Origin of the sequence: Facklamia sp. P12945 (assembly GCF_050409485.1) — a bacterium.
GTDB lineage: Bacteria > Bacillota > Bacilli > Lactobacillales > Aerococcaceae > Facklamia.
Map to the genome: position 1 here is coordinate 1 of NZ_JBNUPJ010000009.1, position 57,671 is coordinate 57,671.

At 37.0% G+C, this 57,671-nt stretch carries 54 protein-coding genes, 1 pseudogene and 1 other annotated feature (1 of these 56 running past the window's edge); of the genes and pseudogenes, 8 read left to right on the forward strand and 47 right to left on the reverse strand.

What is annotated here, in order from left to right; translation table 11 throughout:
* Nucleotides 1–421: pseudogene (locus tag ACQV2X_RS04120) on the forward strand (ISNCY family transposase); the annotation flags it as partial.
* Nucleotides 422–579: 158 nt separating this feature from the next.
* Here ACQV2X_RS04120 and ACQV2X_RS04125 read toward each other — a convergent pair.
* The 17 genes from ACQV2X_RS04125 to ACQV2X_RS04205 all read right to left on the reverse strand — a co-directional run bounded on the left by ACQV2X_RS04125 (nucleotide 580) and on the right by ACQV2X_RS04205 (nucleotide 18,994).
* Nucleotides 580–2,484 carry a M13 family metallopeptidase gene (locus ACQV2X_RS04125; protein WP_428894263.1) on the reverse strand — a complete coding sequence of 635 codons (1,905 nt, stop codon included), beginning with the start codon at nucleotides 2,482–2,484 and terminating at the stop codon, nucleotides 580–582.
* A gap of 93 nt (nucleotides 2,485–2,577) precedes the next feature.
* Complete coding sequence (gene mreD / locus ACQV2X_RS04130) at nucleotides 2,578–3,141, reverse strand: rod shape-determining protein MreD (RefSeq protein ID WP_428894264.1); 564 nt, start codon at nucleotides 3,139–3,141, stop codon at nucleotides 2,578–2,580.
* Nucleotides 3,134–3,982 (reverse strand): rod shape-determining protein MreC, encoded by an 849-nt coding sequence (mreC, locus tag ACQV2X_RS04135; protein ID WP_428873892.1) that lies wholly within the window; start codon nucleotides 3,980–3,982, stop codon nucleotides 3,134–3,136. Before mreC ends, mreD begins: the two co-directional genes overlap by 8 nt.
* Before the next feature lie 28 nt (nucleotides 3,983–4,010).
* Entirely contained in the window at nucleotides 4,011–5,033 is a 1,023-nt protein-coding gene (locus ACQV2X_RS04140) for a rod shape-determining protein (RefSeq protein WP_428873891.1), read from the reverse strand.
* A gap of 228 nt (nucleotides 5,034–5,261) precedes the next feature.
* Entirely contained in the window at nucleotides 5,262–5,465 is a 204-nt protein-coding gene (locus tag ACQV2X_RS04145; RefSeq protein ID WP_428873890.1) for a cold-shock protein, read from the reverse strand.
* A 175-nt stretch (nucleotides 5,466–5,640) separates the two neighbouring features.
* Entirely contained in the window at nucleotides 5,641–6,306 is a 666-nt protein-coding gene (gene radC / locus ACQV2X_RS04150) for a RadC family protein (protein ID WP_428893424.1), read from the reverse strand.
* Between the two features lie 105 nt (nucleotides 6,307–6,411).
* Complete coding sequence (locus tag ACQV2X_RS04155; RefSeq protein ID WP_428894265.1) at nucleotides 6,412–7,758, reverse strand: bifunctional folylpolyglutamate synthase/dihydrofolate synthase; 1,347 nt, start codon at nucleotides 7,756–7,758, stop codon at nucleotides 6,412–6,414.
* A gap of 24 nt (nucleotides 7,759–7,782) precedes the next feature.
* On the reverse strand, nucleotides 7,783–10,428 hold the full coding sequence (locus ACQV2X_RS04160; protein ID WP_428891853.1) for a valine--tRNA ligase: 2,646 nt from the start codon (nucleotides 10,426–10,428) through the stop codon (nucleotides 7,783–7,785).
* A 47-nt stretch (nucleotides 10,429–10,475) separates the two neighbouring features.
* Nucleotides 10,476–10,688, reverse strand: a binding site (T-box leader).
* Nucleotides 10,689–10,747: 59 nt separating this feature from the next.
* Nucleotides 10,748–11,503, reverse strand: a complete 756-nt coding sequence (locus ACQV2X_RS04165; RefSeq protein WP_428894266.1) for an NAD-dependent protein deacylase — start codon at nucleotides 11,501–11,503, stop codon at nucleotides 10,748–10,750.
* Between the two features lie 88 nt (nucleotides 11,504–11,591).
* Entirely contained in the window at nucleotides 11,592–11,972 is a 381-nt protein-coding gene (locus tag ACQV2X_RS04170; RefSeq protein WP_428873886.1) for a RidA family protein, read from the reverse strand.
* A 39-nt stretch (nucleotides 11,973–12,011) separates the two neighbouring features.
* Nucleotides 12,012–13,211, reverse strand: a complete 1,200-nt coding sequence (gene thiI / locus ACQV2X_RS04175) for a tRNA uracil 4-sulfurtransferase ThiI (protein WP_428873898.1) — start codon at nucleotides 13,209–13,211, stop codon at nucleotides 12,012–12,014.
* A 13-nt stretch (nucleotides 13,212–13,224) separates the two neighbouring features.
* Nucleotides 13,225–14,382, reverse strand: a complete 1,158-nt coding sequence (locus tag ACQV2X_RS04180) for a cysteine desulfurase family protein (RefSeq protein WP_428885113.1) — start codon at nucleotides 14,380–14,382, stop codon at nucleotides 13,225–13,227.
* Nucleotides 14,383–14,477: 95 nt separating this feature from the next.
* Nucleotides 14,478–16,202: a septation ring formation regulator EzrA gene (locus tag ACQV2X_RS04185; RefSeq protein ID WP_428873884.1), complete on the reverse strand. Its 1,725-nt coding sequence runs from the start codon at nucleotides 16,200–16,202 to the stop codon at nucleotides 14,478–14,480.
* A 189-nt stretch (nucleotides 16,203–16,391) separates the two neighbouring features.
* Complete coding sequence (rpsD, locus tag ACQV2X_RS04190; protein WP_428873883.1) at nucleotides 16,392–17,000, reverse strand: 30S ribosomal protein S4; 609 nt, start codon at nucleotides 16,998–17,000, stop codon at nucleotides 16,392–16,394.
* 200 nt (nucleotides 17,001–17,200) lie between these two features.
* Complete coding sequence (locus ACQV2X_RS04195) at nucleotides 17,201–17,896, reverse strand: 5'-methylthioadenosine/adenosylhomocysteine nucleosidase (RefSeq protein WP_428873882.1); 696 nt, start codon at nucleotides 17,894–17,896, stop codon at nucleotides 17,201–17,203.
* A 13-nt stretch (nucleotides 17,897–17,909) separates the two neighbouring features.
* Nucleotides 17,910–18,410, reverse strand: a complete 501-nt coding sequence (locus tag ACQV2X_RS04200; RefSeq protein ID WP_428873881.1) for a hypothetical protein — start codon at nucleotides 18,408–18,410, stop codon at nucleotides 17,910–17,912.
* 2 nt (nucleotides 18,411–18,412) lie between these two features.
* Nucleotides 18,413–18,994: an NUDIX hydrolase gene (locus tag ACQV2X_RS04205; protein ID WP_428891848.1), complete on the reverse strand. Its 582-nt coding sequence runs from the start codon at nucleotides 18,992–18,994 to the stop codon at nucleotides 18,413–18,415.
* A gap of 172 nt (nucleotides 18,995–19,166) precedes the next feature.
* Between ACQV2X_RS04205 and ACQV2X_RS04210 the strand changes: the two genes are divergently transcribed.
* Both ACQV2X_RS04210 and ACQV2X_RS04215 read left to right on the forward strand, forming a co-directional pair.
* Complete coding sequence (locus ACQV2X_RS04210) at nucleotides 19,167–20,294, forward strand: 5-bromo-4-chloroindolyl phosphate hydrolysis family protein (protein ID WP_428894267.1); 1,128 nt, start codon at nucleotides 19,167–19,169, stop codon at nucleotides 20,292–20,294.
* Nucleotides 20,295–20,298: 4 nt separating this feature from the next.
* Nucleotides 20,299–21,576, forward strand: a complete 1,278-nt coding sequence (locus ACQV2X_RS04215; protein WP_428876021.1) for a toxic anion resistance protein — start codon at nucleotides 20,299–20,301, stop codon at nucleotides 21,574–21,576.
* 210 nt (nucleotides 21,577–21,786) lie between these two features.
* Here ACQV2X_RS04215 and ileS read toward each other — a convergent pair whose 3' ends face one another.
* From ileS to ACQV2X_RS04355, 28 genes are all read right to left on the reverse strand, one after another.
* Nucleotides 21,787–24,576, reverse strand: a complete 2,790-nt coding sequence (gene ileS / locus ACQV2X_RS04220) for an isoleucine--tRNA ligase (RefSeq protein WP_428876020.1) — start codon at nucleotides 24,574–24,576, stop codon at nucleotides 21,787–21,789.
* Between the two features lie 269 nt (nucleotides 24,577–24,845).
* Nucleotides 24,846–25,646 carry a DivIVA domain-containing protein gene (locus ACQV2X_RS04225; protein ID WP_428885108.1) on the reverse strand — a complete coding sequence of 267 codons (801 nt, stop codon included), beginning with the start codon at nucleotides 25,644–25,646 and terminating at the stop codon, nucleotides 24,846–24,848.
* 25 nt (nucleotides 25,647–25,671) lie between these two features.
* Nucleotides 25,672–26,457 carry an RNA-binding protein gene (locus tag ACQV2X_RS04230; RefSeq protein ID WP_428873875.1) on the reverse strand — a complete coding sequence of 262 codons (786 nt, stop codon included), beginning with the start codon at nucleotides 26,455–26,457 and terminating at the stop codon, nucleotides 25,672–25,674.
* Between the two features lie 3 nt (nucleotides 26,458–26,460).
* Nucleotides 26,461–26,733 carry a YggT family protein gene (locus ACQV2X_RS04235; RefSeq protein ID WP_428873874.1) on the reverse strand — a complete coding sequence of 91 codons (273 nt, stop codon included), beginning with the start codon at nucleotides 26,731–26,733 and terminating at the stop codon, nucleotides 26,461–26,463.
* A 66-nt stretch (nucleotides 26,734–26,799) separates the two neighbouring features.
* On the reverse strand, nucleotides 26,800–28,122 hold the full coding sequence (ftsZ, locus tag ACQV2X_RS04240; protein ID WP_428873873.1) for a cell division protein FtsZ: 1,323 nt from the start codon (nucleotides 28,120–28,122) through the stop codon (nucleotides 26,800–26,802).
* A gap of 30 nt (nucleotides 28,123–28,152) precedes the next feature.
* Complete coding sequence (gene ftsA / locus ACQV2X_RS04245; RefSeq protein ID WP_428873872.1) at nucleotides 28,153–29,730, reverse strand: cell division protein FtsA; 1,578 nt, start codon at nucleotides 29,728–29,730, stop codon at nucleotides 28,153–28,155.
* Nucleotides 29,731–29,862: 132 nt separating this feature from the next.
* A complete protein-coding gene (locus ACQV2X_RS04250) occupies nucleotides 29,863–31,017 on the reverse strand; it encodes a cell division protein FtsQ/DivIB (RefSeq protein WP_428894268.1) in 1,155 nt (384 codons plus the stop codon).
* Between the two features lie 27 nt (nucleotides 31,018–31,044).
* Complete coding sequence (gene murG, locus ACQV2X_RS04255) at nucleotides 31,045–32,157, reverse strand: undecaprenyldiphospho-muramoylpentapeptide beta-N-acetylglucosaminyltransferase (protein ID WP_428873870.1); 1,113 nt, start codon at nucleotides 32,155–32,157, stop codon at nucleotides 31,045–31,047.
* An 11-nt stretch (nucleotides 32,158–32,168) separates the two neighbouring features.
* On the reverse strand, nucleotides 32,169–33,527 hold the full coding sequence (gene murD, locus ACQV2X_RS04260; RefSeq protein ID WP_428882102.1) for a UDP-N-acetylmuramoyl-L-alanine--D-glutamate ligase: 1,359 nt from the start codon (nucleotides 33,525–33,527) through the stop codon (nucleotides 32,169–32,171).
* 32 nt (nucleotides 33,528–33,559) lie between these two features.
* Nucleotides 33,560–34,519 (reverse strand): phospho-N-acetylmuramoyl-pentapeptide-transferase, encoded by a 960-nt coding sequence (gene mraY / locus ACQV2X_RS04265; protein WP_428894269.1) that lies wholly within the window; start codon nucleotides 34,517–34,519, stop codon nucleotides 33,560–33,562.
* A complete protein-coding gene (locus tag ACQV2X_RS04270; RefSeq protein WP_428882100.1) occupies nucleotides 34,507–36,015 on the reverse strand; it encodes a UDP-N-acetylmuramoyl-L-alanyl-D-glutamate--2,6-diaminopimelate ligase in 1,509 nt (502 codons plus the stop codon). Before ACQV2X_RS04270 ends, mraY begins: the two co-directional genes overlap by 13 nt.
* Nucleotides 36,016–36,030: 15 nt before the next feature.
* Nucleotides 36,031–37,728 (reverse strand): peptidoglycan D,D-transpeptidase FtsI family protein, encoded by a 1,698-nt coding sequence (locus tag ACQV2X_RS04275; protein ID WP_428873866.1) that lies wholly within the window; start codon nucleotides 37,726–37,728, stop codon nucleotides 36,031–36,033.
* Nucleotides 37,721–38,164, reverse strand: coding sequence for a hypothetical protein (locus ACQV2X_RS04280; protein WP_428894270.1), 444 nt, complete (start codon nucleotides 38,162–38,164; stop codon nucleotides 37,721–37,723). Before ACQV2X_RS04280 ends, ACQV2X_RS04275 begins: the two co-directional genes overlap by 8 nt.
* A gap of 20 nt (nucleotides 38,165–38,184) precedes the next feature.
* Entirely contained in the window at nucleotides 38,185–39,129 is a 945-nt protein-coding gene (gene rsmH / locus ACQV2X_RS04285) for a 16S rRNA (cytosine(1402)-N(4))-methyltransferase RsmH (protein WP_428873864.1), read from the reverse strand.
* A gap of 17 nt (nucleotides 39,130–39,146) precedes the next feature.
* Entirely contained in the window at nucleotides 39,147–39,572 is a 426-nt protein-coding gene (gene mraZ, locus ACQV2X_RS04290) for a division/cell wall cluster transcriptional repressor MraZ (protein WP_428873897.1), read from the reverse strand.
* A 173-nt stretch (nucleotides 39,573–39,745) separates the two neighbouring features.
* On the reverse strand, nucleotides 39,746–40,126 hold the full coding sequence (locus tag ACQV2X_RS04295) for a hypothetical protein (protein ID WP_428874972.1): 381 nt from the start codon (nucleotides 40,124–40,126) through the stop codon (nucleotides 39,746–39,748).
* Nucleotides 40,127–40,166: 40 nt separating this feature from the next.
* Nucleotides 40,167–40,370, reverse strand: a complete 204-nt coding sequence (locus tag ACQV2X_RS04300) for a DNA-directed RNA polymerase subunit beta (RefSeq protein ID WP_428874971.1) — start codon at nucleotides 40,368–40,370, stop codon at nucleotides 40,167–40,169.
* 15 nt (nucleotides 40,371–40,385) lie between these two features.
* Nucleotides 40,386–41,450, reverse strand: coding sequence for a rod shape-determining protein (locus ACQV2X_RS04305; RefSeq protein WP_428873861.1), 1,065 nt, complete (start codon nucleotides 41,448–41,450; stop codon nucleotides 40,386–40,388).
* A gap of 25 nt (nucleotides 41,451–41,475) precedes the next feature.
* The gene (murA, locus tag ACQV2X_RS04310; RefSeq protein WP_428873860.1) at nucleotides 41,476–42,789 is read right to left on the reverse strand and encodes a UDP-N-acetylglucosamine 1-carboxyvinyltransferase; all 1,314 of its coding nucleotides are present in this window, start codon (nucleotides 42,787–42,789) and stop codon (nucleotides 41,476–41,478) included.
* 62 nt (nucleotides 42,790–42,851) lie between these two features.
* Nucleotides 42,852–43,085 (reverse strand): DUF1146 family protein, encoded by a 234-nt coding sequence (locus tag ACQV2X_RS04315; RefSeq protein WP_428892780.1) that lies wholly within the window; start codon nucleotides 43,083–43,085, stop codon nucleotides 42,852–42,854.
* 154 nt (nucleotides 43,086–43,239) lie between these two features.
* The gene (locus ACQV2X_RS04320) at nucleotides 43,240–44,475 is read right to left on the reverse strand and encodes a hydroxymethylglutaryl-CoA synthase (protein ID WP_428873859.1); all 1,236 of its coding nucleotides are present in this window, start codon (nucleotides 44,473–44,475) and stop codon (nucleotides 43,240–43,242) included.
* 41 nt (nucleotides 44,476–44,516) lie between these two features.
* The gene (locus tag ACQV2X_RS04325; RefSeq protein ID WP_428873858.1) at nucleotides 44,517–45,758 is read right to left on the reverse strand and encodes a hydroxymethylglutaryl-CoA reductase, degradative; all 1,242 of its coding nucleotides are present in this window, start codon (nucleotides 45,756–45,758) and stop codon (nucleotides 44,517–44,519) included.
* A gap of 60 nt (nucleotides 45,759–45,818) precedes the next feature.
* A complete protein-coding gene (gene upp / locus ACQV2X_RS04330) occupies nucleotides 45,819–46,457 on the reverse strand; it encodes a uracil phosphoribosyltransferase (RefSeq protein ID WP_428873857.1) in 639 nt (212 codons plus the stop codon).
* 26 nt (nucleotides 46,458–46,483) lie between these two features.
* A complete protein-coding gene (glyA, locus tag ACQV2X_RS04335) occupies nucleotides 46,484–47,710 on the reverse strand; it encodes a serine hydroxymethyltransferase (protein ID WP_428873856.1) in 1,227 nt (408 codons plus the stop codon).
* A gap of 47 nt (nucleotides 47,711–47,757) precedes the next feature.
* Complete coding sequence (locus ACQV2X_RS04340; protein WP_428873855.1) at nucleotides 47,758–48,783, reverse strand: L-threonylcarbamoyladenylate synthase; 1,026 nt, start codon at nucleotides 48,781–48,783, stop codon at nucleotides 47,758–47,760.
* Complete coding sequence (gene prmC, locus ACQV2X_RS04345) at nucleotides 48,764–49,651, reverse strand: peptide chain release factor N(5)-glutamine methyltransferase (protein ID WP_428891844.1); 888 nt, start codon at nucleotides 49,649–49,651, stop codon at nucleotides 48,764–48,766. Before prmC ends, ACQV2X_RS04340 begins: the two co-directional genes overlap by 20 nt.
* Nucleotides 49,635–50,714 (reverse strand): peptide chain release factor 1, encoded by a 1,080-nt coding sequence (gene prfA / locus ACQV2X_RS04350; RefSeq protein ID WP_428882093.1) that lies wholly within the window; start codon nucleotides 50,712–50,714, stop codon nucleotides 49,635–49,637. Before prfA ends, prmC begins: the two co-directional genes overlap by 17 nt.
* A gap of 35 nt (nucleotides 50,715–50,749) precedes the next feature.
* Nucleotides 50,750–51,328 carry a thymidine kinase gene (locus tag ACQV2X_RS04355; RefSeq protein WP_428873852.1) on the reverse strand — a complete coding sequence of 193 codons (579 nt, stop codon included), beginning with the start codon at nucleotides 51,326–51,328 and terminating at the stop codon, nucleotides 50,750–50,752.
* A gap of 195 nt (nucleotides 51,329–51,523) precedes the next feature.
* Between ACQV2X_RS04355 and ACQV2X_RS04360 the strand changes: the two genes are divergently transcribed.
* From ACQV2X_RS04360 to ACQV2X_RS04375, 4 genes are all read left to right on the forward strand, one after another.
* Nucleotides 51,524–52,864, forward strand: a complete 1,341-nt coding sequence (locus ACQV2X_RS04360; RefSeq protein ID WP_428892782.1) for a MurT ligase domain-containing protein — start codon at nucleotides 51,524–51,526, stop codon at nucleotides 52,862–52,864.
* A gap of 13 nt (nucleotides 52,865–52,877) precedes the next feature.
* Nucleotides 52,878–53,546 carry a type 1 glutamine amidotransferase gene (locus ACQV2X_RS04365; RefSeq protein WP_428892783.1) on the forward strand — a complete coding sequence of 223 codons (669 nt, stop codon included), beginning with the start codon at nucleotides 52,878–52,880 and terminating at the stop codon, nucleotides 53,544–53,546.
* A 100-nt stretch (nucleotides 53,547–53,646) separates the two neighbouring features.
* Nucleotides 53,647–54,309, forward strand: coding sequence for an ABC transporter ATP-binding protein (locus ACQV2X_RS04370; RefSeq protein ID WP_428873849.1), 663 nt, complete (start codon nucleotides 53,647–53,649; stop codon nucleotides 54,307–54,309).
* Nucleotides 54,309–55,094, forward strand: coding sequence for an ABC transporter permease (locus ACQV2X_RS04375; protein ID WP_428873848.1), 786 nt, complete (start codon nucleotides 54,309–54,311; stop codon nucleotides 55,092–55,094). The genes ACQV2X_RS04370 and ACQV2X_RS04375 overlap by 1 nt, the downstream gene beginning before the upstream one ends.
* 41 nt (nucleotides 55,095–55,135) lie before the next feature.
* Here the strand turns inward: ACQV2X_RS04375 and nagA are convergent, their stop codons facing one another.
* A complete protein-coding gene (gene nagA, locus ACQV2X_RS04380) occupies nucleotides 55,136–56,290 on the reverse strand; it encodes an N-acetylglucosamine-6-phosphate deacetylase (protein ID WP_428894271.1) in 1,155 nt (384 codons plus the stop codon).
* A 108-nt stretch (nucleotides 56,291–56,398) separates the two neighbouring features.
* Between nagA and ACQV2X_RS04385 the strand changes: the two genes are divergently transcribed.
* A complete protein-coding gene (locus ACQV2X_RS04385; protein ID WP_428894272.1) occupies nucleotides 56,399–56,956 on the forward strand; it encodes an HAD family hydrolase in 558 nt (185 codons plus the stop codon).
* A 195-nt stretch (nucleotides 56,957–57,151) separates the two neighbouring features.
* Here ACQV2X_RS04385 and ACQV2X_RS04390 read toward each other — a convergent pair whose 3' ends face one another.
* Nucleotides 57,152–57,671: the 3' portion of a hypothetical protein gene (locus ACQV2X_RS04390; RefSeq protein WP_428894273.1), read on the reverse strand. It continues 623 nt past the right edge of the window; the window shows 520 of its 1,143 coding nt (coding positions 624–1,143); its start codon lies beyond the right edge, outside the window; it ends in the stop codon at nucleotides 57,152–57,154.

Genomic DNA, 57,671 nt, shown 5'->3' on the forward strand with positions numbered 1-57,671 from the left:
TCAGCGATTTGCTTTCCAACTTAAAGATAACCGAAATGTCTTTCAAAAGATAGACCCTTGCGTTAATTTGAACTATTTACTTTGTCGACATGATTTCAGAGTTGTAAATGCGGGACATTCCATTCGCTATCATCGCCAAACTTACCAATGTGTCGATGACTCAGGTAACGTTCAATACCTTCCTCCACATACGCGTGTGATGGTCATTGAGACGCGTAATCTTGAGTTATATGCCAATTATCAAGAGACCTTGTATCCACTCAAGATCGTTCCTGAACATGAACGTTATTCGAAAGAATTCGATACACCGCCTCCTAAAACTAAGCCAAAAGTCATTCCTATCCCGCCTTTATCTCATCCATGGAAAGCAGCCTCTTATCAGCGGTATCTTAAGCAATTGAAGCAGACACATCCAGTATAAAAGAAGAACACTCGAGGAAAAAGTGAGAATTTCTATTCTCATCTTTTTCCTCGAGTTCACCAAGCGAAGCGCGGTAGTTTTATCCCGCAAATTTTTAAAATTTCAGGACATTTTCATTTACGGTTGACATAATTCTAAGGAAAGATATTTTTGGTAAATTACCAAATGCGAACGCGCTCCTCTGGAGCTAGCCACATGCCGTCCCCTTCTGACGTTTCAAATGTTTCATGAAATTCATCAAGATTCTTCACTTGGACATTGGCGCGTAATTCTGCCGGTGCATGAACATCTACTTGAAGCAACATTAATTCATACTCTGGACGCGCTTTTTGACACCAAATACGGGCCCAATTGATAAAGAACTCCTTATAATCTGTTTCTCCTTCATTTTTTAAGGCATTTAATGCAGCTGTCAAACCACCTCCATCTGCAATGTTTTCAGAAACGGTTAACTTGCCATTTACTTTCCCTTGGCCAAACGGCATACCATCCCATTGATCAACCATCGCTTGAGCTTTTTGGTTAAAAGCTTCAAAGTCTTGCTCAGCCCACCAGTTATTCAAGTTACCATTTTCATCAATTTTAGCGCCATTATTATCGAAAGCATGCGAAATCTCATGAGCTATGACAGCTCCAATTCCTCCATAATTCGCCGCTCTTGATTGATCCAGACTATAGAAAGGAGCTTGTAAAATAGCGGCTGGGAAACAAATATTGTTTAAAGTGGGATTGTAATAGGCGTTCACTCTATCTGCTGGCATCAACCATTTATCTCGGTCCACCGCTTGCTTGTATTGTGAAAAATGGTCCTTTTGATGAATCCTCTTTAACGATAAACAATTTTTAAAAAGAGAGCTCTCTGCATTCACTTTTAAGTCTTTATAATATTCTGGATAGTCGTTTGGAAAGCCAATTAGATAGTTAAATTTTTCTAACTTTCTAATTGCTAATTGAATGGTTTCATCACTTAACCATTGGTTCTTTTCCAATCTTTTTTTGTAAACTTCAATCATCGCTTTGAGCATGCTCTCTATATCCCTACGAGCTTCGAATCCTAGATATTTTTTGCCATAATAGGTGCCTATCACTTGATCAAACAGATCCCTTACTAGGTAAAAATAAAATTTTTTCGCTTTCATCGGTTCAGGCGTTCCCGATAGAGCCAATGAAAACTCACTGCCTTTTAAACGAAAATCTTCACCTAACACTCCGGATAGGTCATTAATTGTGCTTACTATTATCCAAGATTTAAGAAGTTCAATATTATCCGACTGAACAATTTCATCTAGATGTTCAAAAAAAGAAGGTTGAGTAACAATAATTTTTTCTGGCACTTCTTTGATAATCTGCTTAATAAAAGAATCAATTGCAATTTCTTGACAATAATCTTTCACTTCAGCAATGGATCGTGCATTATAATTTTGGGTATAGTCCGCTAATTCTTCTTGCGTTTTCTGATAGCTAGCTAATTTACGATCAAATTCTATACAGTTTTTTACCCATTGTTGACTTTGGTCCTTATTATAACCAAGACTTATTAATAATTCTTCGCTTTGTTTTTGGTATATGTTCAAAAGAAATTGTCCTTTTTCATTTTCTTCATCGTAATATGGAGTATCTGGCAAAATTAACCTTGGGACATCCATATAAAGGCAATTTTGTTCCGCTTTTTTCATGTCTGGTTCAACGGATAAGTTAATTAACGAAGGTAATTTATAGTTTAATAGTTCTACCATTTTAGCTGTAATAGCTTGATAATCTGCTTGTGAAAGGATACTATTTAAAAAATCTTTAGCTTCTGCCAAATTGTCTTTCTCTTGATATTCAAAATCAAGTGCTTTTTTATAAAGCTTGATAAACTCTAACATTAAAGGATCCGTAGTAGTTAGTTTGCCTTCAACTAACGCGTTGATATCCTTCAAACAAACTTCTTCAACTTTCTCGGCTAATGACATAAATCCACCTGTAGCTGGTTTGTCTGAAGGAATCACCGCTTCTTCTAGCCATTCCCCATTTACCGCTTGATATAAATCATCTTTTAATAAAGAGTGATTGATCGCCATAATAATTCCTCCTCTTTTGTTGTTTTATTCTCTTAATTATAACATTTTATTTCAAATGCATAAAAAAACCGGGAAATAGTTCCCGATCTTCTTTTAAAAGATAATATGATCATCATAACCTAACCAACGCACAAGCAACCGATTAGGAAGATACATGAAAAAGGTTAAGGCCATATTAAAGATTAGAGTTGGTCCTAAACGCATCACAACATAGTCTTCAAAAAGAAGCCTACTTAGTCCTACTTGTTGATAGAAAAGATAAACAACGAAATCAATAATAGTTATTGAAACGATAAATAACATCATATGGATAATAGCGTTGCGTGGAAAGTGACGCCTGATTGAAAGAATAAAATATGCGATGAGAAAATAAAGAATGGCGTATAGGCCTAAAATGGTTGAATTATAAGCATCTGCTATTAACCCTACAAAGAAAGCATAGATCATAATTGAAGTATTACGTAAATAAAAGGAAAAGGTTACAATAAAATAGAGCAGTAGATGTGAAACAATGATTTGTTCATTTCCTAAAAAGGCTGTGGGAAAGATAGAGGGCAGGGCTGAATCGATTACTAAGGCAAAGAGTAAGACAAGTGGAACAATACCCACAATGTTTCTTTCTCTTTGATAGCCAAATTTAGTCGAAAAATTATTCATCTTGCTGAGCTCCTTCACGTAAGATCACTGTTACAAATCGAATATCAGTCATCTCTCCAGCCGGTTTTACTCTTACCGTTTGGAATAATCCTTGGGCATCCATTTCTGTTTGGGTAACTTCTCCAACAAAGAGCGAGGCTGGTATTACCCCCCCTAAACCAGAAGTAATGACCATATCTCCCGCTTTTACTTTAGCATCTGGCAAAACTTGAGTCATGATGAATTCTTTATCCTTCGGGTCATAGTCACTGATCACACCAATTGCAGAAGATCCATCTTTATCCGTTTGAACACGAGCCGATACCATACCGTCTTTTGATTGGTTGCTAGTTAATAAAAGAACCTTAGAAGATGAAGGATATACCTCTATAATACGTCCAATCAGACCGTTTCCAGCCATAACAGCCATATTTTCTTCCATACCCTGTTTGGAGCCTAAATTGATAATAAGGGTTTCTGTCCATTGATCAGGATTTCTTGAAATAACAGTACCATGAATACTGGTGAATTTAGAAAGAGTTTCTGACAAGTCAAGTTCTTGTCGTAATTTTTCATTTTCAGTCTCCAAATCGGCAATACGCACTTGCATTTCATAAGATTTATCAATTTTTGATTTGAGTGCTTCATTTTCTTCAAAAGTATTGACTAAATCGTCCACAGAATTCACAAACTGAACCACCATGCTTACTGGTTCAGAAAAAACTCTACCGGTCCAGGAGATTGTTTCATTAACAGCTGTTTTGACTACATTATTCGTTCCATTGAAAAGAGAATAAGCGATTAAACTGCTAATGACAATCCCACCCAGAAGAATTCCAATTAACTTCTTATTATTAAGCATATTTTGCCTTCTTTCTACTAGTAAACAATTATCTTAAACTCCGCTCAATCGCTGATGATTGACGATCCAACTCATTAAACATACGTCCTGCACCCATAGCGACACAGTCGATGGGTAAATCGGCTCTTCGTACAGAAAGACCTAATTCTTTTTCAATTCGTTCTGGTAGATGTTTAAGTAAAGACCCGCCACCAGTCAAAATAATACCTGTTTCCATGATGTCTGCAGATAATTCAGGGGGGGTTAATTCTAACACCTGTTTTATTCCTAAAATAATTTGATGAATTACTACATCAATTGCTTTTGCAACTGTCTGAGTGGATACTTTGGCTTCATTGGGCACGCCGGTTATAACATCTCTACCTTTTACAATTAAATGATCATTTTCTTCTTTAGGATCATACAAGGCTTCCCCTATCACTATTTTTAAAGTCTCTGCCGTATAATTTCCTATAATTAAATTGTGTTCTTGGCGAACTTGAGATTGAATTTCTTCATTCATATTATTACTGGCTGCACTAAGCGTTAAGGAATCTACAATCTCGCCATATGATAAAGTGGCGATGTCGGTAGTACCTCCACCGATATCCACAATCATTTTTCCTCTTGCTTCTTCAATTGCTAAATTCGCTCCTAGAGCTGCTACAAAAGCCTCCTCAACAATCATTGCTCGGTTGATTCCTAATGATTTGATTGCATCAATTAGTGCCTTTCTTTCTACTTTAGAAATTTGGCTTGGCGAACTAATGACAACTTCTGGTTTTGAGAAGGAATGACGTAAGGCTTGAGTAATAAAATGGCCCAACATCATTTTGGTCATTGAGAAGTTAGCGATAACGCCCTTACGAATGGGGTAAATCATTTCATAACGGTTTGACGTTCTTCCAACTAGTTTCGATGCTTCTTTTCCATAGGCAACAACTTCTCCTGATTCTTTGTCAATTGCTACTATAGAGGGTTGGCGCAATGCAATACCCTTTCGTGCAATGTAAATGATGGTTGTTGAAGTGCCTAAGTCAATTCCAATTTGCTGTTTGCCAAAAATCCCCATGCATTCATCCGCCTTTCAAATAATAGCAATAGCTTTGTAAATTATAGCAAAAAAAAAGTTTAAAAACTAGCGAACCCTTTCTTTGCTCAACTGAATTTTAAATTTTGGAAATTTCATTTGGTTTTTAAACAACTGCTTGAGCACGATTATAGCTATCAAAAAATACCGCAAGGTTGTTTAGTTCCCTTACGGTATTTTTTGATTCGATAGATTAGATTGGTCGAAAGTCTAGGCTAATTTTTCAACATTAACTGCTTGAGGTCCACGAGCGCCTTCCTCAACTTCGAATTGAACTGCTTGTCCTTCTGCTAAAGTTTTGAAGCCTTCACCTTGGATGGCTGAGAAGTGTACAAATACGTCTGAGTCACCCTCACGTTCGATAAAGCCAAAACCTTTAGATTCGTTAAACCATTTTACTGTACCTTGTTCCATTTACAAATATCCTCCTCGTGCCTAAGCACCTGTATTAATTATATTCTTGCTCTTGGTACGAAGTGGAATTCCCAAACTATGATACCCCTTACAAAAACATATCTAAATTCTAACATAGCTTGTTATTCTATTTCAATAGTTTTCAAGTATTTTATCATTTAGCATTTAAAGATAACTAAATAAAACAATCACTCGCTTCACGCAAACTCAAATAGCAATCGTTTCCAATAATCAAATGATCCAAAAGTTCAATCCCCATCATCTCCCCACACGCTATCATTCGCTTGGTAAATAGCAAATCTGCCTGTGAAGGATCTGGATTACCAGAAGGATGGTTGTGAGCAATAATTAGCCTTGCAGTTGGATATTTTACCGCTTCTTTAAAAATTTCTCTTGGGCAAGCTACCGAACTATTGACCGAACCGATAAAGATGGTTTGTTTTTTGATAATTTCATTCTTACTATTTAGAAAAAGAGCGACTAAATGTTCTTGATGAAGGTCTCCCATCTCTTTAATCAACCATTGCCCTGCTTGAGAAGTTGAAGTTAGAACGCCCTGTTTTTTAAATTGGGCATCTTGCACTCTACTCCCAAACTCAATCGCTGCTTTTATCTCAACTGCTTTAGCAGGACCAATTCCTTTAATCGATTGGAGTTCACTAAGTGAGGCAATTTTTAAAGTGTTGAGTGGTTCAAAATGACTAAGCAAACGAATGGCTAAGTTTAAGACATTTTCTTTTTTGCTTCCTGTTCTAAGGAGAATAGCCAACAATTCATGATTGGATAAATTTTTAGCACCGTATTGTCTGAGACGTTCGCGCGGCTGGTCTTGCTGGGTCATTTGACGGATACAAGAGTTATTCGATGACAAAAGAATTCCCCCTTACTGCTAGTATCAATAAATACAAGAAGTAAGGAGGAAAAGTGCTCGCTATTATTCAATAAGTTAAATCATTTGGTTAGCTAAGAGATAGGCTCTAGCTTCTGAGACAAAGTATAGAGAGCCCGTTATTAATAAGAGGGCCTGCTTATTATTTTGATTATTTAATTGATAATCATTCATCCAACTTTTCCAATCATCAACGTAATGGGCTTTATGACGATTGACAATTGATTCGGCTTGTAAAACTTCTGCAAAATCTTTTTCTTTCATAGCTTCGAAATGGTGGAAGGAAGTCAAATAAACTTTTTCGGCATGAAAATTCAACAATAAAGGAACTTGTTCTGCTTGATTTTTCTTCTTTAAACCTCCATAAATAATGGTGATCTCGAAAGCAGAAAAATTCTCATCTACCACACTTTTCAGTGCGGTCAGCCCTTCCATATTATGCGCCCCATCTAAAAAGATGTATGGATTTTCAAAAATCTTTTCTAATCGACCAATCCATTTTGTCTTTTGCAAAGCCTCTCTCGCTTTGGGCCAATCAATCGTTTGCTTTTGGTGAGCCATCCATGAAATAAATACTTGCAAAGAAACGGCCGCATTTCTCACCTGATGATCTCCCACCATATTTATTTCAAAAGCTTCTTGTGGAATTGCTTGACTGTCAGTCCAAAATTGGAATTGAGTCTTAAAAGGGCTTAACTTGATAATATTTTTGACACCGAAAGTTTGGTCATAAGAGTGGTGGACAGCTGTGCGAGCATTTGCCCATTTATCAATAATGCTTAGAGGACTTTTTTGAATAAGTCCTGTGACAACCTCTTTTTGCGGCTTGATGATGCCCGCTTTTTCAAGAGCAACGGACTCTAAGGTGTCTCCTAACATATCCGCGTGATCCATACCAATAGAAGTAACAACGGCAATCTCTCCGTCTAAAACATTAGTACAATCCGACATGCCTCCGATTCCTGCTTCGATCAAGCAAACATCCGGTTTTTTTTCTTGAAAATATAAGCACATCATAATAGTAAATAGTTCAAAATATATTAAACGACCATAAGGAGAGTAGGCTTCCATGTAATCATTTAATTCAACCAATTGATTGGTTAAACGAATGAGCGCTTCGTCACTAATTTGTTGACCATCAAAAGTAATTCTCTCATTAAACCGCTCAATATGTGGCGAGGTGAAAGATCCTACTTTATAGCCCTGGCTCGACAGTAAATCTCTTAAATAAGCTACCGTTGATCCTTTACCATTAGTCCCGGTGATATGGATAATTGGTAAATCTTTGTGAGGATTTCCCACATATTCCAAAGCTTGATACATTTTAGTCATATCAGGTCTTGGGATAGGATTGATTTGGTTTAACAACCAATGAGTCGCCTCATCAACATTTGTAAACGTCATTTTGATTCCTCTTTTTCTAACTTTTTAGATTAATGGTTTTAATTCTTCAATTCTTTCTTGCACTGCTTTTAACCTTTGTTCATATTCAGCTAATTTAGTGCGTTCACCTTCAACTACTTGAGCAGGTGCTTTAGCAACAAATCCTTCATTCGAAAGTTTCTTCACTAGACGTTCGACTTCTTTTTCTAACTTAGTGACTTCTTGCTCCAAGCGCTTAATCTCATCCTCTATTTTGACTAATCCAGCTAATGGGATGAAAATTTGTGCAAATGAAAGTGTCTGTGTAACCATTTCTCCTTCTATTTCAGGATTAGCGGCAATTTCTAAGTGGTCTGTGTGACAGAAACGATTAATGTATGCCCGGTTACTTTCTAAACTTTCTTCAATACCCTTATCTTGAACTTTAATAATCATTTTTAAAGCTTTAGATAATGGTGTGTTCATTTCATTTCTGATTTGACGCACCGCTGTAATGACTTCAATCAATTCCTGCATTTGTTTTTCAGCAATATCGTTTTTGTATTCTTCTTTAACGGTTGGATAAGCTGCTGTAACGATTGATGCAGCTTGTGGAGCAATTTGCTGCCAAATTTCTTCAGTTACAAAGGGCATAATTGGATGTAATAGACGTAAGAATTGGTCCAAAACATAAACAAGAACTGATTTAGTGGCAAAATGATCATGTTCTTGATCTTGCAACTGTTCTTTAGTCATTTCGATATACCAGTCACAGTAATCATCCCAAATGAAATGATATAAGACCCTACCTGCTTCTCCAAATTCAAAGCGTTCAAATAAACGGCTTACTTCTTCAATTGTTGTTTGTAAACGGGAAAGAATCCACTGATCGGCAAGTGTCAAATCTTGCTTGATTTCTAAATTTTCAATGGTTAAATCACCCACATTCATTAATACATAACGTGAAGCATTCCAGATTTTATTAATAAAGTTCCAAGCTGCTCCCATCTTTTCAGTGGAGTAACGAATATCTTGTCCGGGAGTCGACCCTGTGGCTAAGAACCAGCGAAGGGAATCCACCCCATATTCATCAATAACGTCCATTGGATCAATTCCATTGCCTAGCGATTTTGACATCTTACGCCCCTGGCTATCACGGATTAATCCATGAATTAAAACATTTTGGAAAGGTCGTTTACCCGTAAACTCTAAAGATTGGAAAATCATACGCGACACCCAGAAGAAAATAATATCATAACCGGTCACTAGGGTACTGGTTGGGAAGTAGCGACGATAATCGTGACCTTCTTCTGGCCAACCCATGGTTGAAAATGGCCACAAGGCAGATGAGAACCATGTATCTAAAACATCCGGATCTCTTAACCAATTTTCTTCATCACTGGGGGCTTGTTCGCCAACATAAACTTCACCTGTTTCTTTATGGTACCAGGCTGGAATTTGATGTCCCCACCAAAGTTGACGTGAGATCACCCAATCATGAACATTTTCCATCCAAGTTTGGAAAGTTTGATTAAAGCGTGGTGGGTAAAATTCAACTGCTTGATCGGTTGCTTGATTAGCCAAAGCTTGCTGGGCTAAAGGTTTCATCTTGACAAACCACTGAGTAGATAGATAAGGCTCTACGACCGCCCCAGAACGCTCAGAATGGCCCACTGAATGCGTATGTTCTTCAATCTTAACTAAGTAGCCTTGCTCTTTTAAATCTTTTACAATTTGCTTGCGTGCATCGAAGCGATCCATGCCTGCATATTTTCCACCTAATTCGTTAATAGTGCCATCTTTTTTCATCACATTCATTCGTGGTAGATGATGACGGTTACCGACTTCAAAGTCATTCGGGTCATGAGCTGGGGTAATCTTCACTACACCTGTACCAAATTCTCGATCCACATACTCATCTGCTACGACAGGAATTTCACGATTCATTAATGGTAAGAGTACTTTTTTACCGATCAAATGTTGATAACGCTCATCAGCAGGGTGTACAGCAATCGCTGTATCACCTAAAAGTGTTTCAGGACGGGTGGTGGCAATTTGAACCACTTCATCACTACCAACCATTGGATAATTAACATGATAAAAAGCACCTGGTACATCTTTATGGATCACTTCAATATCGGATAGAGCCGTTTGGGCTTTTGGATCCCAGTTAATAATATATTCTCCCCGATAGATAAGTCCTTTTTCATAAAGTTTAACAAAGACTTTATTAACTGCTTTGTTTAAACCGTCATCCAGTGTAAAACGTTCACGCGCATAATCGACTGAAATACCCATTTTCCCCCATTGCTGGCGGATAATAGTTGCATATTCTTCCTTCCAAGACCAAGTTTTTTCTAGGAATTTCTCCCGCCCTAAATCATGACGACTTAAGTTTTCATCTTCTGCTAAACGCTCTTCCACTTTAGCTTGAGTCGCAATTCCAGCATGGTCCATACCAGGTAACCATAAAGTATCATAGCCTTGCATTCTTTTAGAACGGATAATCATATCCTGCAAAGTCACATCCCAAGCGTGACCTAAATGTAATTTACCCGTTACGTTAGGGGGTGGAATTACAATTGAATATGGCTCTGTTTTAGAATCTCCTGAAGGCTTAAATACACCTTGTTCTATCCATTTTTGATATTTACCTGCTTCAACCGTCTGAGGTTGGTACTTACTTGGCATTTGCTTCGTATTTTCTACCATCGTTACACCTTCCTTAATTCATTTTCATAAAAAAAATCCTATGCTTTGCATAGGACGTCAATTACGTGGTACCACCTAAATTTAATCAAGTAAAAAGTTACTTAATCACTCTTTCTTGTTAACGGAGCAGACTCCGTAAGACACTATTGTTGATTTCTCATGTCTTATGACTCCAAGCTACCTTCATTCATCGAGAAACTTTCAGCGCAAGGTTTCCTCTCTGGATGGTGATGAATTACTCTTCTCTTCTTAGTCAAATTAAAATTTAAGTTGGACTTATTTTATCATTCTTTACAGCTTTGAACAAGGCCTTCGCCATTTAATCATTATTTGCTAAATAATCTTTCACTAACTGAAAAACTGACTCAATTTTATCTTCAAAAATCAAAGCATTGGGCTTGCTAATTAGAATCGGTGTCTGATTAATGATTACTTGAGAATCTCCTCTAAAATAATGAATAAATGAAGCGGCCGGATAAACATTTAAGGAAGTTCCTGCGATAATCATGAGGTCTGCTTGACTAATGGCTTGGATTGATTGATTAATGGTCTCTTCATTCAAGCTTTCTTCATATAACACCACGTCCGGCTTAATAATCGCTTGATCTTTAGGACAGCGTGGAATGCCCTGAGCATCTTTTTCTAATTGATCCAGAGCATAGTAGCTACCACATTGCGTACAAAAATTATTTAAAACAGACCCATGAAGTTCTAAGACTCGACTTGAACCAGCCTTTTGATGGAGGCCATCGATATTTTGGGTGACAACTGTCACTTCTTTTCCTTTGTTTTCTAATTCTTTCAGAAAAAAATGAGCCAAATTGGGTTGTATTTCTGGATAGACTAAATGCTCAAAATAGTATTCAAAAAAGATTTGAGGATGTTGTTTATAGAAGGAATGCGAGATTATTTCTTCCGCTGAGTATTGGTAATTGGTTTCTTGCATAAACAAACCATCTGCAGAACGAAAATCTGGAATACCAGATGCGGTTGAAACACCGGCTCCACCAAAAAAGACAATCTTGCGACTTTTCTGAATGATTTGAGCAAATTCTTTGATCTGATTTTCGATCATTATTTTCAATCTCCTTTAAATTTTAAAAAAGAACCGTCAACAACCACTTACATCAGTCGTTAGACAGCTCTTTTTAATATCTTATAAATTATAAACTAGCGATTACTTCAATTTCTACTAAAACATTCTTAGGTAAGGTCTTAACAGCCACTGCTGAACGAGCTGGTTTGGATGTGAAATATTCAGCATAAATTTCATTAAAAACGGCGAAATCACCCATATCTGCCAAGAAACATGTGGTTTTTACAACATTTTCTGCAGAGTATCCTGCTGCATTTAGTAGAGCATCGATATTAGCAATTACTTGCTTTGTTTGATTTGTTATTTCTTTTGCTTCTATTTCACCTGAGGCTGGATTGATTGGGATTTGACCTGAACAGAAAAGTAGCTCTCCTACTTGTTTTGCTTGAGAGTATGGTCCAATTGCTGCTGGGGCTTTTTTTGTATTGATTGTTTTAATTTCTGTCATAATTACTCCTCTTTCTTAATGAATTCTTGCGACAACAACTTATAATAAATCATTGAAGGCTGTAGCCGCTTCGCTTTGATAACTAGCAGTGATTTCACTTGTCTTGATATTTTCCAAGGCTTCTTTCACTAGTTGGTCAATTGGTAAGAGCGCCTCATACTCTTTAACAGTATGAAGTCTAGGCTTAGTCCAAGGTGACTTTGGTGCAAAGACCGTACAGCAATCTTCATAGGGCTCATTAGAAATATCGTAAGTTCCAATGGTTTCAGCCATTGCTATTATATCATTTTTATCAACTGCAATTAAAGGTCTTAATATTAAAGAATGGGTCACTTCATTAATCACTTGCATCGATTGTAAAGTTTGTGAGGCAACTTGACCTAGCGACTCCCCATTAACAATTGCTCGGGCTTTATGCTCTTTTAACAAAGCATCCATTAGGCGTAACATGATCCGACGCATAATAGTCATGGATAAATTGTCGGGAACATGTTCTCGAATCGCCAACTGAATATGAGCAAAAGGAACCTCGTGAAAAGTAATCGCAGTGGCGTACTGAGCGAGAACTGCTGTTAATCGTTTAGCTTTTTCAAGCGCTTGTAAAGAAGTATAAGGTGGACTGGCAAAATGAACCATTTCCAACTTCATTCCCCTTTTTATCATTTGATAACCAGCAATCGGTGAATCAAAACCACCCGAAAGCATTAATAAGCCTTTCCCACTTGAACCATAAGGTAAGCCACCCATACCTGGATAATTTTTTAAACTGAGATAGGCTATATCTTGATGGATGGATATGACCACTTTGTGTTTAGCTTTTCTCAGATCAACCGTTAATTCCGGATGGGCTTGCAGAATGATGCTCCCTATTTCTCTTTGAATGGCAATACTATCATGCTCAAAGTTCTTATCCGATCGCTTAGCAATTACTTTAAAGCTATCTCCCGGTTGAACATTTAACTCAGCAAAAAGTTCAAGGGCTTTTTTTCCAATTTCTTGAAGATCCTTTTCAACAGGAAAAACAGGTTCAAACCTTTGAATTCCTGGAATTGTTTTAATGATTTCAATCAGTTCATCGTAAGCTGTTTCGTGCCAATAAAGATGCATGAAATCATGATGTGCATGAATTTTAATTTTCTCTAAATGTTTGGTTTTATAGCGTATATGCTCAGCAATTTTATTTTGAAACATTTTACGGTTACGCCCTTTTGTTGAGAGCTCCCCATAGTGAATTAACATCTCTTTCAATCTTTTAGGCTCCTTTCAAATCTTGCTTAAACTTTGTTGAAATCTCATGGATTGGTTTAATTAATTGATCTACTTCTGCTTGGCTGGTTGTCTGCGATAAAGAAATTCTTATTGAAGAATTAGCTAAATTGTTATCAATGCCCATCGCTTTAAGGGTATGATGGTCATTTTTCTTACGACTTGAGCAAGCAGAAGTTGTCGAAATCATGATATCAGCATTGGAAAAAGCTTGAAGTAATACCTCGCCTGGCACACCTGGAAAGGCCGCACAGATAATATGTGGACTCACTTGCTCCTGGCTACCACCAAAGACTTGCCAATTCATTTTTTTAAGTGCTTGAGTTATTTGAGTGCGATAATGATTTATGTGTTTGATACTTTCTGCTTGGTTTTCCCAAGCTAATCTTAAAGCTTTGGCCGTTGCTACAATCGCTGGTAGGTTTTCAGTAGAAGAGCGCATACCAAACTCTTGACCGCCTCCAAATAATAAAGGTGCTTTCGTAACACGTTGGCGAATGGCTAAGAGTCCCACCCCTCTTACCGAGTGAAATTTATGGCTAGAAAGAGTTAATAAATCAATTCTACTATGATGCATAGCTTTCATCCTACAAGTTATGGCTTGAACAGCGTCAACATGCCAAAGGATTTGTGGATAGTTTTCTAATTTTTGTGCCAATGGTTCAACTGGTAAAAAAGATCCTACCTCATTATTGACTAACATAGTAGAAACAAGTAATACTTGATCACTCAGTAGATTTTCAAAGCTGTTTAAATCCAATTGACCATTATGATCCACCGGTGCTAGGATTACTTCAAAGCCTCTTGTTTTTAAGTGGTCAATTTGCGAGCGAATAGAAGGGTGCTCAATAGCTGATAGGATAATTTGTCGCCTATTAGGATGAAGCTTAGCGTGAGCTGATAATAGACTTTGAAGTGTCCAATTGTTAGATTCAGTCCCTGATGAGGTACAAAAGATTTCATTGCTTTTAAAAAGTAATAAGTCTGCAATTTGTTGCCGAGCATTATTCAACAGACTATTGGCCTCTTGACCTAATTTGTGGGCACTTGAAGGGTTAGCAAAATATTTTTGAGCTACTTGATTGTAGGTGTCTAAAACAGTAGCACGAGCTGGAGTGGTTGCGGCATGATCAAAATATAACATCTGTAATCCTTTCTTACTTCTATTTAGTAACGACAATTGACTCAAGAAAAAACCGAACAGATCCCAAAACCAAGGAATCTATTCGGACTTTACTTTTAATAAAATCGGATTTGTTTTTCTTGATGATACATCCTTCGAACTTGCGTCGGTGCATCTGGATCGACTTGACGAAGGACTTTTTCAATGGTTGCCAAAGCTTCACGGTAACGGAATTCTTGGTGGAAGTAGTATTGCGCTTCTTTAATTGCTTGGTCTACCTCTGGGTAATCGTAGCGAAAACGATTGGAATGTTGAATCATATATTCGGTGAGCATGGCTGAATCGATGGTTTCTTCAGTCATTGCCTCCAATTCATCTAAACCTTGTTCTAAATTACCTTCCATCTCATCAATTTGATTCATATCCACTCGGACACGATTGAGTTGTTGAGAGAGGTTCTCAATATGATCAGTTACCTTATAAAACAATTCATAATAGCTATCATGTAAGCCAGGCAAATGGTTTTTTTCTAACTTACGCTTCATATTTCTAAGGTCTAGTTCATATAAATCAAGATTTGATTTAGCTTCTTTCTCTCGACTGGTTAAGCCAGCTATCGATTTTACTAACTGATTTTGTTCATCTGCTATTTCTTCAATAGAACGCTCGATTTTACGCATTTTGCTTTCTATTTGAGTAAATACGGCATGATTTTGTTCAATATCAACTTCCATATCTTTGAATTTTTGATACTCTAAGCGAATTCTTTCGGTTAAGTCATTGACTTGGTCTAATTCATTATTATGTAAGATGTAAGATTGAGAGATCCGATCGACTTCTATTCCTGCATAACGATTGTTTTCAGTTACTGCTTCAATTCGTCCCTTCAATTGATGAAGGTGACTATTCACATATTCTTTAGCCATAATTTCTGATTCTAACTGATCGTATAAGGAATTAATTTCACGCTCTGCTTTGTCCATTAAGGTTTTAGCGTCAGCTAAATCAGCATTTTTAATCTCGTTTTTGGCTTGGTTTAACTGCTCTTGAATTTTATCAATTTCTTCTAAAACATTAATATTATCAAAGTTAAAGCGACTAGCCACCATTTTTTCGTAGCCATCTCTAATATCTTCAAGTGAATCTTCATATTCACTTTGAATCTTATCGTACATACTTGGAATCTTTTGTAAGATTTCTTCAAATGACGATAAGTCAGCCTCTAAGTTATCTAGCATATCTTGAGCATCTAGATGATCACCGTTAGCAGTTAGTTCATTATATTTAGTGAAGTTCAACTCTAAATATTGAAGGTTTTTTTCAAGCGTTTCAATCGCTGGCCCATAATCAAAAGAATGATTCATGACACTTTTGCGAGCAGTTTGATAACGTTCAAGTAAGGCTTCATAACGTTCTTGATTTTCATCCTCTGTTGCCAATAATTCTGTTAATTCCTGGTGCAATTGATGAACTTGAATTTCTGTTTCATCAAGAATTTCACGTGCTTGATTTAGTGCGTTTTTTGCTCTCACTAGATTCATTTGTTCTACAAATTGTTCAGAACCTACCAAAGCGGCTTCTATTTCAGTAAATTGAAAGTTGGTAATGGTTTGCCAAGTAGCCACTAAACTTTCATATTTTCTTTTTGTTTGACCAGATAGATTCATATTCTTCAAAGTAAAGAGCTGGTCAGCAACAGAAATAGACATCATTTCATCTTTACGTTGTTCCAAATCTTTAATTTCTTTCTTTCTCTGTGTACGGAAATAATAAATTAATCCATAGATTAAGAGTATTGCTACAATGATCAAGAACAGGATGTCCGTGAATTTAATACTCATTCCTTTTCGCTCCTCTACTTATTTCTAATCCCCTGCCTATTGGCCTTTTGCATAAATAATCACCATACATTATAACATTTGAAGGCTTTCTTTTAAAGGCATTGTTCAATAAAAAAACTTCCTTAGGCTCTAATGGAAAAAAATAAGATTGGGAAAGCTCCCAATCTTATGTAACAATCTCTTTAAGATTTAGCCTAATTTATTGTAGTATTCTACGACTAGGGCTTCATCAATTTCAGCATTTAATTCGCTACGTAATGGTAAACGAACTAAGCTACCTTCTAATTTATCTGCATCAAAGTTCACAAACTCTAAACGAGTAACTGTTGTTTCTAATGCTTCCTTGATAATAGCTAAATTACGTGAGCGTTCACGAACACTAATTACTTGTCCTGGTTCAACAATATATGACGGGATATCTACACGCTTGCCATCAACAGTAATATGGCCGTGGTTTACTAGTTGACGTGCTTGACGACGAGTAGTAGCTAAACCTAATCGATAAACTAAGTTATCTAAACGACGCTCTAACATAACCATGAAGTTTTCACCATGTTTACCTTCGGAGATTTTGCCAGCGCGATTAAATAAAGTGCGGAATTGACGTTCATTTAATCCATACATAAAGCGTAATTTTTGCTTTTCATTTTTTTGTAAAGCATATTCTGATAATTTTTTACGTTGATTACCGTGTTGTCCTGGTGGGAACGGACGTTTTGATAACTCCTTACCAGTTTCAGTTAATGAAATTCCTAAACGACGAGATTGTTTCCATGAGGGTCCTGTATAACGTGACATTAAAATTCCTCCATAAAATATGTATTGGAGTAAAATAAGTGGTTAGAAAATCGAATGCGTGCAGTTAGTTTTTCACCTTGTGCAGCCGTGGTTACTCATTAACGTTGACGTTACTAACTGTTGACGCGCTTTCTTTTTCTATGCTGCATTATTTTACACTCTTTTTATTATACCGATTAATAAAAGATTAGCAAGTTTTTTTAATCAATTTTACTCAGTAAATCGATTACCATCTCAGCTGATTTGCGTCCGGCCAATAAAATAAATTCATCAAAACTTATTCCAGCTTCTTCATCTGCTTTATCGGAGATTGAACGAATGATAATAAATGGTGTTTTTAGAATATAGGCAGCTTGTGCGATAGCCGCTGATTCCATCTCAACTGCTTTTACGTTAGGAAAAACTTGACGAATATTGTTTACTTGTTGACTGTCACTAATGAATTGATCTCCTGAAGCAATCAGTCCTCTAATTGCGGTTTGTCCTTTCTCTTTAGCCAATCGATAGGCCAATTGACTGGTATCTTCATCTGGTTGATATATTGTCGGCATGCCAGCCATTTGACCTTGGTCGTATCCAAAGACTAAAAGGTTTACATCGTGGTGGATTAAACCATCAGCAATCACCAAGTCACCCACTGATAAGTCTGGTGACAGACCTCCGGCACTTCCAGTGTTTATAATTAAATCCACCTCAAAATGATCAACCATTAAAACAGTTGAAAGGCTAGCATTAACTTTTCCAATTCCTGATTGAACTAGGACAACTTCTTTACCACTCAATCTTCCTTGATAAAACTCAAAGCCATAGTAATTATGAACTTCTAAATTTGATAGTTCATTTTTTAAGAGACGAATTTCTTCTTCCATTGCACCAATAATTCCAATTTTTTTCATCTAACCACCCCTCCTATGCCAAAAAAGCGATTAACAAAACTAAGACTAATAGAACACCTACTATGATAATGCCATTATTTAAAAAACGGTCAATTTTAGCTGAATATTTAGCTCTTTTTCTAATAGAACTAATATCTTCCCCCATTGATTGATGGTGATAATCCTCGAGTGAACTTGCTTGGTCTTTATCAACTGATTGCTCATTAAAAGCTTTGTATACTCCATCTCCTTCTGCATCCATCTCATTAGTCATGTCAAAGTCATTCTGACTATCAAATTGTGAAGTCACTTCCTCATAATAATTTGGATAAGGTTGTGAATCATCCATCGCTTCTGCCCGATTAATAAATTCATGGTAGAGCTCACTATCTTCTGAATAGATCGACCGATCAAAGGAATCCACTTGGTTGTTTGAAGAAGGCTGATGATTTAAACGATCATTTCCTTCTTGCTCATAATTTAAATAAGCTTGATAATCGTCGTGTTTTTTCTTTTTGCTTGAAAATAGTCCCATAACTAAACCTCCAAACTATTTAACCAAATGCTTAAAGCATATAAAGTTTTTAAATCAATGATTTCACCATTATTAATCATTTCCCTCACTTGTTGGGCCGTAAATAAGTAATGCGAAACTTCTTCATTTTCATCTTGATCTAGCTTTTCTTTTGCCTCTTCAATGGATTTAGCAAAGAAAAGGTATATGGCCTCATCAATATAACCCGGTGAAATATAAAATTTAGAATTAAATATCCACTCTGCTGAAGCGTAACCCGTTTCTTCATTTAACTCACGTTTGGCGGCTATAAGAGGCTCTTCGAGTTGACCTTCTACTTGATCGATAATTCCAGCTGGGATTTCGTAAATTTCATCAGCAATAGCCGGACGATACTGTTTAACCAGGACAATTTCATTGTTTTTTGTTTCAGCTAATATACCCACTGCTGGCAGGTGATGAATCAACTCACGTTTTGCCGTTTGACCGTTGGGTAGACGTACTTCATTTTGATAGAGTTGTAAAATGGCCCCATCGTAGATTTGGTTAACAGATAGTGTTTCATTATTTTTGATAAATGAAATTGTCTCTGCCTTATCTTTCATAATTTTCACCTCTTAAAACTATTTCCTTAGCTATTAATTCCTACTCAGTTTAGCGACTACTATTCTTTCTTTCAAGTCTTTTCAATGGTTAAGTTTAAGAATAGGCCTCAAGTCCGATAAGACTTTTTTCTAGTTATGGTATTCTAAAATTAAGAAAAGGGAGGTTGCAATCATGTTAGCTTTAATCAATATAATTTTTATATTCTTATTAGCAGGCCCTCTGCTAAATATTGTTCGCAAATTCAATCATTTTGTTAAAAAAGGAAATCATTTATCTGATATTTGGACGGTTACTTTGAAGAAAAATATCCTTGCCTTACTTACTTTAATTGTGATGGAGCATGTTTTAACATTCATTTTTTATAATAGCTACTATATAATGGCCCTCGTCTATTCCACTTTAGCTGTTGTTGCCGGATGGCTTCTCTTAGCCTTTCTCTTTTACTTTATTCGTAAAATAAATTCTGCGGCATGGATTTGGTTTTTCTATTATGTTGGTCAAGTCCTTACCTTATTAGTGGGTCTGGCTATTGCTAGTAGTCAATCCCAATCTTATGGTTATATTGGTTTAGAGAGTTATTTTACTGCTTCTGCCATTAGCTTATATTATCTAAGCATTGCTATTCTATTTTGTTCAGCTGGGGTTGCTTTTTTAGCGCTTATAACAAAACCGAATACATTTAAAACCCACAGGAAGTCATTTTTCCATCCTACTCACAAAAAGCCTAGTCGCAACATGCTAGAGCATTATCAAGCAGCAGGCTTAAGTAAACAAGAAATTGAAGCTTTCAGAAGTCAAATGGCTGATTCGCGTAAACAGATTATTAATATTGAAGCCAACTTTCAAAAAACGGCTAAAATGCGCGCCATTGAAATCCGACACAATATCGTCAAAGTTTCAAAGAATTACTTTAAAGATATCGTTGAAGAGCCCAATCGTCGACTGGATGCTTCTGATTTCCTCATCAATTATCTTCCACAGTTAGACGATCTATTAGAAAAATATAATGAAATTAATTCACATGTGGCAAAAAATAAGCAAAGCTATTTAATTTTAGAAAAAAGTGCCCAAACAATCGATCAGTTGAGTCAAGAAATTGTTGAGGATTATTTGAAATTTCACTCCGAAACCTATCAAGAATTGGAAGATGGCTTGAAACTAGCCGACCGAATGTTACATAATGAATCTAATAATCAAACAAATCGATTCAGCCAAAATTCAAAAAAATCTAAAATGGATAATTTTGATATGGATGACCCTTTTGAAGAGCTTAAAGAACTAGATAATGAAGGAGAATAAAGCGATGAATGAACTAAACTCAAATAATCAGGATTTAACTCAAACTACTTCTTTTGATGAAATTGATGATCTTCTGACGGATCCCTTTGACCAAGAAGAAGATCAGATTGAACCCATTCAATCTTTGCAAAGCGAATTATCAAAAGCTTCAATTCTTTCACAGAAAAAAGTTACCAATGAGAAAACAATTGACCGCTTGAGTAAAAATCGTCAAGCTCAAGCACGTAAACTCGCCCAGCAGATTGACGAGAAAAACCTTTCTGCTGTTATCACCTATGGGGCTAAAGCACAAAAGCGTTTGTCAGAATTCTCCCATTCAATGCTACATAATGTCCAACTTAAAGATACGGGTGAAGTCGGTGATGTTTTAACGGATTTAATGACTACCTTACAACAGTCGAATCCTAAGGAATTAACCAGTCGACCTAATCTTTTTCAAAAAGTTTTTGGCCAAGTCCGTACCTCCATCTCTGATACCCAAATGAAATATCAAAAAATCGGTAATCAATTAGACAAAGTCGTTATTCGTTTAGAAAGAGAAAAGAACGAATTACTCAATGACAATATGATGTTAGAAACACTCTATCAAAAGAACAAAGACTACTTTGAGGCTTTAAATGTCTATATTGCAGCGGGTGAAGTTAAAATTGAAGAATTACAATCCAAAACGATTCCTCAAGCTATTAAAAAAGCTCAAGAAAGCAATAGCCAAATGGATGTGCAGGAAGTCCATGACCTTAACCAATTTTTAGATCGTTTAGACAAACGCACCCATGATCTAAGACTTACCCGTCAAATGACTATCCAGCAAGCTCCACAAATTCGGATGATTCAAAATACTAACCAAGCCTTGGCTGAAAAAATTCAAGCCTCTGTTCATACCTCTATTCCTCTTTGGGAAAATCAAATTACCATTGCCCTTGCACTTTTGAGACAGCAAGACGCTGCCACTTCTCAAAGAATGGTCTCAGAAACAACCAATGATTTGTTACGTCGCAATTCCGCTATGCTGAAACAATCGGCCATTGATACAGCTAGAGAAACTGAAAGAGGTATTATCGATATCGAAACCTTACAAAAAACGCAGGCTGATTTGATCGAAACGATTGAAACAACATTACAAATTCAAGCTGAAGGACGACAGCAAAGACAAGCCGCTCAAATAGAATTAGAATCAATGGAAAGTCAACTGCAAGAACGGTTATTAGCTATTTCAAATGAACAAAAACAACAAGCTATGAATCCTAAAACGTCACAAGATAATTATTTTGATGATTTTTAATTTTTACTTTAAACACTCTTTAGGAGTATTAAAAGAAACTAGGTAAAAAGTCCTAAATACGACAAAAATCAGCCCATTATCTATGAATTTCCCCAGCTTTTAGGGCTTGTTATTCACTATTTTTATTTATTAAACGACAAAAACAGTGGCGAATCTCATATCAATTCGCCACTGTTTTTTAGGGCTTTGGCCCTGTCTTTTTTTATAAAGTTATTCCTTATTCTCAAAATATTCAGGATAGTCCGCTTTCACAATTTCATGGCAGCGATGACAAAGTTCTTCTGCTCCTTCAATTGTGCCGACTTCTGGTCTTACTGCACGACAACGATCACAAACATCTCCTTTTGCAAAATCAACTTTCACGGCATAATCTTCAAACGAATGTGCATCTTGTGGTGCTTGATTAATGGATTGAACGTTTAATTGTGATACAGTAAATAATTGTGCAGGCTGATCACTTAGTAAATCGAAGGCTTTTTGATCTTCTTCATTAATATATAGTGAAACGGCTGCCTCAAAGGATTTCTTAATTGCCTGTTCTGGCTGATTCTTAGCTTCTTCGAGAGCCTTGTTTACTCCTGTTTGTAATTTAAAAAAGACATCCCATTTAGCAACAATCTCTCTAGCTTGCTCAAGCTGTTCTGCCTTAGGCATTTCAGCTAATTGAATAAAACCATCTACCGCTGGTAAATCTTTCCATGCTTCTTCAGCTGTATGTACAATTAATGGTGTCAATAAAATTAACATATCATGAACTATTTGATAAATCACTGTTTGCATAGAACGACGCGCATGGCTATCTTTAGCTTCAATATATACAATATCTTTAGCCACATTTAAATAGAAAGCTGAAAGATCAGAAGAAATAAAGTTCATAGTGCGCTTATAAAGTTCTGGGAACCTATACTTGTCATAAGCTTCTAAGATATCCGCTTTAAACAAGTTAAAGTTAGCATTCATATATTGATCGAGATTGGTGAGTTCTTCCTTAGGAACGGCATTTTCAGCTGGATGATAATCATTCACAAGACCTAACATAAAACGAAGCGTGTTACGAATCTTACGATAGGATTCAGAGACTTGTTTGAGGATTTCATTAGAGACACGTACATCAGCTTCATAGTCCACAGAAGCGACCCACAAACGAATAATATCTGCTCCTAAATCATTCATTACTTCAACTGGATCAATAACATTTCCTAAAGACTTAGACATCTTTTGACCCTTACCGTCATTTACAAAACCTTGTGAAAGAACCGCCTTGTATGGTGGGAAACCATTGACAGCCACAGAGGTAGTGAACGATGAGTTAAACCAACCACGATATTGGTCAGAACCTTCAAGGTATAAATCAGCTGGGAAGTTTAAATCTTCTCGCGCTTGTAAAACGCCAGCATACGATGTACCCGAATCGAACCATACATCCATAATATCCATTTCTTTTGTAAATTGACCATTTGGCGAAGCAGGATGTTGGAAGCCTTCTGGTAAAAGGTCTTTTGCCTCCCACTCAAACCAAATGTTCGTTCCATGTTCTTCTACTAAATCGGCTACATGATTGACAATATCTAATTCTAAAATAGCTTCTCCGTTTTCTGCGTAGAAAATTGGTAAAGGCACTCCCCAAACACGTTGACGAGAAATTACCCAGTCGCCACGGTCACGAATCATATTATAAATACGACGTTTACCCGATGGATGGTGCCAAGTGACTGCATTTTCAACATTATCAAGCAGTTCTTCACGGAATTTATCAATCGAAGCAAACCATTGAGGCGTTGCACGGTAGATAACCGGCTTTTTAGTTCGCCAATCGTGCGGATAAGAGTGAACAAATTCTGAATAATGCAAGAGGCTACCATTTTCTTTTAAGGTCTTAACAATTTGCTTTTGACCTTTCAAATAAAAGACACCTTCCAAACCAGGCGCTTCTTTTGTAAAATGTCCTCTGCCATCTACTGGCGACAAAATATCCAAACCATACTCTAAACCAATCCAATAGTCATCTTCACCGTGACCAGGAGCCGTATGAACTAATCCCGTACCTGTTTCTAAAGTAACATGATCGCCTACCATTAGTAAGGATTCACGGTCATAGAATGGGTGTTGAGCAGTCAAACGGTCAAAATCTTGCCCCTTATAATGTGCTTCGACTGGATAATTTTCCCATTCAAGCGTCGATGCTACTACTTCTAATAAATCTTCAGCGACAATAAAGTGACGGTCGCCAACTGCGACTTGCACATAATTAGCCTGTCCTAAAACAGAAATCCCTAGGTTAGCAGGTAATGTCCATGGTGTAGTCGTCCAAATAATAAATTCTGCTTCTTGAGGAAGGATGCCACCACCGTCTTTCACTTTGAAAGCTACATAAATTGAAGGTGAGCTTACGTCTTGATATTCAACTTCAGCTTCAGCTAATGAAGATTCTGACGACCAGGACCAGTATACCGGCTTCGCACCTTTATAGATATAGCCTTTATCAGCCATTTGTCCAAAAATACGTAATTGCTGTGCTTCATATTTAGGTTGCAAAGTTAAGTATGGGTTTTCCCAATCTCCATTAACTCCCAAGCGCATAAAGCTTTCTTTTTGACCTTCAACTTGTTTTAAAGCATAGGCTTCGCAAAGTTTACGAAATTCTGCTGTTGAGTGTTCTTTACGATTCACACCTTCATTCTTCTGTAAGGCTGACTCAATTGGTAAACCATGAGTATCCCAACCAGGGACATATGGAGAATAATGGCCTGTCATTGAACGAAAACGTGTAATAAAGTCTTTTGAAACTTTATTGAAAGCATGTCCCATATGTACGCGACCATTGGCATATGGCGGACCATCGTGTAGAATCCATGGTTCTGAATCCATATTTTTTTCTAACATTTTGTGATAAACATCAGCTTCTTGCCATTCTTTTTGTAAGCTTACCTCTTTAACAGGAAGATTCGCTCGCATATCAAAGGATGTTTTTCCAAGGTGCAAAGTATCTTTTAATTTCATTAGTTTTCTCCTCTCTATAAAAAAAGCCCCTTCCTAAGAAGGGACGTCAAATACGCGGTACCACCCAATTTAATAGTTAAACTATTCACTCTTCATGATAACGCTTTTGAAGCGGATCTAGCTAGTCAACTTTGACTCACTAGTCATTGAATAGAATGATAAAGAAAGATACAGGGACTCTTGAGCTTGCACCATCCTCAAGTCGCTAATGTATTATATCCATCTTCTTGTTTCTATCTCAGCTTTTACCAATAATTTTCTTAATTATATTAGTCTTCTGTTGGAAGGTCAATACGAATTGTTTCACCATGTAAGGCTTCATCAGATTTTTCTGCTTCATCAGAGTCTCTATCTGATGAATGATTTCGTTCAAAAGCCTCTAATTCTTCACGACTTAAAGGCATAGTTTTCATAGACTCAGAAGAATCTTCATCTTTTTCATCCACATGAATTTCCCTTAAGTCATTCAAATCAAAAACTTGCGTCATAGATAAATCTTCATTTTCTTCACTATCTATGGCTTCAAGCTTAGCATTTTGTTCTAAATCTTCCAGACGATTACTCGTTACTGATCTTTGTTCACGTGTCTGAGCAGGTGTTAAAGCTGTACCATCAAACAAATCTTCAAATGAAGTGTTATTTACAATGGATAATTGATTTTCAATTAAACGACGTAATTCTTGACGATATTTTTTCGTTACACTTCTCAACCTCTCTGCCTCTTCAAAAATTTCATTTGATTGCGCATTCGCTTCATCAATTACTCGTCCTGCTTCACTTTCAGCTTCATAGAGAATTAATTCTGCTTCCTTACGAGCATTTTGTTTTAGACGTTCTGCTGCTTCTTGTGCAATAATAATTGAAGAATTTAAAGATTCTTGTAATTGTGAAAAATAGTCAATTTTATCTTTAGCTTCTGCTAAATCACGCGTTAAATTGTGATTTTCTTCTAGTTTTTTCTCTAACTCTACGCGCACAATATCTAAAAAATCATTTACTTGTTCTGGATCATAGCCACGGAACTTATTATTAAATTCTTTTTCTAAAATATCATTTGGTGTAATTGTCATAAAGATCCTTCCTTTTTTATAAATTTTACGATACTTTTAACAAATCAATGGATAGTCTAAAATTATCTTTTTTCGTTTTACCATCTACTGACTGAATACGAAAGCGCCCAAAATGCCTGAGTGAAACAATATCAGAAATACCAACCAAAGTATCACTTCGATCTATCTCAGTAAAATTAATTTTAACTTGTCCTGCTTTAACTGCATCCTTGGCTCTTTGGCGCGAAATATTATATACCTTAGATATTAAACTATCTAATCTCAGAGAAGATACAATGACTGTTGCTTCTTCCCATTCATCAATCGATTGCAAAAGGTTCCCTCGTTTTATGGGATTCAAATGGACTCCTACATTGGCTATTTTTTTTACTTCATCCATTAAATAAGTTTGCATTTTTAAATCAACTACTAGCTGCCATGCCTGACTATCAGTGATAATATCTCCTATCCTTCCCCGCTCAATCCCTGTTGAGAGAATGGTTCCAAGTATTTTACCATGAGACAGTTCAGCAAATTTAATGGGGTAAGTAATTTCTAAGAATCCTAATTCTAAATCTGCTAAATCCAATAGATAGTAGTTAGGATAGATTAAGGCTCTCTTACGCTCACTTTCTTCATATCCTCCATCTAAATGATAATTCATCTCATCACGGCCGTTAACAATGTTTTTTAGAATAGTTGCTTCTCTCGGCGTTAAAAAAGATGTTAAGACGGGAGTATAAAGACGGTCAACTTGATCGATCCAATCATAAACTTGGTCTACAAAAGGAATTTCTTCCTTACGATAATGCTGATAAATAGACTCTTTCATTTACTAGCCTAAAATGGTAATAATCAACCAAATGACGCCCTGCTCAATAAAAGTCAATGTGAAGAGAGCGATGATCACATTGATTGAAATAGGACCAATGGGTGGAATATAGCGATCAAAAATATCGAGATATGGACTTGCCAGACGATCAATCATTCGTCCAATCGAACTTTCTCTTGCTCCGGGTAACCAGGAGAGTAAGGCATAGAGTATCAAGACCCATTGATAGACACGAAAAATTGTAGACACAAATTGGATAATTGCATTTAAATTCATAATACCTCCGACTTTATTGCTAAAAATTGGTGAAAAGAGGAAACACTGCTGCTTCCTCTAAGAAAATTAATGACGATTTCTTTTACGGAAGAAAGGAGGTGTTTCTAATTCGTCTTGCTCGTCAGATTCCGCTTGACGTACCTTACTTTCTGATTCCGATCTTTCAAAGGTTCTTTCAACCTTTTTTTCCTTAGGTTCAATATCTGCCACATCACGGGTAATTTGTTCGCGTTTAATATCCCAATCACTGAATAAATCACGTTCAGTCTCTTTTTGATTTGCTTGTTTTAAGTTGATTGAGCGGTCAGATGAATTCATCGATGGGGAACTTGATGCAGATGGGGTACTTTCGTTTGTCGAGAAAGTGTTGTTATGAGAGAAATTCGGACGGTTTTGACGCATTGCTTGTTGTTTATTGATGGTATTCTTTTCAGCATCAATTCCGGTAGCAATTACAGTAACAACCACCTCATCACCTAAGCTCTCATTAATTGAAGTACCAAAGATAATATTGACATCTTCGCTAGAAGCAGAAGAAATAATATCACTTGCATCTTGTGCTTCAAATAAGCTTAAGTCCGGTCCACCTGTTACATTCAGTAGAATTTGTTGAGCTCCATCAATTGAAACTTCTAATAATGGAGAAGAAATAGCTTTCTTAGTCGCTTCTGCTGTGCGGTTTTCCCCGGCAGCTGTACCAATTCCCATTAAAGCTGTTCCTTGATCCTTCATAACGGTTTTCACGTCTGCAAAGTCCAAGTTAATAAAACCAGGAGCGACAATCAAATCAGAAATCCCCTGAACACCTTGGCGTAAAACATTATCTGCTTCAGAGAAAGCTTCCATCATTGGTGTTTTTCGATCTACCACTTCTAGCAATCGATTGTTTGAGATGACTACTAAAGTGTCAACAGCTTCCTTGAGGTTTTGTAATCCTTCAGCAGCAAAGCGACCGCGCTTTGGACCTTCAAAAGTGAAAGGACGGGTTACGACTCCAACTGTCAAAGCACCTAATTCTTTTGCAATACGAGCGACAACAGGCGCAGCACCCGTTCCAGTTCCTCCACCCATTCCAGCAGTGACAAAAACAAGGTCTGACCCTTCAAGGACTTGTCGTAATTGCTCTTCTGATTCTTCAGCAGCTCTTAATCCTATTTCAGGAATCGAGCCAGCTCCTAAGCCTTTAGTAACTTTTGGACCTAATTGAATTTTAGTTTCTGCTTGAGAACTTTTTAAAGCCTGTGTGTCAGTGTTAGCGACGATGAATTCAACTCCTTGAACATCTTCGGAAATCATTCGGTTGACGGCATTGCCACCCGCTCCCCCTACACCAATAACTTTGATAACTGCTCCTTCAGGATTAACCGTTGGATCAAATGATAATTCCATTAATAAATTCCTCCTCTTGTGCTGTCTTAATTAGTCAAAAAACGTTTGAAAATATGCTCTTAATTTATTTACAAAACCACCCTCGTTAGTTGATGGGTTTTTAGTCGAAGCATCCATCCATTCTTCTTCAGAATATTGGTCTTCTGATGGATAATTATTATAAGATTGCGCTTGGCTATCGTTGTAGGCATAATAATCTGAGTGACTGGAATTATTTGAAAAAGCTTGACCATTAGGATGGGGTTGCGATAATGAAGGACTTTTAGGTTTTTGTCGAGCTTGACTTTGATTACTAAATCCTCCTTGAAGCCCTCCTCGTTGTCCGCCGCCATTACGAGCTTGATAATATGAGTTATCTGACTCACCATAAGGACGACCTTGGCCCCCGTCATACGGATTGGAAATTAGTGGACCAGCATCCCTAGCTGCAGCGTGCTGAACCCTTTGTGCTCGGAAAGTTGCCTGAGCGATTTGATGCACTTCGTCTAATTTTGACACATATTCAACCATCCCCATACTGGTCGTATAGACAGGGTTGCGCAGTCCCATTTGTTCTGGGATATATACACGAACTTGTGGCCCAAAGTACTTTTTGGCCAATTCTAATACGCCTGGTAAAGAAGAAGCGCCCCCAGTTAAGACAAAGCCTCCCGGTAAATCCAAAGCATCAACAGCTTCAAGATCCTCATGAATAGTTTCAAAAATTTGAACTAAGCGAGCTTCAATAATTTCAGATAAATAGCGCTCGTCTACACGAACAGGTTCTTTACGGCCGACTGTTTCAACCGGGAAATACTCTTCTGGTGAAGTTTGACTAGAAATGGCATAGCCGTATTCACGTTTTATGCGTTCAGCAGAATCTAGTGAAGTATTTAAAATAACCGATATGTCCTTAGTGACATAGTCTCCGCCTTCTTGATCTACAAAGGAATATTTCAATTGATTATCGTAAATAATTGAAGCTGAGGTTTGGCCGCCCCCCATATCAATAATCACTGTACCAAATTCTCGCTCATCTTGATTTAAAGCGGTGGTTGCAATTGCTTGAGGCTGAATAACAAACTCAGAAATTGAAAGACCTGCTTTTTCAACACACCGTCTAATATTATGAATAATGGTACGTGGCCCTGTCATTAACCGGGCATAAAGTTCTAAACGAACGCCAATCATTCCGCGAGGATCACGAATACCATTGAAACCATCAACAATGAACTCTTCTGGTAGAATGGCAATTACTTCTCGCTCAGGTGGAACAGAACGTACTTTTGCTGCCGAAATAACATTATCTACATCGCGCGAGGTTATTTCGCGGTTCTCACTTGCTACAGCTATCATGCCATGACAGTCATCAATAGCTAACTTGTTACTAGGCACCCCAACGACCACTTCATTAATTTTAACATTGGCTTTACGCTCTGCTTGCTCAATAGCTTTTTGAATCGAAAGAACTGTCTCATCGATATCGACAATAACTCCACGACTTAAGCCACGTGATTTTTCATTACCTACACCAATTATATTTACATGTCCGTTCATATACTCAGCAACAACAACTTTAATCGATGTTGTTCCGATATCTAAACTAACAATTATCTCTTGATTTCTCATCCAGGTGATGAACCCCCTTCATTTGCACAAAACATGAGTTTTTATCACATTATAGTACTTTTATATTAACACACCCATAAAGCCAATGAAATTAAAAGAAGTCCTTGTTATCAATTCGTAATCATACTTATCTTAATTATTATTAAGCTTGACTGAATTAGTTTCATTTGTCATAGGCGTAAAATAAGCTCCCACTTCAAGATCAATAATTCCTTTACGATTGTTGAGTTGTTCTAACATTTTAGGATAATAATTTATTTTTTCCACTACTGTTGAACTCACTGCTTTTATGAGATTACCATCCTTCATCTTGATTTCGATATATCCCTCTTTACCTGGTTTGGAAGAAGGTGTTATTTTCTCAACCCTTTCTAAAATGCTTGTGTCGAACTGATCTAAAGCAATAGCAAGTTGTTTAAGTGCTGTTTCTGAAAACTCCCCTTCAATTAGAGGAAGTTGAGCCATTTGTTCAGCAATTAATTGATTTTGAATAACAGCTTCATCTGAAGTATAACCTTTACTCATCAGCGCATAATTTTTACCATTGCTAGAGTAAATACCAACAATTTTTTGTTCTTTAACAATAATGTTTATTGCCTTCCAATCGTCGCGCTGAATACGAACATCCTCCAATAAAGGATTGTTAGTGAGTATATGGTCTTCAATTTCTTTGCGCCATTTTAAAATATCTTTTGCCTTATCCATCGAATGAATCTTAACTCCATTGAGAATTGACTCACTCTGAAGGATTTGATTGCCCGAAACACTTAGTGTATTAACATTATCATAAGGTAATATTTGCCATCCAGACCAAACCATTAAACTGTAAATAATTAAATAGAGAATAAAAATTTTTCTCTTTCCTTTAGGAAACCCTTTTAACAATACTTCTTTACTTGGTAATCTATCTAACCAATAACTAGGAGTGGGATTATGAGGGGTTATTCTTTGACCATCTTGTCTATTTTTAAAAACAAATGACTCTTGAGAATTAGCGTCTATACGATAATTTTGTGAAGACCTTACTCGATAATAAGGCTCATTCATCGAGCTATTGTAATAATCAAGCTGTTGACTATCTCGATAATCATTTAAGGAATATATATTGGATCGATTTAAACGCTCTTGATTAAACGAATGTTCAAAAGAAGTCGGAAGAATAGGTTTACCTTGAGAATCCAAACGATAATTCCCCATAGGGGCTGTTACTGGCTGATTATTTCTTTCTGAAATTGTCCTTTTATTCTGCCGATTCTGGTTCTTATCTGGTAACCGGTAATTAACCATCCCTATTCCTCCTCTCTTTTAAAATAGTTATACCATCTCGTTCATCATTTGAATGATTCGATCACTTGCATCCGTAATTCCCATGCTTTTAGCCGCCTGACCCATTACTTTTAAATCTTCAGGGGCCACCATTAATTGGCTAACTTCTTGATATAAAGACTGTCCACTAAGCTTTGACTCCTTTATCATAACAGCCGCCTTGTTATTTACTAAAGATAAGGCATTATGTTCTTGGTGATTATCTGTTACATAGGGACTAGGTATTAAAATACTTGGCAAGCCAAGAGCTGTTAACTCAGTTAAAGTTGTTGCTCCAGCTCGACAAACAACCAAATTAATAGCTTGAAAAACACTTGGCATATTATCGATATATGGAACGATTCGAACATTATTACTCTGATTAATTTCTTCAACCATCTCTTCATTCAGTTCTTGGAAGTGATTTTGTCCCGTTGCAATAATCACTTGATAATTAGCGCTTAACCATTTATCCAGCGACTCAATTCCTGCTTGATTAATAGCTGGTGCTCCACGAGAGCCTCCAAAAATTAAGACTGTCGGTTGATTATCTTTTAACTCAAATTGTTCAGACAAACAGTGAGGCATTGCCGGTGTCGATATCACTTCTTGCCCTCTAGGGTTTCCTGTTAAAACTACTTTATTTTGGTTTTTGCCAAATTGATGGCTCGCTTCTTCAAAACAAACAGCAATTTTATTAACAAAACGAGCTAAAAATTTATTCGTAATTCCTGCTACTGAATTTTGCTCATGAATAATAGTCGGAACTTTAAGCATACTGGCAGCTAATAAAACAGGTCCACACACATACCCACCTGTTCCAAGTACAATGTCCGGTTGGAAATCACGGATCATTTGCTTTGCCTTATGAGTAGAATGAAACATTTTAAAGATTAATTTTAAATTATCTATACTAATTGACCTTTTTAAACCTGTAATTTCGACTGCTTTAAAAGGTATTCCCGCTCGAGGAACAATTTTCGACTCCAATCCTCTTTGTGTTCCAATATAAAGCACTTCCACATCGGATCGTTCTTTCAATACTCGATACAAAGCTAATGCTGGATAAATGTGCCCTCCGGTTCCACCACCCGAAAGAACAATTCGTTTCACTTTATTCATTTCTTTCTCCTTTATTTTGATGCACTTTTAAAAGACTCGACCTGCTCGATAAACCGATCACCTCTAATTTCATAATTCTTAAATTGATCCCAAGAAGCACATGCTGGTGAAAACAAAACAATTTGTCCTTCTTTAGCATAAGCAAACGCTGCTTGACTCGCTTGGTCTAAATTTTCAAATAAATTGATTGTTTCGATTTTAGCTTGTCTAAAATCTTTTGCCATTTTTTCTCTCGATTCACCGTATAAAAAGGCTGCTTTCACTTTGTTTAAATAAGGTATTAAGTCCTGAAAATCATTTCCACGATCTAGACCCCCACCAATATAAATGATGTCTTGGTCAAAACTTTTAAGGGCTGTAATGGTTGCAGCCGTATTGGTTGCTTTGGAGTCATTATAAAATTCAATCCCCTTGATTGTACCCAGAGCTTGGATACGATGACGAATACCAGTAAAGTTTGCTAATTTTTCTTGAATAGCTGTATTATCTACCCCTTGAATTTTTGCAATAGCAATTGCGGCTAGCGCGTTTTCTAAATTATGCTGGCCAGGTAGATTAAACTGCTCGATTAAAGCGACTTCTTGACCTCGAAAATAAAAAGAATGATTTTTAATATAGGCACCCGCTTTTACTTGTTTGTGACGAGAAAACGGAACCTTTATCGCTGGAGAATGCTTCAACCATTCTTCAAGTTCAGCTTGATCGGCATTATAAATTAAATAATCTCTCTCGGTCATTTGCTGAATTAGTTTTAATTTTGCTGCAATATAGTCTTGCCTGGTTCCGTGGTAATCTAAATGTGCTGAATGAATATTGGTAAAAACCGCAATATGTGGATGAAATGAATGGATACCCATTAATTGGAAAGAAGATAGTTCCATTACGATTAAGTCCGTTTCATTTACTTCTTGAGCCACTTCAATTGACGGTACGCCCACGTTTCCTGCTAATTCAACTTTACCTTTCCATGAACCTTCTAGAAGATGGTGGGCTAAGCAAGTCGTGGTTGTTTTTCCATTAGAGCCTGTAATGCCAATAATAGGCGCTAGACTTTCACGATATGCTAGCTCAACATCCGTATAAATAGGTATCCCACGATGCTCAGCTTCTTGAATAAGCTCTAATGAATAAGGTATCCCAGGTGTCTTAACGATAAAGTCAATTCCTTCTAATATTTCGAGCGGGTGTCCCTTATCCACTACTCTAACTCCTGACTTTAATAGCAAATTAACCGACGGGTCCTGAGAAAGGTCCCCTCGGTCATTAAGCGTAATTTTTGCGTTTTCTTTTTGTAAGTAATTCACAACACTCTTGCCAGTTAGGGCATAACCCATAACTAGAATATGTTGGCCAGCGTATTTATTTGTCATTTGTTTTCACACTTTCTCGCTTATTATGCCTATTATAAAATGAAATAGAGTAAGCTAGCAAGTAATCCTACTGTCCAAAAAACAAGCACGACTAGCTCTTCAGACCAGCCAATCATTTCAAAGTGATGGTGAATGGGTGACATCTTAAAGATCCGCTTTCCTCTGGTCTTGAAAGAAGCAACTTGTAAGATAACAGATAAAGTTTCTATTACAAAAACCATGCCGATGATTAATAGGGACCATGGGTTGTTTAAAAGTATTGAAATAATTGCTAATCCTGCCCCTAAAGCTAGCGAACCCACATCCCCCATGAAAATTTGAGCAGGTTTGCGATTAAATATTAAAAAAGATAAAAGGCTTGCTGTAACAATTAAGCAAGCCATAGCAACGGATGCTTGCTCTAGGCGAATAGCCAACATAAAGTAGGCTCCATAGGCAATGATATTTAACCCTGTGGCTAAACCGTCTAATCCATCGGTTAAGTTAACAGCATTGGAAAAACCAGTAATCCAAAAGAAGGCAAAAGCTATTACAACTATTAAATAGTTAATTTCCAAAGAGAAAATAGGCAATACAAATCTTTTACCTAAAACATAACCCGCTAGAACGACGATACCAGAAAATAAAAGCTGTAATAGAAATTTTTGTTTAGCAGTTAGCCCTTCATTTTTACCGGTAAAAATAGATATAAAATCATCGGCAAACCCAATGCCACCAAAAAATAACCAAGTTAGCACAATCATCAAGAGATTGGCATCTAGTAGATTAAATAGCCAGCCAAACATCAAAGTAATCATTATAGATACTGCAATAAACACCGTTCCTCCCATAGTGGGAGTACCTGTTTTTACTTGGTGCCATGAAGGGCCTTCTTGCCGAATAGCTTGTCCCATTTTCTTATTTAAGAATATACGGATAAAAAGGGGCACTAAAGCCAGGGTTAAGAGGCCTGAACTAATAAAAGCCATTAATAACTGCATCATCTTTTCCATTTGTTTTCTAACTCCTCTTCTACAATCGCAACCTCATCATAAGGTATATAATCATCACCAATTACTTGATAAGCCTCTCCTCCCTTACCAGCAAAAAGAAGTGTATCATTAGCTTCGGCATGATTTACTAAATGATGAATGGCTTTTTTTCGATCTTCAATTAAATCATAAGGAACTTCTTGATGATCTCTTACCATTTCAGAAACAATCTTTTTAATGGGTTCATTTCGAGGATTATCTGCCGTAAATACAATATGATCCGCCCACTTAAATAAAATATCGCCCAAATCAGGTCGAGCAGCCGAATCTCTATTACCTCCGGAATGCCCAAACATTACTCTTAATTTTCCGTTTGAGGTTTCTTTTAATTCACTTAAGACATTTTCTAAAGCATCTGGTGTATGTGCAAAATCAATCACCACTCGATAATCTTGACCCTTATCAATAACTTGCATTCTTCCAGTGATACCTTTTAATCTAGGTGTCAAATCAACTATTTGTTCAGCTGAATAGCCATAATAAACTACCAGACACAAAAAGGCTGCTAAATAATTCATAACATTATAAGCACCAATCATCGATAAAGCAACTGGATAAGTTCTAGCTTGATAGTGAAGCTTGAATTTTTGTATTGAAGCTTCTGTCGTCAGCTCATCCACATAAACTGTGGCCTGAGGATCTTTCATACTATAAGTAATTACAACTGCCCCAGTAGCTCGACTCATTACATCTGCATAAGGATCATCTTGATTAATAATCGCTAGTCTTGGTTTTTGATGGTGAAAACTCTGTCCCAATTGTGCAAAGAGCAAACTCTTAGCATAAGCATAATTGTCCATAGTTTTATGAAAATCCAAGTGTTCTCGAGTTAGGTTAGTAAAAATTGCACAGTCCACATCGGTATACCAAAGACGGCCTAAGGACAAAGCGTGAGAAGAGGCCTCAATTATGATATCACTGCAACCCTCCTCGACCATCGACTTATAATACTTTTGTAAACTAACTGCTTCTGGCGTTGTATTAATAGCCGGAAGCAGACGCTCGCCAACTTTGTAATGCAGGGTGCCTATCACACCTGTCTTATGATTCAATAATTCTAAAAATTGAGAAATCAAATGTGTGGTGGTCGTTTTTCCGTTAGTCCCAGTAACCGCTACTAGAGGAAGCTGGCTAGATGGTTGACCGAAAAATTGATGAGATAGTATTGCTTGCGCTCGATAAGTTGAAGGGACTTTGACTAGCGTTATTTTTTTATTCAAAGCCTTTTCTATTTGTTTAGAAGAGAATTCTTCGGCTACTATCAGTGAAATGTTTTCTTTCATCAGCTGATCAATTACTGAATGGCCATCAAACCTTTCACCTTTTATAGCGATAAAGGCAGCATTTTCAGTGAGCTTTCGACTGTCATTGGTCAGATCGTATATTTCTTTATTAAGATCTAAATCACCTAAAAGTTCGTAGTTAATTAAAACTGATATTAGTTTATTTAATCGCATTTCATTTCCTTCTCTCTACTGCTTGATTAATATAGACTCTAACATTGGATGAAAAACTTCGGACAGCATCTGAGTTCCATAAATACCATAGTCATTTTGTGGCCTTTTAATAAATAAATATAACATGTATTTAGGTTCTTCAGCAGGAAAGAAACTGATGACTGAATAAAAATAGTCGTTTTGTCCCGTTAGATAGCCTGTTCCCTCTTCATTAGCAATTTGAGCCGTTCCGGTTTTTGCCGCCACTCTGACTATGTCAGATTTAAAAGGTCTTGAAGTCCCATTTTGATCCTCAACCGCTTTAGTCATCAAGTCAATAATATAGAAAGTTACTTCAGGTTCAATAACTTGCCCTAAGTTTTGTTTTTGATAGCTTTGTCCGCTTTTATCAATATGATCAATATATTGAATTTTCATCATTTGCCCTTTGTTAGCAACCGCACTATAAGCTTGTAAAAGTTGCATCGGTGTAGCTGAAAATGCTTGGCCAAAGCCAGACATTATTCGTGATGTAGGGTTAGTGAAATCGAGTGAACCCGGATTTTCATTCGCTAGTTTACTATTTGTGCTAACGCCAAAACCAAATTTTTTTAATTCTTCAGTCCAAACTTGGTCTCCCATACGATTCACTAATTCGACCATTGCCACATTTGAAGAGCGAATGAAGCCATCTTCAAATGAAATTTGTCCCCAACCGAATTGGTTATGGTCTCTTACTTCACGATCAAACACTTTTACCATACCCGATAAGAACGTTTCTCCCGGTTGATAAACACCCATTTCTTTTGCTTTAGCCATGGTCAAAATCTTAACAGTTGATCCTGGTTCGTTAGCTGTTTCAACTAACAAATTCTGCCAAAGAGAGTCGATTCCTTCTCTGGTATTTAAATTAAATGAAGGTCTTTGAGCTGAGGTTAATAATTTACCAGTTTCTAATTCAACCAAGTAAGCCCCCATTGACTCAGGTTGATATTTCTTAAAAATCTTATCTAGAATAGTCTCGGTCTGATTTTGGATACGACTATCTAAAGTTAAATAGATATCATTAGCCAATTGAAGGTCAGTTGAATTTTTGCTTGATTTCCCACTCGATAATATATCATCAAATGCCGCTTCAATACCCATGGCTCCAACTAAACTTGATTGAGAACCTTCTTGGTTACTTTCATTAACTTCTGCATAACCTATTAAGTGAGAGGCAAAGTAGTCATTGAAATAATAACGGCTCACCTGACTAGTGAAAAAGATTCCCGGTAAGTTTTCAGCTTCAATTGCTAATTTTGTCTGTGCTGATATGTTTTTAGAAGCTGAGCCAAACTCAACTTGATTGACATTATCACTATTTAATTGCGTCCATATTTTTTCTTTCGGCATATCGATATATTTAGCAAGAATGGTCGCCGTATAATCAATGTCTTTAACCGTTTCACCTTCTGCCCAATCAGCATCTAGAACAGCGTACATAGAATAAGAAGTAGTATCCATTGCAATAGGCTGACCAAACTGATCATAAATTGTGCCTCTTTTTGCTTTAGCAATACTACTTCTATTGTCTACTTGCATTTCTAGTTTAGTTAAATTAACACCATTTACTTGTTTGAATAAAGCTATTTGTGCCATTCGACCAATCATTACTAAACCGATTAAAATTACAATGATAGCTAAAAAAAACAAATTCATCCCTTGATTATTATTCGCATTATTATTAGTCATTTTGATCGATATCCTTTACGCGATCCATTTCTGCCTTCATACCGTTGGCTTCTGCTACAAGCTCAATATTTTTATACTTTAAGTTTTCAGCCTTTTCAACCATTAACATTTCTGTTTCTTTGACAAGCTCAGCCTCTTCCAACTGGATCTCTTGAATCCTTTGGTTAACCTGGTTGACTTGCCAATGAATATAAAGACTCGCAAAGCAACAGCTAACCATTATAAAAATACCTAGCAATGCTAAGTTTCGATTCGATATAATCGTTTGCCTTTTTGATCTCCTATCTTCATTATCAAACCAATCAGATTGATGGGAAAGTTCCCACTCTTCAATCTTTCGGACTGCTGAGCCATCAAACGTATTAGTAGATTGACCGACTAGCGATTGGGCTTGGTCTTTATTATAATAATTTCTTCTTTGATAACTTTCAGTCACAATCGCTATCCTCCTCAATACTACATACTAATTCTTTCAATAATTCTTAATTTTGCTGATCTTGAACGATTGTTATTCTTTAACTCTTCTTTTGAAGGTAGTATCGGTTTTCGATTAACTATTCGATAATCTGCTTGTTGATTACTTAAAACAGGTAAATTTCTAGGTGTTTCTGGTAAGGTAGATACTTGCTTAAACATTTGTTTAACCAATCGATCTTCTAAGGAATGGAAGGTAATAACTGCCATCCTGCCACCTACTTTTAACAGTTTTAACCCCTGTTCAATTGAACTTTCGACTGCGCCAAGCTCATCGTTAACAGCTATTCGAATGGCTTGAAAAGCTCGCTTAGCTGGATGTCCACCGGTCCGACGTGTCGCGGCAGGAATCGCTTCTTTAATAATCTCTGCTAATTGAGTAGTTGTTTCAATTGCTTGTTTTTTACGACTTTGTTCAATATTTCTTGCAATTCTTTTAGCAAATTTTTCTTCACCATACCGGAAGATAATACGCACCAAATCATTATAATCCCAAGTATTTACTACTTCATAAGCATCGAGCTCTTGCCTTTGGTCCATTCGCATATCTAGCCTTGCTTCTTGATGATAGGAGAACCCTCTTTCCGCAATATCTAATTGTGGTGAAGATACTCCCAAATCATAGTAAATCCCATCAATTAGGTGAATTGATTGCTCCGATAAGGCGACTTCTAAATCACGAAAATTTCTTTCAAAAAAAGTTATTTTTCCTTGGGATAATTGCTCTTTTAAAGTTACTTTAGCATTATTAATTGCCATAAGATCTTGGTCAAATGCCAATAATTTTCCACGGTCTGAAAGAAGGCTTAATAAGTATTGAGCATGTCCAGCGCCACCCAATGTACAATCAACATAAATTCCATTGGGATTCACTTCTAAACCATCAATTGTTTCCTTTAGTAAAACTGTTTCGTGCTCAAAGGACATATTGTCACCTCGTTATTTTAAAATCCAAAATCAATCATTTCTTCTGCAATATTTTCAAAATTTTCCTCAGCATCCTCTGCAAAATCTTCCCAAAGCTCACTGCTCCAAATCTCGATACGGTCTGATACGCCAATCACACGACATTCCTTATCAATCTTAGCGAACTCTATAAGATTTTTTGGTAAATTTATCCGTCCTTGCTTATCGATTTCTACTTCGGTGGCAGCCGAATAGAAAAAACGAGTAAACTTACGTGCGTCTTTTTTAGCTAGAGGTAATTGTTTTAATTTTTCTTCAATTGTTTCCCATGCATTCATGGGGTAGCCAAATAAACAGCCATCCAGACCTCTAGTTACTATAAAAGTCGAACCTAGTTCTGGACGAAACTTAGCAGGCATGATCAAGCGGCCTTTGGAATCGATATTATGTTGATATTCTCCCATTAACACGACTTGTTCACACTCCTCTCCTAAGTTAGATTAATTTTACCACATACTCCCACTTTTCACCACCTTATAGACAAAATTGAATAAAAAAACAGGTTTTGCTAGAAAGCAAAACCTGTTAAAGCTTGATATTATGATCATTTAAAGCTATTAAAAAAGTGGTGGGGTAATTAGAAAAAAATCGTCCACCATCTTAAAATAATCATTCCCACTAAATAAAAAACCAAGAAATAAAAAAGTAATTCACTTGCAGGCAAATAAAATTGCTTAAAATAGAAATGGTCGATTTCTTGTATATACTTATGTAATTGAACACCGATTGCAAAAGAAGAAAATAAAATAATAAATGGTAGCACATTAAAACCAAAAATTAGCCAGCCAAAACCGTAAATTAAAACCAATAAAGTGGGTAATAAACAAATGGCTAATGTTATAGGCCAATTTTTAAAATAGGTTAAATAAGGTCTCCCATATTTTTTAATTAAAAAAATCATAGTTAGAGGAATGATATAAAGCAATAACTCAAATACAGAAAAATCACTTGTCTGCAAAGTATCCCTTCTTTCCTCTAATGAATATTTCCTTTTAATATTATTCAATAAATGTCAATAAATGCAACCAGGTATCTTGATTAAATACTTCCCAATAATTTCCGTCTCCTAAAACAGCGTAACCGATAACTAAACCCATTCCAAAGACAATAATTAAAAGGATGATAAAGAAAAAAACTTTGAAGATCCCTTTCATAACTTGTTTAAATAGTGGATATTCTAAATATTTTAACTTCTCTGCCATTTATTCACCCCTAGTTTATTTCCAAATGGATTGCCACAATCTCATAAAGAAATTTGGCTTACTTGGTTTTTTATTATTTTTGTTTGGATCAATTAAACCGGATTCGACCCAATCCATCATTATACCAGTTCCTAATGCTACTGCATTCATGGGTTGGTCAGAAGGAATAGCTGAGACTTTTATCTGCTCAGTGATTAACAAATCTAGATCTTGGATCATAGCGCCCCCGCCTGTAATAACCAGTCCTTGATCATGGATATCTGCGATTATTTCTGGAGAAGCTTGTTCAATCACTCTGCGTATTGTTCTCACTATTTGATCTAATAAATCTTTTAATGCCCGATGTAAATCGTTAGAGTCAACATTAATTGCTTTTGGTAATCCTGTAACAAGATCGCGCCCCTTTAACTCTTGGTTATGAACATCTCTTCCATCCACCTTTTTAGCACAGGCAAGTTGCATTTTTATCCTCTCAGCTGATTGGATCCCAATGAGTAGTTGGTAATGGTCCTTAAAATACTGGATAATTGCTTCATCAAAGTCATCACCAGCTATCTTAATCGATTCTGCGTGAAGAATTTCACCTGAAGCAATAATTGCTATATCCGTCGTTCCTCCACCAATATCTACAATCATACTTCCTTTGGCTGATAAAACATCTAGGCCCGAACCGATAGCCGCTACCATCGGTTCAACTTCTACTCGAACCCTACCCGAAGTAACTTTTTGAACTGCCTCGAATAGTGAAAGTTGTTCTATTTCACTTACATTGGTTGGCGTTGAAATTAAAACATTTGCCTTTCTCAAGCCACGTCGAATGTGTGCGCGCTTGAAAAAGTGAAGAAGCATGGCTTCGGTTAAGTCATAGTCTGATACCACTCCACCTTTTAAAGGTTGTATAACTTCAAGAGACTTTGGCACTCTACCCCGCATTTCATAAGCTTCTCGTCCCACTGCCATTACTTCTTGAGTCGATTGATCTACAGCAATCACTGCGGGCTCATTTAAAATGATTCCTCGGCCTTTAAGATGGATTAATACATTGGTTGTTCCTAAATCAATACCTATATCTCTAGCCATTATACTCATCCTTTCTGGATGATAGTTAAGCAAACACAGCTTTTACAGCTGGTTTATTTTGAATGGATGGAATTGGCTGGATATTAACACGTTCGATGTTTGCTCCTAAGCGAGCTAGCTTTTCATGGAAGAGGTAATAACCACGATCAAGATATTTCAACTCAGAAACCCTTGTCAATCCTTTAGCAGTAAGTCCTGCAATAATAAGAGCAGCTGCCGCACGAAGGTCTGTCGCTTTAACCTGGGCACCTGATAATTCTGCAGGTCCGTACATTACAACTGTTTGGCGTTCAATTTTGAAATCAGCGCTCATTCGACGCAATTCTTCAAAGTGCATGAATCGATTTTCAAAAACGGTTTCAGAAAGTGCTGAGTCTCCCTTAGCTAATAATTGAGCAATCGACATTTGTGCCTGCATATCCGTTGGAAAGCCTGGATAAGGCATGGTTTTAATGTCTGTGGGTTTCAAAACCTTGGGACCAATTACCCTTAGCGAAGAATCAAACACTTCAAAAACAACGCCCATTTCTTGCAACTTACTAATTAGCGGTTTGTTGTGATGAGCAATCGCTCCTTCAATCATGACATCTCCATTAGTCACAGCAGCCGCTACCATAAAAGTACCGGCTTCGATACGATCTGGCATAACTTCATAGTCCGTAGCCAAAAGTTCTGAAACACCTTCGATACGTATTGTCTCCGTTCCAGCACCTGAAACTTTAGCACCCATTTTATTTAAAAAGTTAGCTAAGTCAACAATCTCTGGTTCTCTAGCAACATTTTCAATCACTGTTTCGCCTTTAGCTAAAACAGCAGCCATCATAATATTTTCAGTGGCTCCCACCGAAGGGAAATCCAGGTAAATATTGGCTCCGATTAACTGGTCTGCTTTTGCTTCAACATATCCTGCTGCATTTTCAATAGTAGCTCCTAATGCTTCAAATCCTTTTAGGTGCAAATCAATGGGACGTGTACCGATTGCACAACCGCCTGGCATGGCCACACGCGCATGACCAAAACGTGCTAACATTGGTCCCATTACAACGATCGAAGCGCGCATTTTACTAACAAAGTCATAGTCCGCCATAGTTTTAACCCGACCTGTCGCATCGAGCGTCATCTGATTATTCGCTTGATTGAATTTAGTCTCTAGGTCAATATTCTTTAGCAATTCGTTCATTGTTAAAACGTCTGATAAAACAGGCACATTACTTAGTCGTGTAATTCCTTTCGACGCCAAAATAGAAGCTGCCAGAATTGGTAAAACTGCATTCTTAGCACCTTCAACCTTGACTGTACCCTCCAAACGGTTGCCACCTTGTACAATAATTTCTTCCATTTTAAATGAATCCCCTTTTGAAGACTATCGCTTTGGAGTAGGCGAGAGACTTATACACATGATTAGAGAAACGCTGACATCAATAGTAGACGTAAGGTTTCAATGATTGTTATAAAAAACGAACTTGTCAAATAGCCCAAGCCAATACTACATAAAATACATAGGTATCGGTCCATTGCTTGGTGTTGAGGCTGTAAAACACTCCTCCAATTAACTTTTGACAGAGCCATATAGGCTAGGATGACAAAGAAAATGCGAAAAAACAGTACTGCCATACCATTTATAATTGCATACATTTAAATCACCCTTTCATGTTCGTAATCATCATAGCATAAATAAGAAGTAAGTAAAATGACTATAAAGCAAAAATACTATCAAAAAGAAATAGGGCTTAACTTTTCACAATAAAAAAGCTATCCTGCTAATCTTTGACAGTATGAAATCTATTTATTACTTTTTAAAGTCATTTTGATGACTAGCATTTTGTAGATAATAACGTCGATGGTTATCAATCTTAGCCAAATAAAACTCTCCTTCATGAACACTTGGATCAAATTCAATTATTTCGTCACTAGGCTCAATGGCTTCTAAGTATAGCTTTTCATATTCCTCAATGCTTAACTTTCGACGTTTCTGGAACATTGCTTCAATTTCATTCAAGAGTATAGCCTCTCTAAAACCTGGCTGTAATGCTCCAAAAAAACATTCAGCAACCGCACCTGAACCATAAGAAAATAGGGAAATCTTATCGCCTTTTTTAAGACTTTGATCATGAACTAAAAGTGAAATTAAGCCTAGATAAAGCGAGCCAGTATAAATGTTGCCAATATGTCTTGAATATTGAACAGCGTGATCGTAATGTTTGTCAAAACGGTCTAAAGCCTTCAACTTCTGATCTACATCTTTGAGTGTATTTGTTGAATCATTTAAATACTGACGATAGTTTTTAATCGCCTTACGACCCATTTTGGTAAATGGTAAATGGAACAATTGTACTTGATAAGCATCCCAAAAATCCGGTTTACGCTTACCTACTTCTTCCATAATATTCAAAAAGGTCTGATTATATAGATTGGTAGAAAACTTACCGTCTACACGTGGATATATGTCGTATTGTGGTCGCCAAAAATCAAATTGATTGTCAGTATAAGCAATGCTTTCTTCTTCAATAGCTAAAATCGCTGGATCAGCAGTTATTAACATAGCCACTGCTCCTGCTCCTTGAGTCGCTTCTCCAGAAGACGCTAGACCATATCGAGCAATATCGGTTGTAACGACTAACACCTTTCTTTCGGGTCTTAAGCGCACATAGTCAACAGCCGCTTGTAAAGCTGCCGTTCCTGCATAACATGCCTCTTTGATTTCATAGGAGCGTGCAAAACGGTTAATCTTTAATGCTTGGTGCAAATATATTGAAGCTGCTTTAGAATAATCAAAAGACGATTCAGTAGCTACAATCACTTGGTCAATTAAGTCCCGATCTTCTTTTGAAATAATTGGTAACGCTGCATTAATGGCCAATGTAACAATATCTTGTTTGTAATCCGTGACAGCCATTTGACTTTGGCCGATTCCAATTGTAAATTTTGCTGGATCAATATCTCTTGCTTGAGCTAATTCCTCCATGTCTACATATTGGGGTGGTATATAAAAATGAATACGGTCGATTCCAACTTTTGTTTTCATTAATTCCCTCCTCAGTTTTTTCAATCATAATAGACATTATCTTACGAATTTCTCATTTTGTCTAGTAAATCCCTTGCAATCTGAGAGTTAAAGCTTTCTCTTACTTTTAACAATTTAACTAATAGGTCGATTTCATCGGCTTTGGCTCCCACTTGTATCGCTAAGCTACGAGCCTGCAATCCCATATGACCCTTTTGTATACCTTCGGATACGATGGCTTTTAAGGCTGCAAAGTTTTGGGCTAAACCGACAGAAGCAACAACTTGAGCTAACTCTAAAGCATTAGGATTTCCCATTAAATTTAAAGACCACTTTGCCATTGGATGAATGGATAAGGTCCCCCCCACCGTAGCGACTGGAAGAGGAATGTCCATATGTCCGCTCAATTCAGCCTTCTTAGAATCATAAAACCACTGACTTAAACCTCGATATTTTCCTTCTTTACATGCAAAGGCATGAACACTCGCTTCTACCGCACGCCAATCATTTCCTGTAGCAATCAAAACCGCATCCACTCCATTCATAATCCCTTTATTATGAGTTGTGGCACGGTAAGGATCCAATTGGGCATAGTCACTAGCCATAGCAATTTTTTGGGCAATAGGATGGGCTCTATCTAAATTTATATCTATACGCTCAATAGAAAGAGTCGCTTCCACCTTAACAAAATTTTGTGGATTGTAATTTGAAAGAATTGCCATTAAAACCTTGCCACCAATATCTTTTTTTATCTCAAAGGCTAATGCTTCCAAAACAGTATTTAAAGAGTTGGCTCCCATAGCTTCACAAGGGTCAAATAGTAGATAATAGGAATGGTAGAGCGTCTGATTGCTGCGATAAGCCGAATACTCAATATCTAAAGGTCCCCCTCCTCTTTCTACCATCCGATAAGCTACTTTTTTAGCAAAGCTCAACCACCCCTCTTTATGCTTGTTAAGAGCTTGTTTCGCTTCAGCTTCTGTCCAATCAGTTAAAACAATTTGTCCTTTAATTGTTTTACGGTCTAAATGCGCTTTAATATTACCCAGATGTTTGGCGCCATTGGATGCCGCAGCTATTACCGATGGTTCTTCTGTTACCATCGGAACTATGTAGTCCTTTTCGTTCACTTGAATAGTCGGTAATATCCCCATTGGAAGGCCATAAGTGTAGAGATAGTTTTCAATCATCTGATTGGCTCTTTTTTCATCTAATATAGGAAAATCCATCTTATTTTCTAAATAAGGGGAAATATTTAAACGTCTTTCCTGTAATGATTGACGGTAAAATTTCTTAAGTGTCATTAAATGCTCCTCATAAAAAAACACAGGTAGAAAAATCTACCTGTGCAAGTAATTTAAAAATTATTTAGTCCCGAAGATACGGTCACCAGCATCACCAAGTCCTGGTAGAATATAGGAATTCTCATTTAAGCGCTCATCCAAGGCAGCTGTAAAGATATCAACAGTTGGAAAAGCTTCTTGCAAAGCCTTCACTCCTTCAGGAGCAGCCACTAAACATACAAATGTAATGTGCTGCTTATCAACGCCATATTTCTCAGTTAATTGTTTAAGAGCCGAAATGGCAGATCCTCCTGTAGCTAACATTGGATCGACTACAAATACTTGGCGATCTTTAATATCAAGAGGAAGCTTAGCAAAATATTCAACAATCTCTAATGTATCATGCTCACGATACAAACCAATGTGACCCACGCGAGCAGCGGGGACCAAAGATAAAATTCCGTCTACCATACCTAATCCTGCACGAAGAATTGGAACAATAGCCATTTTCTTACCAGCAATTTGTTTTTGCTTAGTAACAGCTAGTGGTGTTTCAATTTCAACTTCTTCAAGCGGTAGGTCGCGTGTGATTTCATAAGCCATCAACATAGCAATCTCATTGGTTACTTCACGAAACACTTTAGTTGAAGCGTTCTTATCGCGAATAATGGTTAGTTTATGTTGAATTAAGGGATGATCAACTACCGTAAATTTTGCCATTCTTTTTCCTCCTAATCTAAAGTATCTTAGTGATAAGCGTTAAGAGGCTTGTCAGCTACAATTGCTTCTGCTTGCTTACGTAGTTCAGCAAGTTCAGACTCTTCGGCTTTAAGAGCCTTAACAATAATTTCAGCAATTTCACGTGCTTGATCTTCTTTAATACCTCTTGAAGTAATTGCTGGTGTTCCCACACGGATACCTGATGTTTCAACAAATGAACGTTGGTCATTTGGAATAGAGTTCTTATTAACAGTGATTGCAACTTCTTCTAAGCGGTTTTGTGCCCACTTACCAGAAACATCAAAGCTTGTTAAGTCTAATAACATTAAGTGGTTATCTGTACCACCTGAGATAACGCGTAAGCCACTCTCGTTAAATACTTCTGCCATAGCAGCGGCATTCTTAATAACTTGTTGTGCATACTCTTTAAATTCAGGTTGTAAAGCTTCACCAAAAGCAACTGCTTTAGCTGCAATAACGTGCTCTAAAGGTCCTCCTTGGATTCCTGGGAAGATAGCAGAGTTTAATTTCTTACCATATTCTTCTTTAGCAGTTAAGATCATGCCACCACGAGGACCTCTTAAAGTCTTGTGAGTAGTAGTTGTAACTACATCCGCGTAAGGAAGTGGATTTGGATGTAAACCAGCCGCTACTAAACCAGCGATATGCGCCATATCAACCATTAAAATAGCGCCAACTTCTTTAGCAATCTTTGCAAATCTTTCAAAGTCGATTGTACGTGAGTAGGCAGAAGCACCCGCAATAATCATTTTTGGCTTCTCTTCACGCGCAATTTTTTCTAAAGTGTCATAGTCTAGCTGTTCATTTTCATCAAGACCATAAGCTAACATATGATATGATTGACCAGAGAAGTTAACTGGTGAACCGTGAGTCAAGTGCCCACCTTGAGATAAGTCCATACCTAATACTTTATCTCCTGGTTCTAAGAAGGCACGGTAAACAGCTAAGTTAGCTGAAGAACCTGAGTGAGGTTGAACGTTAACATAAGTTGCGCCAAATAATTCTTTGGCACGATCAATTGCTAATTGTTCTAGGATGTCTACGTATTCACACCCACCATAATAACGACGTCCTGGATATCCTTCAGCATATTTATTGGTTAGGATTGACCCTTGAACCTTCATAACATCTTCAGATACAAAGTTTTCTGAAGCAATTAATTCGATACCATGCGTTTGACGTTGGCGTTCTTTTTCAATTACCTCAAAAACTTCTGCATTAATATTTGACATATATACACCCTCCAAAAAAATAGTTACAACATTTAGTTGTAGTTTAATTATAACATAAATGACGACGCTTTCGTAACCCTATTCATGAAAGCAAGTGTTTTCTCATCATTTTCTAATCCTTGAACATAAATTTTCTCTGCCGGACCTTTTTCTAGAGCCCTAAGTCCAGAAAATAAATGTTGTGAAGCGCTCTGCCAGTCATTCGGTTGACCCAATGAATAACTATCGACAACCTGGGGCCGTTCTTTCAAACCATCAATAATAGCATTATCAGCCAAAATGCCTATCTTCATCGATTCTTTATTGACTAATTCAACCCATTCTTCTATTTTTCTCGGAAATGCTATCAGGTAAACCGGTTGTTTGGGACTATAATGACGATATTTGACTCCTGGGGAAGCTACATTTAAATTAGCCAATTGCATTTTTTCAGAAACAATCTGAACAGGACAGGCTGTTTTAGCTTGAATCTGACTAGGCGTGATATGGCCTGGTCGTAAAACATCCACTCTATCCTCATGGGGATAGACAACTGTCGACTCAATACCCACCTCCGTTAAAGCTTGGCCATTATTTAGAATTCCAGCAATTACACCTCTAAAATCATGTAGTACATGCGCCAAGCTCGTCGGACTTGGTTTGCCAGATAGATTTGCTGACGGACCTACTAGTGGGGTTCCCACTAAGTCAATTAATTCTAAGGTGAGAGACTGATTAGGCATCCGAATAGCTACGCTTTGCTTACCGCCAGTCACGTTATCAGCTACTTTGCCTTTTTTAAGTGGAAAAATAATCGTTAAAGGTCCCGGCCAGAAACTATCCATCAATGATTGAGCGATGGGGGAGATTTCATTCACTAGTTCTTCAACTTGATCTTGATTGGCAACATGCACGATTAAGGGGTTGTCATTAGGACGGCCCTTTGCTTTAAAGACTTTTGCCACAGCTGCTGGATTTGTGGCAATAGCCCCTAATCCATAAACCGTTTCGGTTGGAAAAGCGATTAATTCCCCCTTTTTTAGTAGTTCTGCTGCTTGAGGCAAGCTTTGCTTATCAAAAATTAGAGTCTTCATTTAAATCCTCCTCTCGCATCAAAGATACATATCGATCTTTACCCGCAAAATCACGTCCAATTTGAATAAAAGCCGCTGGAAAAGCGTCTTGTAATATCGTCTTAACAGCCAGTCCTTGGGCAAAACCTATTTCCAAAAAAACACCGGCTCTTGGTTTTAAGTGTGAAGGTAATTGCTTAGCTAAAGCTTTATAAATGGCTAAACCTTCATCTTCCGCAAACAAGGCGGATTGTGGTTCATATTTTTTTACAGAAGCATCCATTAAATCCAACTCACTTTGAGCAATATATGGTGGATTAGAAACGAATACATCAAATTGAAAATCTGGCTTAAAGGCTTGCATCAAGTCTGAATGGACAAATTGAATATTCACTTGATGGTCATTAGCATTTTTCTTAGCTAGTTGAAGGGTTGCTTGTGAGAAATCACTAGCATATACTTCCCAAGTTGGTAAAGCTTTCTTTAATTCAATAGCAATTATGCCTGAACCGGTTCCTAAATCGATTACTTTGCCTGGAGGCAGCTGACGCATATAAGCCAGCGCTTTTTCAACTAAACCAGCCGTTTCTTCTCGTGGGATCAAGCAAGCCGGACTTACCTGATATTTGTGGTCCATAAAATAAGTGTAGCCGCTAATATACTGTATCGGTTCATCATTTACTATCCGGTGGAGAGCAGAATCAAATTGGCTGGCTAGACCTTGTGAAATCGGTTGATTTAAAAACTTGACGGTCTGACTTAAATCCCAATCAAACAACTGCATCCAATAATAGCGCGCCAAATTTGCATCGTGGCCGTGTTGATTCAAAAAAAATGAAGCCTTTTGGAGGGCTTCATTTAAAGTTAGTTCTTTATGCTCCTTGACCATTGAGCTCCTCCAACTTTTGCGTTTGGTCATATACAACAAGGGCATCAATGATTTCATCGATATTGCCTTGCATAATAGAATCGAGTTGCTGAATGGTTAAGCCAATCCGATGGTCGGTCACACGGTTTTGTGGATAATTATATGTGCGAATTCGTTCAGATCGGTCTCCAGTACCTACTGCCAACTTTCTTTCAGAATCAAAAGCTTCTTGCTTTTCAGACTGCAGAATATCGTAAACACGTGTTCTTAATACTTTCATGGCTTTTTCTCTATTTTTTAATTGTGATCGCTCATCTTGCATAGCTACCACAACTCCTGTTGGGATATGGGTCATTCGAACAGCTGAAGCTGTCTTGTTAACGTGCTGTCCACCAGCACCAGAAGCATGATAAATATCCACACGGATATCATTTTCATCTAAATCAAAATCGATTTCCTCTTGTTCAGGCATTACCACTACTGTAGCAGTGGATGTATGAACCCGACCTTGCGATTCGGTTTCTGGTACACGTTGCACTCTATGTGCACCGTTTTCGAATTTTAGTTTGGAGTAGACTTTTTCGCCTGTAATCATTAAGGTTACTTCTTTGTATCCTCCAATGCCTGTAATATTGGCTGACATTAGTTCGACTTTCCAGCCCTGGGCTTCAGCAAACTTGGAGTACATGGTTAAAAGATCCCCTGCAAATAGTTGTGCTTCATCCCCACCGGCTGCTCCTCGAATTTCCATGATAATGTTTTTGCCATCATTAGGATCTTCTGGCAACATCATCAATTTAATTTCTTCTTCTAATTGATCTTTTTCTTCCTTCAAATCAGAAAGTTCTAACTTGGCTAATTCTGCCATATCAGGGTCTAAATCGCCCGCTAACATTTCTTCTGTATCTGATAGTTCTTCATTGACTTGTTTATAACGACGAATTTTAGCTACCTTGGGTCTTAAATCGGATTCCTCAATCGATAACTTTCTTAATCGATCCGAATCAGATATAATTTCTGGATCACTCATCATTTCGATTACTTCCTCAAAACGGAAGATTAATTGATCTAATTGTTCAAACATGACATTCTCCTCAATCTACTTATTAAAGTCTTTTTTTAAATTTTTCCAGGGTTTTTATAACATTTACGACAAACAGGCAAATAAGCTTCATTGCCCCCTATTTGAATTTGGTCTCCTTCATAAACTGGTTGACCATCAAGAAACCTTAAATTCATAGTGGCTTTTTTATGACAGAACCAACAAATTGTTTTAATTTCTTCGATTTTATCAGCATAAAGGAGCAAATATTTTGACCCTTCAAATAGTTCATTGGTAAAATCATTTTTCAAACCAAAGGCCATGACCGGAATATTTAACTCATCGACAACCTTAGCTAATTCAATGATATGGTGTTTCTTTAAGAATTGTGCCTCATCAACCAAGACACAAAAAAGGCGGTCTTTTTGGTGAGAAGCCTTAATCTTTTCATAAAAGTTATCCTCATCAGAAATCGGAATAGCTTGTCGATTGAAACCTGTTCGTGAAGAAACAATCCCTACCCCGTCACGGTTATCTATTGCTGAAGTATAGATTTGCACAGCTTTGTTTTGTTCTTCATAGTTATGAGCAACTTTAATAATTTCTATTGATTTACCTGAATTCATTGCTCCATATTTAAAATAAAACTTAGCCATTACCATGCTCCTCTTGTCTGTAGTTTAATTCAACCTATTCATAATAGGTTATTTTTATTTAGAAAGTCAATCCTTCACACACTATTCTATTCTATCACATCCTATCACTTGTCAAAAGAGATTCTTTCTTCCAAATTTACTTGAGGACTGATAGAATAATATTACTTGTATATTATGAAAAGTTGAGGTGGTAGTATGCCATTACGTAGCCAAATCGCTCGTATTATTGGAAAGACAAGCCGTTATTTATTAACTAAATTCACTCAAGGAGGGTCCTCCTTACCTGGAAAAATTGCCCTTACTATAGAACCCGATCTCTTAAAAGAATTAGCCAACAATTATCAAGTTGTGGTTGTTACTGGCACAAACGGAAAAACGCTAACAACCTCTTTAATTGTTGAAATTTTAAAAGAAGTAGAGCCCTTAGTCATTACCAATCCCTCTGGATCAAATATGCATCAAGGAATAGTAACTACGTTTTTACAAGCCCCTCGCTTAAAAGATGGCCAAAAAGGAATAGCCATTTTAGAAGTCGATGAAGGCTCTTTAAGCCATGTGGTTAAAGCCATCCAACCGGAGTATTTTGTTTTTACAAATATTTTCCGCGACCAGTTGGATCGTTTTGGTGAGCTTCATACTATTTTTGATTTATTAAAAAATGCTGCTAAAAGTGTGCCTACAGCCAAAATTATTGCCAACGGCGATCTACCAATGTTTAATTCATTAGAAATAGAAAATGAGAAAATTTTCTTTGGTTTTGATCATCAAAAGGATGAACGGATTGTTCCGCATCATAATACCGATGGTTTACTTTGCCCAATATGCGATCATATCCTAACCTATAAAATGATTACTTATGCTAATTTAGGTAAATATTATTGCGAACATTGTGGTTTTAAACGTCCCAAATTAACTTATACCGTCGATCAAATTAATGAGCTGGCGCTTACCCACTCCCAATTTTCGATTAATGGCCAGTCCTTCACTTTACCAGTTGCTGGTAAGTATAATATTTATAATGCTTTAGCCGCTTATTCATTGACTAGAGAGCTAGGGTTAGATGATAGTGAGATTCGACAAGCTTTTGAAAAAGCTAAGAAAGTATTTGGTCGACAAGAAAGTATTCAAATAAAAGACAAAAAGGTTCTACTTAATTTGGTGAAAAATCCGGTTGGTTTAGATCAAGTACTAGAACTGATTACTTTTGATCATCAACCCTTCACTTTAGTCAATATTCTAAATAATCAATATGCTGATGGGACAGATGTTTCATGGATTTGGGACGGTAATTATGAACGATTAAAGACCATGCCAGTCGCTGAAGTCATCACCGCTGGTGATAAAGTAGATGATTTGACCAAGCGAATTGTTGTTGCGGGAATTGATGAAAATCAAATTAAAAAAGCTCACTCAATAGAAGAAATTTTCCAGCTGATTGAGCAAGCCAACACAGAAAACATTCATGTTTTAGCAACTTATACTGCCATGCTTCAATTAAGAGAAGAACTAAAAAAGCAGGGCTATCTAAATCATTGAGAGGAAGAAGTGAATGAAAACTTTTAGAATTTGTCACTTATATGGTAATTTACTTAATACATATGGTGATAATGGAAATTTACTGATGCTTCAATACCATGCCCAAAAAAGAGGGATGGATGTATTAACTGAAGTGGTAACAATTGATGACCTTTTTGATCCTACTGCCTATGATTTAGTCTTTTTTGGTGGTGGACAAGATTACGAGCAAAAGGTAATTGCTAAACAGATCCAATCCATCCGACCTGGTTTGCAAGAATTCATTGAAAAAGATGGTGTCGTTCTAGCAATTTGTGGTGGTTATCAACTCTTAGGTCATTATTATGTTAATGCTAAAGGAGAAAAAATACCGGGACTTGGTATTCTTGACCATTTTACTGAAAGACAAATCAACCACCGCTTTACCGGTGATACCAAAATCTATTCTGACTATTTTAAGCGCGAACTCATCGGGTTCGAGAACCACAATGGTGTGACTCATTTAGGAAAAAATCAAAAAGCTTTCGGAAAAGTCATTCAAGGATATGGGAATAATGGTAAAGACCAAACTGAAGGGACCCATTACCGCAATACTTTTGGCAGTTATTTTCACGGTCCCTTATTAGTTAAAAACGATTGGTTGACTGATGAGTTAATTGATTTAGCTCTTTCTAATCAACAGACTCCTAAAGTTGAAGCCTAAGGCAATTAAAGCCAAAGGCTTCAACTTTTTTCTAGTTAGCTTTAATAAGAGTCACCCTCATGTTAAAATAAATGATAATGATTCTAAAAAGGAGTATATTATGTCAAATATTCTTACAGTCAAAGATCTTACTATTCAAAGTTCAAAGAAAACAATTATTTCTGACTTGTCTTTTAAGATTGAAAAAGGGGATTTTGTTTCTATCAATGGCCCTTCTGGATCAGGAAAATCAACCCTCTTAAAAGAAATTGTTTACTTAAATGCCCCTAACCTAAGCCGATCAGGGTCTATTTTTTTTGAAGAGAAAGAAATTGACCAGTATCCACCCATTGAACTGAGACAAAAAATTTCCTACTGCTTCCAAACAGCTCAATTGTTTGGTCGAGATGTATGGGATAATTTGTCCTTCCCTTATGAAATTCGCGATTTACCCGCTGATAAAGATCGTATTGTTCAATTATTGCAAGAAGTAGAACTTTCAAGCGATTATTTAAGCAAAGAAATTAATAGTTTATCTGGAGGAGAAAAACAACGGGTTGCTCTTATTCGAAATTTAATTTTTCCGCCGGAAATTTTATTATTAGATGAAATTACCTCTGCTCTTGATCAAAGAACCAGAGAAATACTATGGCGTTGGCTACTCAACTATATTGATAAAGAAGGAATTACTACTCTTTTAATTAGTCATTTAGACAAGGACCACCAGCTTGCTAATCGCGAAGTTTATATATCGAAAAATATCGATGAAAGCGAGGAAGAATAATGACTCAGAATCTTCAAGTTAGTCCGCTTACTTTAGCCCTTTCTTTTTCCCTTGTTTTAATAACCTTTTATATTTCATATAAAGAACAACTGGACCTTTGGAAAGATTTATTGATTGCCATAGTAAGAGTTATTTTACAATTATTAATTGTAGGCTATGTCTTAGAACAAGTCTTCTCTATCGATAACGCTTTGCTTACTGTAGCCATGGTTGCGGTTATTATTTTCAATGCCGCTTGGAATGCTTCTAAGCACGGTAAAGGAATAAATAAAGCCTTCGCCATTTCTTTATCAGCAATCGGAATTGGATCACTCACTAGTTTAGCAATATTAGTCTTATCTGGTTCTCTAAAATTTACCCCTTCCCAAGTGGTTCCAATCACAGGGATGATTTCTGGGACGGCCATGACGGCTCTCGGTTTAACCTATAGAAATTTGAAACAGCTTTTTGAAGATCATAGACAGGCATTTCTAGAAATGCTAGCCTTAGGAGCAAGTCCACAGCAAGCTAGCACGCATATTAAAAAACTGGCCGTTAAATCTGGTATTCAGCCAACCATCGATAGCGTGAAAACTACAGGAGTTGTCACCTTACCGGGTATGATGTCGGGTTTAATTTTTGCCGGTGTCGATCCAACCAAGGCAATTATGTATCAAATGATGATCTCCTTTACTTTATTAGGTACCACTTCACTGGTCTCAGCAACTTCCGCTCATTTAGCTATTCGTACTTTTTTCAATGATCGCTATCAATTAACCTTCATGCCAGAAAATGATAAAAAATAAAGTAAAATAAAATCCCCAAGAGGGGTTTCTTGGGGATTATTCTATACTCGATATCTTAATTGGCCATCTAAGTAGGTTGCTTGTAAGTCAGCTTTTTGATTAAGAACAATAAAATCAGCTGCTATATCTTTTCTTATTGAGCCACATTCAGCTTGAATTCCGACAGAACGCGCTGGATTTAGACTCGCCATCCGAATTGCTTGGTCGACTGTTGCTAGTTCCCATTTAATCATGTTTTGAACGCCTTGTATCAGTTCTAGAATAGAGCCCGCGAGGCTTCCTCCTTCAACTAATCGCGCTGTTCCTTCGCTTACCATTACATCAAACTCACCTAAACGGGAGATGCCTTCTCCCATGCCACCGGCTCGCATACAATCAGTAATTAAAACTGTCTCTTCTAGTCCTCTAGCTTTAAGTGCAATTTCAATAGCAGCTGGGTGAACATGGTGGCCGTCGGCTATGATTTCAGCAAAAACATCTTTCAAGCTAAGTGCCGCGCCAACCATACCAGGATTGCGATGGTGCAAACCTGACATACCATTGTATAAATGAATAAAAATATCAGCACCTGCCTCTACTGCAGCTTTTGCTTGATCATAACTAGCATCTGAATGGGCAAGTGCAGTATGGACTCCTTGGGCTTTGGCATATTCAATAAATGGAATGACTCCTTGACGTTCTGGTGCAATTGCAATTTTATTGACTAAACCCCCTGACAATTTTATCCATTCACTTAATGCATCAATCGAGGGATCACTCATGTATTTGGGATTTTGTGCCCCTTTATATTTTTCTGTAAAGAAAGGTCCTTCTAAAAAGATTCCTCGGACTTTAGCTCCCTGACAGGTTTGATAATTTGTTTTGATCATCGAACATACTGCATTTAAACGCTCAATCGAATCGGTTAAAGTTGTTGGCAAAAAGGAGGTCACTCCGCAAGTCAATAATTGGTCAGAAATATGGCGCAGACCTTCAGGATCATTATCCATAATATCGTAACCTTGATAGCCGTGGATATGTGTATCCACTAAACCAGGAGCAATTATCAGATTCTCATAATCTTTTATTCGCTCAACATTTGCTGGCAAATCACTCACAATTTCGCCAAACTTACCCTCATCTGTTACTTCAAGAAAGGCTTCCTCAACTACTGAACTATCTAATATAATTTGCTTTGCTTTATAGTATTTACTCATACCATCACTCCTCTTACTACATATTATACTTGTTTTTGAAAATTATAGAATAATTTTGCTAATAACTATGCTGTGATGAGATAGATAAGTTTATATAGGAGTTTAAAATTGATTAAAGCAATAGGTTTTGACTTAGATGATACACTCTATGATCGAAGTGCCATTTATCAGCAGGTATATGAAGCCTTTCAATCAGACAACCCTTATAACATCCCCTTTGATTCTTTTAATCCTGTCTACCAGCATTATTCGAAAAATCTTTACCAATCCTTTATTGCCGATAACTGTAGTAAACTTCATTATCAATTGCAGCGGACTATTGATGCTTTTAGCACTTTCGAGCATGAAATTCACTTAGATCCAGCTCATAGTTTTCTTGATCTATACAAGGATTGCAAAAAATATCTAACGCTTCGTCCAAATTTTCATGAATGCTTGCTCCACCTTAAAGAAAGTTCTGTAGAACTCTTTATACTGACTAAAGGAGCCAATGCTGGTCAAAGGAGTAAAATTGAAGTGCTCGGCTCAAGGCAATACTTTGATGAGGATCAAAATTTCATATCGGAAAACTTGGCTTATTCGAAAGCTGATGTTGAAATTATCAATAAAATTACTAACTCACTTGCTTGCGCAAAAGATGAAATTATTTATAGTGGAGTTGATTAGACCAATGACATCGAAGGATCTTTAAATAGTGGTTGGCAAGCTATTTGCTTTAATGTCCATAACAAACCTGGTAGGAATGATCATCCCTATCTTAAAGCAATCCAATTTGAAAAGGACCTTTGTAATTTACTATCCAATCTTTAAAAAAAATCCGAGCAAATTGCTCGGACTTTTTTTACGTCTATTCATATAAAATTATTGTTCAGAAGTTGTTTCTTCATTTTCTTCTGTTGTATCTGAATCTTCATTTTCATCAGATTCTTCTGTAGTTGTTTCTTCATGTCCTTCAGATTCCTCTGTAGTTGTTTCTTCATGTCCTTCAGATTCCTCTGTAGTTGTTTCTTCGTTAGAAGGAGCATCTTGACCACCATTGTTTGACTCTTGGGGACTAGTTACTGCATTCCCTTCACTATCTACCGCTTCTTCAACTTCACTGCCTTCAACTTTTAGAACTTCTAAAGTTGTAGCATCTAAAGTAATGGTCATCATTTTTCCTTCGGTTGGTTCTTCAGTGTTTTCATAAACAAATACGGCCACTTCAGTGACATCTGTTTCTTCATTAACTGAATAAACAAATTCTAATGCTTCACCCATGCCAGCTTCTTCTTCAGCGGCTTCTTTAATTTCGTCAAAACCAGCAAGATCTTCAAAATCAATAGTAGCTAAAGGCTCATCAGACATTTCCTCTTCAGTATCAGATTCGCTTTCTTCATTG

What these genes read in the sequence shown, in the direction of transcription:
- ACQV2X_RS04155 (WP_428894265.1), bottom strand. Translation starts at nt 7,758, where the DNA reads ATGACGTTTACAAATGTTGATGAGGCGACTCATTGGTTGTTAAACCAA.
- ACQV2X_RS04305 (WP_428873861.1), bottom strand. Translation starts at nt 41,450, where the DNA reads ATGGCTAGAGATATAGGTATTGATTTAGGAACAACCAATGTATTAATC.
- murD (WP_428882102.1), bottom strand. Translation starts at nt 33,527, where the DNA reads ATGACAAATAAATACGCTGGCCAACATATTCTAGTTATGGGTTATGCC.
- ACQV2X_RS04370 (WP_428873849.1), top strand. Translation starts at nt 53,647, where the DNA reads ATGTCAAATATTCTTACAGTCAAAGATCTTACTATTCAAAGTTCAAAG.
- upp (WP_428873857.1), bottom strand. Translation starts at nt 46,457, where the DNA reads ATGGCAAAATTTACGGTAGTTGATCATCCCTTAATTCAACATAAACTA.
- murG (WP_428873870.1), bottom strand. Translation starts at nt 32,157, where the DNA reads ATGAATAAAGTGAAACGAATTGTTCTTTCGGGTGGTGGAACCGGAGGG.
- ACQV2X_RS04270 (WP_428882100.1), bottom strand. Translation starts at nt 36,015, where the DNA reads ATGCGATTAAATAAACTAATATCAGTTTTAATTAACTACGAACTTTTA.
- ACQV2X_RS04180 (WP_428885113.1), bottom strand. Translation starts at nt 14,382, where the DNA reads ATGTTATATTTTGATCATGCCGCAACCACTCCAGCTCGTGCTACTGTT.
- ileS (WP_428876020.1), bottom strand. Translation starts at nt 24,576, where the DNA reads ATGAAATTAAAAGATACTTTGCACCTTGGAAAAACATCCTTTGATATG.
- ACQV2X_RS04340 (WP_428873855.1), bottom strand. Translation starts at nt 48,783, where the DNA reads ATGAAGACTCTAATTTTTGATAAGCAAAGCTTGCCTCAAGCAGCAGAA.
- ACQV2X_RS04355 (WP_428873852.1), bottom strand. Translation starts at nt 51,328, where the DNA reads ATGGCTAAGTTTTATTTTAAATATGGAGCAATGAATTCAGGTAAATCA.
- mreD (WP_428894264.1), bottom strand. Translation starts at nt 3,141, where the DNA reads ATGAATAATTTTTCGACTAAATTTGGCTATCAAAGAGAAAGAAACATT.
- ACQV2X_RS04375 (WP_428873848.1), top strand. Translation starts at nt 54,309, where the DNA reads ATGACTCAGAATCTTCAAGTTAGTCCGCTTACTTTAGCCCTTTCTTTT.
- ACQV2X_RS04360 (WP_428892782.1), top strand. Translation starts at nt 51,524, where the DNA reads ATGCCATTACGTAGCCAAATCGCTCGTATTATTGGAAAGACAAGCCGT.
- mraZ (WP_428873897.1), bottom strand. Translation starts at nt 39,572, where the DNA reads ATGGGAGAATATCAACATAATATCGATTCCAAAGGCCGCTTGATCATG.
- ftsZ (WP_428873873.1), bottom strand. Translation starts at nt 28,122, where the DNA reads ATGGAATTATCATTTGATCCAACGGTTAATCCTGAAGGAGCAGTTATC.
- ACQV2X_RS04200 (WP_428873881.1), bottom strand. Translation starts at nt 18,410, where the DNA reads ATGGGACTATTTTCAAGCAAAAAGAAAAAACACGACGATTATCAAGCT.
- ACQV2X_RS04215 (WP_428876021.1), top strand. Translation starts at nt 20,299, where the DNA reads ATGAATGAACTAAACTCAAATAATCAGGATTTAACTCAAACTACTTCT.
- ACQV2X_RS04325 (WP_428873858.1), bottom strand. Translation starts at nt 45,758, where the DNA reads ATGACACTTAAGAAATTTTACCGTCAATCATTACAGGAAAGACGTTTA.
- ACQV2X_RS04140 (WP_428873891.1), bottom strand. Translation starts at nt 5,033, where the DNA reads ATGGGGATTTTTGGCAAACAGCAAATTGGAATTGACTTAGGCACTTCA.
- glyA (WP_428873856.1), bottom strand. Translation starts at nt 47,710, where the DNA reads ATGTCAAATATTAATGCAGAAGTTTTTGAGGTAATTGAAAAAGAACGC.
- ACQV2X_RS04125 (WP_428894263.1), bottom strand. Translation starts at nt 2,484, where the DNA reads ATGGCGATCAATCACTCTTTATTAAAAGATGATTTATATCAAGCGGTA.
- ACQV2X_RS04250 (WP_428894268.1), bottom strand. Translation starts at nt 31,017, where the DNA reads ATGGTTAATTACCGGTTACCAGATAAGAACCAGAATCGGCAGAATAAA.
- nagA (WP_428894271.1), bottom strand. Translation starts at nt 56,290, where the DNA reads ATGAGTAAATACTATAAAGCAAAGCAAATTATATTAGATAGTTCAGTA.
- ACQV2X_RS04160 (WP_428891853.1), bottom strand. Translation starts at nt 10,428, where the DNA reads ATGGTAGAAAATACGAAGCAAATGCCAAGTAAGTACCAACCTCAGACG.
- ACQV2X_RS04300 (WP_428874971.1), bottom strand. Translation starts at nt 40,370, where the DNA reads ATGGCAGAGAAGTTAAAATATTTAGAATATCCACTATTTAAACAAGTT.
- murA (WP_428873860.1), bottom strand. Translation starts at nt 42,789, where the DNA reads ATGGAAGAAATTATTGTACAAGGTGGCAACCGTTTGGAGGGTACAGTC.
- mraY (WP_428894269.1), bottom strand. Translation starts at nt 34,519, where the DNA reads ATGGAAAAGATGATGCAGTTATTAATGGCTTTTATTAGTTCAGGCCTC.
- ACQV2X_RS04185 (WP_428873884.1), bottom strand. Translation starts at nt 16,202, where the DNA reads ATGAGTATTAAATTCACGGACATCCTGTTCTTGATCATTGTAGCAATA.
- ACQV2X_RS04230 (WP_428873875.1), bottom strand. Translation starts at nt 26,457, where the DNA reads ATGAAAGAGTCTATTTATCAGCATTATCGTAAGGAAGAAATTCCTTTT.
- ACQV2X_RS04235 (WP_428873874.1), bottom strand. Translation starts at nt 26,733, where the DNA reads ATGAATTTAAATGCAATTATCCAATTTGTGTCTACAATTTTTCGTGTC.
- rsmH (WP_428873864.1), bottom strand. Translation starts at nt 39,129, where the DNA reads ATGTCCTTTGAGCACGAAACAGTTTTACTAAAGGAAACAATTGATGGT.
- ftsA (WP_428873872.1), bottom strand. Translation starts at nt 29,730, where the DNA reads ATGAGAAATCAAGAGATAATTGTTAGTTTAGATATCGGAACAACATCG.
- radC (WP_428893424.1), bottom strand. Translation starts at nt 6,306, where the DNA reads ATGACCCAGCAAGACCAGCCGCGCGAACGTCTCAGACAATACGGTGCT.
- prmC (WP_428891844.1), bottom strand. Translation starts at nt 49,651, where the DNA reads ATGGTCAAGGAGCATAAAGAACTAACTTTAAATGAAGCCCTCCAAAAG.
- ACQV2X_RS04225 (WP_428885108.1), bottom strand. Translation starts at nt 25,646, where the DNA reads ATGACAATTACACCAAATGATATTTTAGAAAAAGAATTTAATAATAAG.
- ACQV2X_RS04170 (WP_428873886.1), bottom strand. Translation starts at nt 11,972, where the DNA reads ATGACAGAAATTAAAACAATCAATACAAAAAAAGCCCCAGCAGCAATT.
- ACQV2X_RS04275 (WP_428873866.1), bottom strand. Translation starts at nt 37,728, where the DNA reads ATGACTAATAATAATGCGAATAATAATCAAGGGATGAATTTGTTTTTT.
- rpsD (WP_428873883.1), bottom strand. Translation starts at nt 17,000, where the DNA reads ATGTCACGTTATACAGGACCCTCATGGAAACAATCTCGTCGTTTAGGA.
- ACQV2X_RS04195 (WP_428873882.1), bottom strand. Translation starts at nt 17,896, where the DNA reads ATGAAAAAAATTGGAATTATTGGTGCAATGGAAGAAGAAATTCGTCTC.
- ACQV2X_RS04145 (WP_428873890.1), bottom strand. Translation starts at nt 5,465, where the DNA reads ATGGAACAAGGTACAGTAAAATGGTTTAACGAATCTAAAGGTTTTGGC.
- thiI (WP_428873898.1), bottom strand. Translation starts at nt 13,211, where the DNA reads ATGTTAATTCACTATGGGGAGCTCTCAACAAAAGGGCGTAACCGTAAA.
- ACQV2X_RS04210 (WP_428894267.1), top strand. Translation starts at nt 19,167, where the DNA reads ATGTTAGCTTTAATCAATATAATTTTTATATTCTTATTAGCAGGCCCT.
- mreC (WP_428873892.1), bottom strand. Translation starts at nt 3,982, where the DNA reads ATGCTTAATAATAAGAAGTTAATTGGAATTCTTCTGGGTGGGATTGTC.
- ACQV2X_RS04165 (WP_428894266.1), bottom strand. Translation starts at nt 11,503, where the DNA reads ATGATCGAAAATCAGATCAAAGAATTTGCTCAAATCATTCAGAAAAGT.
- ACQV2X_RS04365 (WP_428892783.1), top strand. Translation starts at nt 52,878, where the DNA reads ATGAAAACTTTTAGAATTTGTCACTTATATGGTAATTTACTTAATACA.
- ACQV2X_RS04320 (WP_428873859.1), bottom strand. Translation starts at nt 44,475, where the DNA reads ATGAAAACAAAAGTTGGAATCGACCGTATTCATTTTTATATACCACCC.
- ACQV2X_RS04315 (WP_428892780.1), bottom strand. Translation starts at nt 43,085, where the DNA reads ATGTATGCAATTATAAATGGTATGGCAGTACTGTTTTTTCGCATTTTC.
- ACQV2X_RS04205 (WP_428891848.1), bottom strand. Translation starts at nt 18,994, where the DNA reads ATGAAAGATAAGGCAGAGACAATTTCATTTATCAAAAATAATGAAACA.
- prfA (WP_428882093.1), bottom strand. Translation starts at nt 50,714, where the DNA reads ATGTTTGAACAATTAGATCAATTAATCTTCCGTTTTGAGGAAGTAATC.